Raw genomic sequence first — 57,671 nt, forward strand, 5'->3', positions numbered from 1 at the left:
GCCGGCGGGGGTGAGCTTGAGGACGTCGCTGGGGCGCATGGCCCTGATAGATAAGCTATCCGTGCCGCCCGCAAAGGGCCGTCGTCACGCGCAAGCGGATCCCTCGGGCCCAGGGCCCGGGGGATCCTCAGGAAGCACCATCAAACCGTGCGCCCCGCCGGGCGTCGTTGCCGCTCACCGTCAATCGCAGACACGCACCCGGCGATAGAAGACGTTGCCGTAGGCGTCGTAGACCGGCTGGCTGCTGTAGTAGCAGGTCGGAGCGTAGGCGGCGGCGGCCGCGGCACCCGCCACGATGCCGAGGGCGACGGCCCCGGCAGCCGCTCCGTTGTAGCCCCAGCCGGGACGATAGCCGTAGCCATAGCCGTACTTCCAGGTGCCGGTGCTGTGGCCGGCGGCGGCCGGCGTCGCGGTGGCGATCACCGCGCCGCCGACGGTCACGGCGGCAACGCTCGCGACAATGATCTTCTTGGCGAAGCCCTGAGCGAAACGGATCATGAGAACCTCCTCTGGATTGAGCCTATCGAAGCCGGAGACTGTTCTTGCCCCCTCCGATGATTTGAGGATGCCAGAGCCGGCTGGGGCCCGATGTGCTGGGACGCACGGGCTTGACAGTGGCCGCGAAAGCGCCTTCTGCGAGCGGGTGACAACCACGGTCCGATCATCGGGAAACCTGCTGGCCGACCGCCGCTTCGCCTGGGCGGAGGCGGCCTTCGCCGACGGCGATCCGGCAGCGGCGGCCGATCTCGCCGCGCAGGTGCTCGAGCTCGCGGCCGACTACGCGCCGGCCTGGCTGCTGCTGGGGCGGGCGAAGCTGGGCCTCGGTGAGGAGACTGCGGCGCAGCAGGCCTTCATCGAGGCGCTGCGGGCCGACCCGGCGGACGAACTCGGCGCGGCGCTTCACCTGGCCCGGCTCGAAGGACCTCACGGCGAGGGGGCGACCGCGGCCATGAGCCCCGACTATGTGCGCGGCCTGTTCGATGGCTATGCCGCACGCTTCGACACCCATCTGACCGACGCCCTCGCCTACCGGGGGCCTCAGTTGATCATGGCGGCGCTGGCGCGCGCCGGCGGGCTGCCGCGCTTCAGCCGGGTCGTCGATCTCGGCTGCGGCACGGGGCTCATGGGGGCAGCGATCCGCCCCTACGCCGACGAACTCGTCGGCTGCGATCTCTCACCCGGGATGGTCCGGCAGGCCCAGGCCAAGACGATCTACGATCGGCTGCATGTGGCCGACCTCGTCGCCCACATGCAGCAGCTTGCGCGGCAATCATGCGACCTGCTGCTGGCCGCCGACGTGTTGGTCTACATCGGCGATCTCGCGCCGTTGTTTGATGCAGCAGCCCGGGCGCAGCCGACCGGCGGTCTGTTCGCATTCACCGTGCAGCGTCCGCTCGATGGCGCCGACACGGGGGCGCCCGGCGAGGCCGTGCTGGGGGCCGACCTGCGCTATGCCCATGGCGAGCCCTACCTGCGCCGGCGACTGGTCGAGGCCGGTTTCGAGGTCTGCCTGGTGGACGAGGCGAGCACGCGGCTCGACCGGGGCGAGCCGGTGCCGGGCCTCGTCGTTGTCGCGCGCCGGCGGTGACGGCGAGGTCCTGTGGCCTCGCCCGGCTACAACACCAGTTGCAACCTGCCGGCCCGTCCATAGTTTCTGTGCAGCGGCGCTTGCACCGGTGCCGCGTCAGGGAGTCCCGTCTGGGTTGATCGTGCGCCGCTGCTCCCGACATGCGTCCCGGATCGCGTGGACAGGTCCATGTCTGCCGACGTGACGCCGCTACGGCAGCGGGTGCCGGCGGCTGCCCGAGAGACCTCGCTGCCGGCTGCCTTCGACGCCTGGTTTACGGCGCGGGGCTGGGCGCCGCGGCCGCATCAGCTGGAGCTCCTTGCGAAAGCCGAGGCCGGGCGCTCCGTGCTTCTCGTCGCTCCGACCGGTGCCGGCAAGACCCTGGCGGGCTTCCTGCCGACGCTGGTGGCGTTGACGGGGCGCGGGCCGGCACCGCTGGGAGGCGGCCTGCATACCCTCTACATCTCGCCCCTCAAGGCGCTTGCGGTCGATGTCGCCCGCAACCTCGAGACCCCGGTCCGCGACATGGACCTGCCCGTGCGCATCGAATCCCGCACAGGCGACACGCCCGCCCACAAGCGCGCGCGTCAAGTCGAGCGTCCGCCGGACATCCTGCTGACCACCCCGGAGCAACTCGCCCTGCTGCTGGCGCACCGGGAGGCGCGGCCCCTGTTCGCCAGCTTGCAGCGCGTCGTGCTGGACGAACTGCACGCGCTCGTCACCTCCAAACGCGGCGACCTGCTGGCCCTGGGGCTGGCGCGCCTGCGCCGGCTCGCGCCCGCCCATACCACCGTCGGCCTGTCGGCAACGGTGCGCGAGCCCGAGGCGCTCTGTCGCTATCTCGTCGGCGTCGGCGCGGCGGAGCCCGCGCGGCAAGCCGATCTGGTGGTGGTCGCGGGGGGCGCACAGCCGCGCATCGAGGTGCTCGACACACACCTGGCGCTGCCGATCGCCGGGCATACCACCGCCCATGCCATGGCCGACGTCTATGGCGCCATCCGGGCTCACCGGCTGACGCTGGTCTTCGTCAACACCCGCCTCCAGGCGGAGTTCGCCTTCCAGGAGCTATGGAAGCTGAATGACGAATCTCTGCCGATCGCGCTCCACCACGGTTCGCTCGACGTCGCCCAGCGTCGCCGCGTGGAAGCGGCCATGGCCGCCGGCCGGCTGCGCGCCGTCGTCTGCACGTCGACGCTCGATCTCGGCATCGACTGGGGCGACGTCGACCTCGTGGTCAACCTCGGGGCGCCCAAGGGCGCCAGCCGCCTGATGCAGCGCATCGGCCGCGCCAACCATCGGCTGGACGAGCCGTCGAAGGCCTATCTTGTGCCGTCGAACCGCTTCGAAATGCTGGAATGCCAGGCGGCGCTGGAGCTGGTCGCGGAGGCGGCGCAGGATACGCCCGAGCCCCGCATCGGCGCCCTCGACGTGCTGGCCCAGCACGTGCTCGGCATGGCCTGCGCCGAGCCGTTCGCCGCCGACGATCTCTATGACGAGGTCCGTTCAGCCGCGCCCTACGCCGCGCTCTCCCGGGACGATTTCGACCGGGTCGTTGGCTTCGTGGCGACCGGCGGTTACGCGCTCAAGAGCTACGAGCGGTTCGCCAAGATCAAGCTCGGCCGCGACGGGCTGTGGCGGGTCTCCAGCGCGCCGGTGGCGCAGCAGTATCGGCTCAACGTCGGCACCATCGTGGAAGCGGCCATGGTGAAGGTGCGCCTGGGGCGCCAGCGCCGCGGTGCCACGGGCGCGCCGGTGCGCCCGACGCCCGGCGGCCGCATCCTGGGCGAGGTGGAGGAGGACTTCATCGAGACGCTGAGCCCCGGCGATACCTTCGCCTTCGCCGGCGAGGTGCTGCGTTTCGAGGCGCTCGCCGCCAACGAGGCGCTGGTGACGCGGGCGGCCGGCACCGATCCCAAGGTGCCCTCCTATGCCGGGGGCAAGTTCCCGCTCTCCACCTTTCTCGCCGACCGCGTGCGCGGCATGCTCGCCGAGCCCGGCAGCTGGAGCCGTCTGCCGCCGGAGGTGGCGGGCTGGCTCGCCTTGCAGCGGATGAAGTCGATGCTGCCCGGGCGCAGCGAACTCCTGGTGGAGACCTTTGCCCGGGCCGGGCGCCACTATCTCGTCGCCTATCCCTTCGAAGGCCGGCTGGCGCACCAGACGCTCGGCATGCTGCTGACGCGGCGCCTCGAGCGGGCGCGGCTCAAGCCGCTGGGCTTTACCGCCAACGACTACGGCCTGGGCGTATACGGCCTCGGCGACCTGTCGGCGGCGGTCGCTCTCGGCCGTCTCGATCTGGCCGAACTGTTCGGCGAGGACATGCTCGGCGACGACCTGGAGGCGTGGCTCGACGAATCGGCCCTGATGAAGCGCACCTTCCGGCAGTGTGCCATCATCGCCGGTCTGATCGAGCGCCGCCATCCGGGCCGGGAGAAGACCGGGCGGCAGGTCACCATGTCGACGGACCTGGTCTACGACGTGCTGCGGCGCCATGAGCCGGCGCACGTGCTGCTCAAGGCGGCGCGCGCCGATGCGGCCACGGGCCTGCTCGATCTGCGCCGTCTGGGTGGTCTGCTCTCGCGCATCCGGGGGCGAATCGTGCACAAGGCTCTCGAGCGGCTGTCGCCGCTGTCGATCTCGATTATCCTGGAGATCGGCCGCGAGCAGGTGTTCGGGGAGGCTTCGGACACCATTCTGGCCGAGGCCGAGGCGATGCTGATGGAGGAAGCGTCGGCATGAACGTTGATGTCGCGCGGTCCTTGCGTCCGGTCGCGCTGCCGCCGCCCGGCGAGGCCGTCGTCGCGCTCGGCGACGCGGCGTTCCTCGCCGATCCGGTGGGCGCGCTGTTCGAGCCCGGCGAGCGGCTGCTCGTGGTCGCCGACCTGCACCTGGAGAAGGGCTCGTCCTACGCCGAGCGCGGCGTGCTGCTGCCGCCCTACGACACGCGCGCCACCCTGAGCGCGCTTGGCGCGCTGGTGGCCCGCTACGCGCCGCGCACGGTCCTGGCGCTCGGCGACAGCTTCCATGACGTGGGCGCCGGCGCGCGGCTCAATGGCGCCGATCGCGCCATGCTGACCGGCCTGCAGGCCGGGCGCGACTGGATCTGGGTCACCGGCAACCACGATCCGCAGATCCCGCAGGCTTTGGGCGGCACGGTGGTCGCGTCGCTCGTGCATCGCGGCATCGTTTTCCGCCACGAGCCGGGCGGCGGCGAAGCGAACGAGATGGCGGGCCACCTGCATCCGGTGGCGAAGGTGCGCATGCGCGGCCGCTCCGTGCGGCGCCGCTGTTTTGCCGTCGGCCCCGGCCGCTGCATCCTGCCGGCCTTCGGCGCCTACGCCGGCGGCCTCAACGTCCGCGACCCGGCGTTCCGGCCCTTGTTCCCGGCGGGCATGGTCGCCCGTGTGCTGGGCACTCAGCGGATCTTCACCATCGCCGACACGATGCTGCTGCCGGACTGACACGGAGGGGCCGATGCGCCCCCGCCCGCCGTCGCTTGGCTAGATGTTTTATATTAGTCCCGGAACTTGGTGGAGCGGATGGATTTTGCATTGAATCATCTGCCCGCCAAGAGCGTTTTCGAGCGAAGTGGACGCTGGTTCGCGTGAAGAAAAAGCGACAAAGCGAACAGATAGAGCATTTCAGCGATTCGAAGAAACGCGGAAATGCTTTAAGACTTTGTTTCGGCAGGAATCCTGTCCAATACCAGCGTCGACTTTTGAGATCGTCCTCTAAGCCCGCAGCAGGCTGACATAGGCGCCAAGGGCTTCAGCATGCCGGCGCTCGGCGCGCAGGCCCACATGGCCGTCGGCGCGGACGACGAGCAGCGTCAGGTCTCCCACGCCCAGCCTTTCGGCCGCGGCGGGCGCGAGGTGAGCCGCGATGTCCGCGATATCGGCATTGGCCGTGAGGGTGACCACCGCGTCGATGATGGTGCGATCGCAGAGGCGCTCCACGTCGTGCAGAACGCCCATGAGGTGCTGTCGGGTCGTCGCCGCCGCCGCGATGAGAAAGGCCGTGTGCCCCCGCCGCTTGGCGAAGTCATGGAGCAGCCCAGTGCCGCCGGCCGCGAAGCGGATCTCGAGCCCGTCCGACAGGCGCTGCCCCGGCCAGATGGCGTCGTGCCGGTCGCCCATGACGATGGGTGAGCCGGCGTAGTCGATGTCGAGCTCCGCCTCGGCGACGGCCTCGTGGTGCCGCGTGGCGGGATCGGCGAAGACCGCCCGGACGGCCGCGTCACGCTGGCGGCGTTCGTGCGGACCCGTGACCATCTGCGCGCCCTCGGCGGCGTCGCCAGAGGCTGCCACCCGTTCCGCCACGGGCCGCCGCTCCGCCTCATAGCTGTCGAGCAGCCGGTCGGAGCATCGGCCCTGGCAGACCAGCGCGAGCTTCCAGGCGAGGTTGAAGGCATCCTGGAGGCCGGTGTTCATGCCGTGGCCCTGCGCGGGGCTGCAGGTGTGCGCGGCGTCGCCGGCGAGCAGGATGCGCCCGGCGCGGAACCGCTGCGCAACCTTGCTGTGGCAATGGAAGCGCGTCGGGTTGGCGACCCCTTCGAAGTCCGCCCCGGGCACGTAGCGCCGCAGCGTGGCTGCGGCATCGGCGACGAGATCGGAATCGGGAGCGCTCGGCCGCAGGTAGACGCGCCAACGCCGGCCGGGCAAGGCGGTCAGGATGACCGGTGTCGGGTCGAGATAGGCGTAGTTCGCCTCGAACGGCTCCGGCCAGCCGCAGACGCCGGCGTCGAACACGGCCCAGGGCTCGCCGATATCGTGTCCGTCCTGGCCTATGCCCGTGAGCGTGCGCACCGTGCTGTGGTACCCGTCGCAGCCGATCACCCATCGGGCGAAGATCTCGCTCGCGAAGCCCTCGTGCTCGACGATGGCGAGGACGCCATCGGCCCGCTCGTCCAAAGCGACGAGCTTCGTGCCGCGCGTGACCTTGCTGCCCTGCCGCGCGAGATAGTCGGTCAGTATCGCTTCGGTGACCTCTTCCGAAATGCCGATGTTGAACGGGTAGCGGCTGCCGCACAGATCGAGATCGATCTCGCCGAGCACGGCACCGCCCGCATGAATGCGGGCACGCCGCTGCTTGACCCCCGCGGCCAACAGCGGCTCCAGAATGCCGAGGGCATCGAAAATCTCCAGCGAGCGCGGATGCACGACCGTCGCACGGTCCCATCCCAGGGGCCGGTCGTGTGCCTCGATGATAAGGCAGTCCACGCCCCGCCGGTGGAGCTCGGCCGCGGCGAGAAGTCCGGTCGGACCGGCTCCGACCACGAGGACGGTCACGGCATTCACCATATCAGGCTCCTCGCCGGATCGCGGGGGGGTGTTTCGATCTCGCGCGGCGCTCGGCACGGAAACGAAGAGGGGCCCCTTGGGGGGCCGATCGGCAGGCCGGCGGCCGCCTCCCGCGGCGGCGTTCGACGCGGCTCCCGGCCGACAGCCCTCCCGACGGCGCGCGGAGGGAAGGACCGCCATCTGCACGGTTTGAACCACCGTGGCCGAGCATCTAGAGCATTTCGGCGGTTCGAAGAAACGCCGAAATGCTCTATCTAATTGTTTTGTCGCGTTTTCTTCACGCGAACCGGCGTCCACTTCGCTCGAAAACGCTCTAATCACGTCTGAACACCACCGTCGCGGTCCAGCCGAAGAGCAGCGAGAGCGCTGCTGCGGCGAGGCCGTAGACCAGCGGCTGGTTGTGGGCGAGATCGACGACCGCCTGTTCGAAACCGGTCTTGACCACGTGGAAGCGCGTCGACGAGCGCGCCACGAAGGTTCCGCCGGAGAGCACCGTGGCCTCCACCTGGTAGCGACCCACGGGGGTCGTCGCCGGCAGCGGGAAGGTGGCGCGGAAGACGTTGGGCGATACGAAGCGAGCCGTGCTCTTCTCGACGAAGAGGCCGTTCTCGCCATTCAGCCGCCGCAGCGCCTCGCGGAAGCGGGCATTGGCGGCATCCCGTGCCGCATCGACGCCCGGTGGCGTGAGCTCGGCCTCCAGACCGAGGCCGTAGGCGAGCCGCGCCTGGCGGGAGGCGATCTCGTCCACCGGCCGCGTCGATACGACCGCCAGATAGATGGGCAGGTCGACGAAGCGCCGCTGCCGCCGGTTCACGTAGACGAAGCCCAGGCGCTGCTTTTCGCGCACGAGCGTGGTCGCGCGCGGTCCTCGCACGGTGACGACGACGTCGTAAGGCGCCTGCCGCGCGGGCGTGGCGAGATCCTTCTCGATGACGCCGAAGAGGGCGACGTCGACGCCGGAGTAGGTGGAGGTGATAGCGATCTGGGTCGTCGAGAGCGAGGTCACCAGGTTCTCGCCGCGCGCCGGTCCGGCGGCCAGCGTCAGTGCCAGTGGCAGGGTGCAGCGGAGGGCGGCCCCACGTCCGCGCGAGCTTGCCCGGGCCGTCATCGCTCTGGCCCCACGCGCATGATCGAGAACGGCTCGTGCGGCTGCACGACGAGCTCGAGGGCGAAGCGCACGCCGACCGCCAGCACGAGCAGCGCCAGCAGGAGGCGGAACGTCTCGCCCCCGAGGCGCTGGCCGGCGCGCGCTCCGAACTGGGCGCCGAAGACGCCGCCGACGACGAGGATCAGCGCCAGCACCACGTCCACCAGTTGGTTGGTCACGGCATGCAGCACGGTCGCGCCCAGCATGGTGCAAAGGATCTGGAACAGCGAGGTGCCGACGACCACCGTCGCCGGGATGCGGAACAGGTAGAGCAGCGTCGGTACCATGATGAATCCGCCGCCGACGCCGAGCACGGCCCCGGCGAAGCCGATCAAGAAGGCGACCGCCAGGAACGGGATGACGCTGGCATAGAGCTTCGAGCGGTAGAAGCGCATGCGCAGCGGCAGCCCGACATACCAGGGGTGTTCGCCGCCGCGCCGGCGCCGCCGGGCCACGCCGCGCCGTGCCGACCACAGCGCGCGCAGGCTCTCCACCAGCATCAGCGTGCCGATGAAGCCGAACAGGACGACATAGGAGACGACAATGACCAGCTCGAGCTGTCCGAGCCGGCGCATGGCGTTGAAGAAGGCGACACCCGCGACGGTGCCGACCGCGCCGCCCAGCGTCAGCACCGCCCCCAGCTTGAGGTCGAGCGCGCCGCGGCGGGCGTAGCCGAGCACGCCCGTCATCGAGGAGGCGGCGATCTGGCTGGTCTGCGACGCGACGGCGATCGCGGCGGGTATGCCGAGGAAGATCAGCAGCGGCGTCATCAGGAAGCCGCCGCTGATGCCGAACATCGCCGAGATGAAGCCGACCGCCGCGCCCATCGCGAGCAGCAGAAACACGTTGACCGGCATATCCGCTATGGGGAGGTAGATCTCCAACCCGCTGTGTCCGTCGCTCCGCGCGCCGAGGGCGGCGCCCGCCGGCCGAAGGGTGCTGCACTATGCTCCAACTTTATGAATCTGAAGCGTTTCTCTTGCGATCGGGTGATTTCACCCAATCGCGAAGCGCTTTAGTCCAGGCAAGCCAAACGCGCAAACACCCCCGATTTCAAGAGACCGGGGGCAGCGAAAGCGGCCGTCTCAAGCCCTGCCGTTGCGCGCCGGCACCCGGTTGCTGGCGTTTGGCGGAGCCGGCGCGACCGCCGCCGGGGCAGAGGTGTCGGTGCCTGGCACCGCTTCGTTGGCGGCCCGGTCCAACGGCTGAGCCTTCCAGCGGTCGGCCACGGCCCGGGCGCTCTCCAGGCCAACGGCACTGAGGCCGGCGCCGACCTCGTCCCGCTTCCTGGCGGCTTCGCCATCGCCACCGCGGGCGGCGACGGCGAACCATACATAGGCCTCGGCCGCATCGGCCGTGATCCCGAGGCCGCGCGTGAGCAGCACGGCGAGGTTGAACTGGCTGTCGCTCAGCCCCAGCTCCGCCGCTCGCCGGAACCAGACCGCGGCGGCGGCGTAATCCGGCTTGCCTTCGGTGCCGTCGGCGCAGAGCACCGCCAGGTTGTGCATGGCCTTGACGTTCCCCTGCACGGCAGCGCGCTCGTACCAGAGACGGGCGCGCGCCGGGTCGCGCGGCACGCCGAGCCCCTTTTCGAGGAGCCGGCCGAGCCGGTATTGGGCCGGCGCCAGGCCGCGCTCGGCGGCTTTCTCCAGGATCGTCGCCGCGAGCTTCAGGTCCTTGACGCCGCCACCACCTTCGACCAGCCGGTCGCCCAGGTCATAGATCGCGTCGGGGCTCTCCGAGAGCGGGCTGTCGGGCATAACCGGTGCCGGTGTCGATGGCGCCGCCGGCGGCGCCATCGCGGGCGACCTGTCGGCGACGCGCGCGCGCGCGCCCGGTTCCGCCGTCTTGGGCGCCCGTGCGGTCGCGTGGCCGGGGGCCGGTGCTTGCGGCGAGCCGATCGATAGTTGCCGAACCACGGATACGGCCGCGGGGGCGCTGACGGCGGCGATCGCGAGGCCGCTCACCCAGAACAGCCCGCGCTTGCCGAGCCATGGGCGCTTGGGTCGCGGCAGCGATGAACGGGGCTTCACGCCAGGTGTGCCGGCGCGGGGAAGGGCCGCATCGGCCGCGCTCGGCGGCTGCACGGAGGCGATGGCCGTCTGCGACGATTGGTCGACCGGTGGCTGCCGCAGGGGAGCCTCGACGCCCGGGGCGTCCTCCGCGCGGCCCGACGGCTGCGCCGTTTCGGCGGTCGGTTCGGATGCGGCAGCGCCCGGGGGCGCGGGCGCCGCAGCATCCGCCGCCGGCGCGGGATCGCCGATGAGGCCGCGCGCCCGCCGGGCGGCGTTGATGAAGTTCGCCTTGATTGTGCCCGGCGCGGCTACGAGGCCACCCGCCGTCGGCAGCGGCGGCAGGGGCTCTTCCGGCGCTTCGTCCGCGGTGCCGTGGCCGCCCGCGCGCGGCAGTTGACCGGCCGCGGCGGCGGGCTCCGTGGCGAGGCCGTCCGCGGCGGGCGGGGTAGGCGGCGCGACCGCCGGGGGTGCGGTGATGGAGGAGCTGCGGGCGTCGGCGGCGCGGGGCGGGGCAACGCGCGGAGTGGGGGGCGCCGGTGGGGGTGCGACAGGGCCGACGAGCACACGGGCGTCCGCGCGCGCGCCGCGCGGCTCGTCCCCGCCGGCCGGCCGCGCGCCTGGCTGCTCCATGGTCCTCAGCCGTTGTGTGAGTTCGGCCAGCGACCGGCGCATGGCCTCGAAGCCCTGCTCGCTCTGGCGGCTGCCGTGGCTTTGGGCCGCTCTGATCTCGGCGAGGCTGCGGCGGATGTCGCCGACCTCGGGTGGGTGGGTCGGGCCGGCGGGCGGCGCGGCTTCGCCACCCTTCGCGGCCAGATCGCGCACGATGTTGAGGTGCGTGCGCATCTCGCCGAGGTCCTTCTCCACGGCGCTGAGCAGGGGCGAGAGATCGGTGCCTTTCACCTCCTGCGTTTCCAGCTGTTCGGTGAGGCGGACGATTTCCGCTCGCAACGCCGTCAGGGTGTCGGCGCCGGCGGCGGGGGCCAGGGCCTCCACGGTGTGGACCAGGCCGCCCAGGCGCGCGTCGATCTGGTCGAGGCGCCCTTCGAGGCGCTGCGCCTCGGCGTTCTGCGCATCGCCGTCGCGGACCAGCGCGTCGATGCTGGTCCGGATCTCGTCCAGGCGCCGCTCGAGCGACAGGACGACGCGGGCTCCCGGCGCGCGCCCGACGGTCTTGGCGAGCCCCTGCACCTCGTCGCGCAGCAGGCGCACCGGCGTTGCCATCGCCTCCTCGACCTCGCGCCGCGTCTGGCGGGCCATCGCCTGGCCGGCGCGGTCGATGGCGTCGTGCAGAGCGCGCAGGTCCTGCCGGGTGGCGAGGTTGTCGAGGCCGAGCCCATGCGATGCGGGGCTGCCGTCGGCAGACTGCGCGGCCACCTCCGGGCGGGGCCGATCGAGGCCCGTCTTGCCGGCCGCGGCCGCCGCCACGCGTGGCTCGAAGATGTCCGAGCGTCCGCTCGTGGCCGCGCCGCCGTGCCGCGCGGTCGAGATCTTCGCGCGAGGTGGCGACGAACGCCGGAGGTCGGCCGTGGAACTCCCGTCCGAATAGGCCTGCAGCCGCGCGGCGATGCGATCGAGCGGCAGCGGCGCGCGCTCACGCTCGGAGCCCGGTCGATCGTCGCTGCCCGCCCGCGCATTGCCCGGTCCGGCATGCCCGTCCGGTGCGGATGAGATCGGGGGGTCGAATGTCCGCATGCGGGGGCAGGGCCTTGGCCGAGGGAGGCGTGATGGCGGACATTGGCATGGCGGATGCCGAAGGCCGTCCGGTCTCGCTCCGGCCCCCTGCGAACGTCCCACCGTCACATTTCGACAATAGGGTAAAAACTAAGTTAAGGACGGTCGTCTTAGGCCTTGCCTTCACTCATCCAGAGCTAGACTGTAAGGAGCGACGCCCTGGATGCACAAGGGCCTCACGCCGCCACGTCAGTGCAGGGGACCATGACCAATCAGCTCAAGGATGCGGTTGGCGCGACGCCTGATGGGTTCCCCACGCCAGGTCTCGGCGCCCGGGCGGAGGAGCGGACGTTCCTGATCGGAGACCTCGCCAAGGAGTTCGGCGTGACCTTGCGGACGCTGCGCTTCTACGAGGATCGCGGACTGTTGAAGCCCCAGCGGCGGGGCGTGGCGCGCCTTTATACGGTGCGCGATCGTGAGCGCCTTCTGGTGATCCTCAAGGGCAAGCAGCTCGGCTTCACCTTGGGCGAGATCGCGGTCATGCTGGAGAGCAGCAATACCGGGCAGGCGGCTGACCTCAAGCTGTCGGTGGCCCAGGTCGAGGAGCAGATCAGCCATCTCCAGCGGCAAAAGGCCGATATCGAAGCGGCCATCGATGAGCTGATACGGACGCGGACCCGTCTGGTGGGCCGCCTGCGCGTGCCGGCGGCGCAGCGCGAGTAGCGGCAGAGAAATACTCGAGATTCAACGGTTTGGAGCGCTGTATCCGATCAGATGATGCATCTGAGCGGGACGTCCTTTGGCAGTGCGACGGGCTGGCGGCCGCCATATCACCGTGCGCCCCTTCCGCATTGTCCCGAGATAGTTTATATGTGAACTATAGCGGGCGGCGATGGGTTGCGCGCGCTGTGGGCTCGGCCGGTCGGCCGAGAGCGCGGCGGCTGCGGCCATCATCGCTCCCGTGTGGCGAAGCCGACATTCGCGTGATCCACGGCGAAACCCGGCGAGGGAGGTCCGATGCCCACCTACAAGGCACCCGTTGACGATGTGCTGTTCCTGCTGAAGGACGTCTTCAAGGTTGAACGCTACAGCAACCTGCCGGGCTTTTCGGACGCGTCGCCCGACGTGATCGAGGCGATCCTCGGCGAAGGTGCCAAGGTCTGCGAGGAGCTGCTGGCCCCGCTCAATCGGGTCGGCGACCTCGATGGCTGCACGCGCCACGACGACGGCTCGGTCACCACCCCCCAGGGCTTCAAGGAAGCCTATCAGGCGTTTGCGGCGGGCGGCTGGATGGGCTTGGCCGCGAACCCCGAGTACGGCGGGCAGGGCCTGCCCTACACCCTGGCCGCCGCCATGAACGAGTTCTCGTCGGCCGCCAACATGGCCTTCTCCATGTACCCCGGTCTCACCATGGGTGCCGCGGCGGCGCTGGCGGTGCACGGCAGCGACGAGCAGAAGAAGACCTATCTGCCGCAGATGATCGCCGGCACCTGGACGGGCACCATGAACCTCACCGAGCCCCACTGCGGCACCGACCTCGGCCTGATCAAGACCAAGGCGGCCCCGCAGGCCGACGGCTCCTACAAGATCTCCGGCACCAAGATCTTCATCTCGGCCGGTGAGCACGACATGGCCGACAACATCATCCATCTGGTGCTGGCGCGCATCGACGGCGCGCCCGACGGGGTCAAGGGCATCTCGCTGTTCGTCGTGCCCAAGTTCCTGGTCGATGCCGACGGCTCGCTCGGTGCGCGCAACGGCGTCACTTGCGGCTCGATCGAACACAAGATGGGCATCCACGGCAATTCCACGTGCGTGCTCAACTACGACGGCGCCACCGGCTGGCTGGTGGGCGAAGCCAACCGCGGCCTCAACGCCATGTTCGTGATGATGAACGAGGCCCGGCTGGGCGTGGCGATCCAGGGCCTGGCCCAGTCGGAGGTCGCCTACCAGAACGCCGCCGCCTACGCCAAGGACCGGCTGCAGGGGCGCTCGATCTCGGGCGTCAAGTCGCCCGAACTGCCGGCCGACTCGATCCTCGTGCACCCGGACGTGCGCCGCAACCTCATGTCGATCCGCGCCTTCAACGAGGCGGCCCGGGCGCTGGTGCTGTGGACGGCCCTCAAGAGCGACGTCGCTCACCGCTCCGAGGACAAGGCCGCGTTGCAGGCGGCCGATGACCTGCTCGGCCTGATGACGCCGGTGCTCAAGGGCGTGCTCACCGACGGCGGCTTCGAGAACGCGGTCAAGGCGCAGCAGGTCTTCGGCGGCCACGGCTACATCGCCGAATGGGGCATGGAGCAGTTCGTGCGCGATGCCCGCATCGCCATGATCTACGAGGGGGCCAACGGCATTCAGGCGCTCGACCTGGTCGGCCGCAAGCTGCCGCGTGACGGCGGCCGCGCCATCATGGCCTTCTTCGGCGAGTTGCAGGCGTTCGCCAAGGAGCACGAGGCCAACGCCGACCTTCAGCCTTACGTGAAGCCGCTGCTGGCCGCGCTCGGCCACCTGCAGCAGGCGACCATGTGGTTCATGCAGAACGGCATGGCCAAGCCCGACAACGCCGGCGCCGGCAGCCACGACTACATGCACCTGCTCGGCCTCGTCGCGCTGGGCTACATGTGGGCGCAGATGGCCAAGGTGGCCCTGGAGAAGAAGGGCGCGGGCGAGGGCGATGCGGCCCGCATGGACGCCAAGCTCATTACCGGCCGCTTCTTCATGGAACGCATGCTGCCGGAGACCGGCGCGCACCTCGCCCGCATCAGCTCCGGTGCCGAGACCATGATGGCGATGCCGGCGGACGCGTTCTAAACCGACCGCCGCAGCGCCCGATGTCGTCGGGGCGTTGCATCCCCAGATCTACGTTGATTACTCGCGTCGAAAGCGCCCGCCGGGATGGCGGGCGAAGCGGAGGCTCACATGGCTGAGGCCTATATCTACGACCACGTGCGCACGCCGCGCGGCCGCGGCAAGCCCGACGGCTCGCTGCACGAATGCTCGACCTTGAAGCTCGCGGCGAGCGTGCTCGAAGAGATCCGCGATCGCAACGAGCTGGACACCAAGCTGGTCGACGACGTGGTGCTCGGCTGCGTCGATCCGGTGGGCGAAGCCGGCAGCGACATCGCCCGCGCCGCGGCGCTGACCGCCGATTTCGGCGACCACGTGCCCGGCGTGCAGATCAACCGCTTCTGCGCCTCGGGCCTCGATGCGGTGAATTTCGCCGCCGCGCAGGTGATGGCCGGCCAGCACGAGATGACCATCGGCGGCGGCGTCGAATCCATGAGCCGCGTCGGCATGGGCGCGGCCGGCGGCGCCTGGCCCATGGACCCGGCCATCGCCATCAAGTCCTATTTCATGCCGCAGGGCATCTCCGCCGACCTCATCGCCACGCGGTATGGCTTCAACCGCGATGACGTGGACGCCTACGCGGTGGAAAGCCAGAAGCGCGCTGCCCTGGCCTGGAGCGAGGGTCGCTTCGAGCGTTCGGTGGTGTCGGTGAAGGACGTCAACGGCTTGACCATCCTCGATCGCGACGAGCACATGCGGCCGCAGACCGACATGCAGTCGCTCGGCCAGCTCAGGCCCTCGTTTATCGAGATGGGTCAGATGGGCGGCTTCGACGCGGTGGCGATCCAGGCCCATCCGGAGGTGGAACAGGTCAATCACGTTCACCACGCCGGCAATTCGTCCGGCATCGTCGATGGCGCCGCCGCGGTCCTGATCGGCAGCAAGAAGGCCGGCAAGGCGGCCGGCCTCAAGCCGCGCGGCCGCATCCGCGCCTTCGCCAACATCGGCTCCGAGCCGGCCATGATGCTGACCGGCCCGGTCGACGTCACGCGCAAGCTGCTCAAGCGCGCCGGCATGAAGGTCTCCGACATCGATCTGTTCGAGCTCAACGAAGCCTTCGCCTCGGTGGTGCTGCGCTACCTCCAGGCCTTCGAGATTGATCCGGCGATCATGAACGTCAACGGCGGCGCCATCGCCATGGGCCATCCGCTCGGCGCCACCGGCGCGATGATCCTGGGCACGGCGCTCGACGAACTTGAGCGCACGGGCAAGGAGACCGCCCTCGTGACCCTGTGCATCGGCGCCGGCATGGGCACCGCCACCATCATCGAGCGGGTCTGAACGCCCTATCAGGTTGCAGTGGCCGGGCGTCGGGACGAGACGCCGCGGGCCGCGATGGAGACACGCCCATGAAGCTTGCAAACTTTACCGTCGAGACGGACGCCGACGGCATCGCCCTGGTCTCCTGGGACCAGCCGGAGCGGTCGATGAACGTGATCACGCCCGACATGATGGCGGATCTGGCCACGGTGATCGACACGCTGGCCGCGGACGCCGCCGTCAAGGGCATCGTCGTCACCTCGGCCAAGAGCGATTTCTCGGCCGGGGCCGACCTCACCATGCTGCAAGGCGTGCGGGCCGAGTATCGGCGGCGCGCCGAGGCCGACGGCCAGGAGGCCGCGCTGGCCTTCTTCTTCGAGGAGACCCGCAAGCTCTCGCTGCTCTACCGCAAGCTCGAGACCTGCGGCAAGCCGGTGGCCGCCGCGATCCGCGGCCTCTGCCTCGGCGGCGGCTTCGAGCTGGCGCTCGCCTGCCATCACCGCGTGCTGTCGGACGACGCGTCGAGCCGGGTTGGCTTGCCGGAGATCAAGGTCGGCCTGTTTCCGGGCGGCGGCGGCACCCAGCGCGTGGCCCGCCTGCTCGCCACGCCGGACGCGCTTCAGTTCCTGTTCAGGGGCGAGCAGATCAAGCCGGCCATGGCCAAGACCATGGGGCTGGTCCACGCGGTAGTTGCCGGCGACCAGGTCGTGCAGGCGGCCAAGGACTGGATCAAGGGTGGCGGCAAGGCCGTGGCGCCCTGGGACGTAAAGGGTTTCAAGGCACCCTCCGGGAAGGTGTTCTCGCCCGTCGGCATGCAGATCTTCCCGGCGGCCAACGCCATCTATCGGCGTGAGACCTACGACAATTACCCGGCCGCCAAGGCGATCCTGGCGTCGGTCTACGAAGGCTTGCAGCTGCCGATGGATCTCGCGCTGAAGGTCGAGAGCCGCTACTTCGCCAAGATCCTTCGGTCGAAGGAAGCAGCGGCGATGATCCGCAGCCTGTTCGTCTCCATGGGAGAGCTCAACAAGGGCGCGCGGCGGCCCGTCGGCGTGCCGGCCTCCGAGCTCAAGACCATCGGTATCGTCGGCGCCGGCTTCATGGGGGCGGGCATCGCCTACGTCACCGCCGAGGCCGGCATGAACGTCGTGCTGCTCGACCGCGACCTGGAGGCGGCGGAGAAGGGCAAGGCCTATTCCGATAACCTCATGGCGGGGCGCATCAAGAAGGGGCGGGCCAAGCCGGAGGCCAAGGAGGCGCTGCTGGCGCGCATCAGGACGACGGCGGATTACGCCGACCTGAAGGACTGCGACCTCATCATCGAGGCGGTGTTCGAGGACCCCAAAATCAAGGCGGACGTGATCGCCAGCACCGAGGCGGTCATCGCGCCGCAGGTCGTCTTCGCCTCCAACACGTCGACTTTGCCAATCACGGGGCTCGCCCGCGCCTCGTCGCGACCCGACCAGTTCGTCGGCATCCACTTCTTCTCCCCGGTGGAGAAGATGCTGCTGGTGGAGATCATCAAGGGCAAGAAGACCGGCGACAAGGCCCTGGCCGCCGCTCTCGACTACGTGCGCGCCATCAAGAAGACCCCCATCGTGGTGAACGACGCACGCGGCTTCTATGCCAATCGCTGCGTCGGCGCCTATATCCGCGAGGGACACCTGATGCTGATGGAGGGCGTGCCGCCCGCCATGATCGAGACCGTCGCCAAGATGGCGGGCATGCCCGTCGGCCCGCTGTCGCTCAACGACGAGGTGGCGATCGATCTCGGCCTCAAGATCGCCCGTGCCACCAAGGCGGAACTGGGCGAGGATGCGGTCGATCCCGAGCAGGAGAAGCTCCTCGTCGCCATGGTCGAGACGCACGGGCGCCTCGGACGCAAGAACGGCAAGGGCTTCTACGACTACCCGGAGAACGGCCCCAAGCGGCTGTGGCCGGGCGTGGCCGACCTGCAGCGCGAGAAGCTCGATGCCGACGCCATCGACGTCGAGATGCTGAAGCAGCGCTTCCTGGTGGCGCAGGCGCTGGAGGCGGCCCGCAGCTTCGAGGAGGGCATCGTCACCGACGCGCGCGAGGCGGACGTCGGCTCGATCATCGGCTTCGGCTTCGCGCCGTTCACAGGCGGCACCCTGTCATATATCGACGGCATGGGCGCCAAGGCCTTCGTCGAGCTCTGCAAGAAGCTGGAGAAGGCTTGCGGCGCTCGCTTCAAGCCCAACCGCCAGCTCGTCAAGATGGCAAAGGCCGGCGGCAGCTATTACGGCGCCGAAGCCCCCGCTCCGACGCGGGAAGCGGCTTAGCGCGGAGACTGGCCACCGGTTTTGGACAAGATCACGCGCGATTCAAAGACTTAGAGCGGGATGATGATCCGAGGAAAAATCATCCCGCTCTAAGCGTTACCTTCCTTGTCATGGCCGGCCCGGCCCGGCCATGACGCCTGCACGGAAACCACGCCCGCGGTTAGACATAAAGCCGGTCTCCACATTTGCGGAACATGGTCTAAAAGCGTGAGCTTCGGGCGTCGACGGCCGTGCCGGCCGGCGGCGCCGCTTCGCGCACGGAACGCCCGCATGTCCCGCACCGTCGAATACTTCTTCTCGCTGGCCTCGCCCTGGGCCTACATCGGCTTCAAGCCGTTCCGCGCCATCGTCGAGCGGCACCGGCTGGAGGTCGCCTACAAGCCGGTCGGCCTGGGTTTCGTGTTCGATCGGACGGGCGGCCTGCCGTTGGGGCGCCGCCACCCCGCAAGGCAGCGCTACCGCATGGTCGAGTTGCAGCGCTGGCGGCAGCGCCGCGGCCTCGATTTCGCGCTTTCGCCCAAGAACTGGCCCTTCGACCCGACCTTGGCCGACCGCACGGTCATCGCCCTGCTGCACGCCAGGCGCGATCCGACGCCTTTCCTGGCCCTGGCCCATCCGGCGATCTGGGAGAAGGAGGAAAACCTCGCCGACGAGGCGGTGGTGGCGCGGCTGCTCGGCGAGGCGGGCGTCGAGCCGGCGCCGATCCTCGCCGCCGCCCGGGGCGACGCGACGGAGGTGATCTATCTGCTCAACCTGGAGAACGCCGTCGACAAGGACGTCTTCGGCGCCCCGTCCTATGTCGTCGACGGCGAGGTGTACTGGGGCCAGGATCGTCTCGAGCTGCTCGACGACATGCTGACGAGCGGACGACAGGCCTTTCAGGCAGAACCGGCGGCGTAAGCGCGCCGGCTCATACTGCCGTGCCGCTTGCTGCCCCGACGCCGAATATCGTCCCGGGCGGATGCTGAGCCGACAGCCACGAGATGCTGCGGCGAGCGGCCGGCGGCAGGGCTACTCGGCCGCGATGCGGGCCGCCCGCCACTGGGCCAGCAGCGCCCGCAAGGCAGCGGGTTTGAGCGGCTTGTTCAGCACGTGCACGTTCTTCTCCAGCGCGCTGTCACGCACGTCCGGCGAGCGGTCGGCGGTGAGCAGCACGGCGTTGAAGTGGTGGTTCATCTTCCAGCGCAGCGCCACGATGGCGTCGAGGCCGTCGCCGTCGTCGAGGTGATAATCGGCGATGACCACGTCCGGATGGTCGTAGGTGTCGCGAATGACCCGCTGGGCCTCTTCCACGCCGCCGGCGGTCATCACCTTGCAGCCCCAGCCGGCCAGCAGGGTGCGCATGCCGTCGACGATCGCCGGATCGTTGTCGATCGCCAGCACCTTGAGGCCGGCCAGCGGTGCGGCAGGGCTCGGCTCGCCGGCAGCCGCCTTGCGCCGGCCGGGCAACGGCACCGCCGTCGGCAGCACGACCGCGAAGGTGGAGCCGCGCCCGGGCTCGGATTTGAGCGTGACCGCATGGTTCAGCACGCGGCCGATGCGCTCCACGATCGACAGGCCGAGGCCGAGGCCCCGCGCCTGCTTGGCGCCCTGGTCGAGCCGGTGGAACTCGCGGAACACCGCCTTCTGCTTCGATGTCGGGATGCCGAGCCCGGTGTCCCACACCTCCACGCGCAGATGGCCGCGTTGACGGCGGCAGCCGATCAGCACCTTGCCGCTCGGCGTGTATTTGATCGCGTTCGAGATCAGGTTTTGCAGCAGCCGCCGCAGCAGCCGCCGGTCCGAGCGCACCGCGAGCGAGGATGGCACGAAGGCGAGCCGCAGCCCCTTCTCGTGCGCCATCGGCTCGAACTCCCGCTGGAGCTGGCGCAGCACATCGTCGATGGCGAAGATCGACAGTTCGGCCTTCATCTGGCCGGCGTCGAGCCGGGACATGTCGAGCAGCGCCGTGAGGATCTCCTCGACCGCATCGAGGGACGCGTCGATGTTCTCGGCCAGCGCGCTGTCGCGGCCGGTTCGGTCCCGCTCGACCAGGGCGGTGGCATAGAGGCGGGCCGCGTTGAGCGGCTGGAGAATGTCGTGGCTCGCCGCCGCGAGGAAGCGCGTCTTGGAGAGGTTGGCCTCCTCAGCCTCGGCCTTGGCACGGGTCAGCGCCTCGTTGAGCCGCGTGAGTTCCTGGGTGCGCTCGTCGACGCGCCGCTCCAGGGTCTCGTTGGCGCGCGCCTGGGCCTCCTCGGCCGCCACCGTCTGGGTGATCTCCGTATAGGTGGTGACGTAGCCGCCGTCGGGCAGATGGTTGGAGCGCACCTCGATCACCTTGCCGCTCGGCAGCAGCTTGACCCGCATCGGCTCGCCGTCGCGTACGATGCTGGCGAGCCGCGACGCCACCAGGTCGTCGACGTGGCCGGGGCCGTAGCTGCCGCGCCGGGCGTTGAAGGAGACGATGTCGTCGAGGCCGACGCCCACACGGACCAGGTCGCGGGGCAGGCTGTAGAGATTCTCGAAGGCGCGGTTCCAGGCGACCAGACGCAGGTCCTGGTCCAGCACGGTGATCCCCTGCTCGGCATTGTCGAGCGCATGCTGGAGCACGTCGCGGTTGTACTGGATCGCCGCCGACGCATCGTCGAGCAGCTTCATGGCCTTGCGCGAGGAGAAGCTGCCGCGGTTGACCAGCATCGACATCACCAGACGCGAGGAGGCCGCGCCGATGGCGGAGGCGAGCAGATGCTCGGCGAAGCGGATGGCGTGGATGTCCGCCGCGTGGGGCCCGCGGCTGCTCGTCTCGCGGCTCGCATCGAAGCTGTCGAAGGCGTGGTCGGTACGCTCCTGGCCGAGATAGCGGGCGATGGTGGTGCGCAACTCGTCATAGCTGGCGGTGGCTCTGCCGTGCGTGAGGCTCTGGCCCATGCGCGGCTCGGGCGAGACGAACACGTTGGCCTGCAGGCGCTCCATGGCGGTGGCGGGCCGCATCAGCGAGAAGCCGATGTAGCAAGCGATGTTGATGCCGAGGCTCCACATCACTCCGCCGGTGAGCTCGCCGGGTTGGATGCCGAGCAGGAGCATCGGATTGATGATGGTCAGTCCGAACGGACCGCTCAGGAAGGAGCCGGTGTCGCTGCCCGGCGCCGCCAGCGACGGCAGCAGCAGGGTGTAGGCCCACATGGCGATGCCGGCCGTGAGGCCTGCGACGGTGCCGAGCGATGTGCCGCGCCGCCACACGAGGCCGCCGATGAAGGCCGGCGCGATCTGCGCCACGGCAGCGAACGACAACAGCCCGATCGACGCGAGCGCCGCCTCCTCGGCGACCCGGTAGTAGCCGTAGGCGAGGAGGATGACGCCGAGAATCGCCAGCCGCCGCACGACGAGGACGAAGCGGCCCATGTCGGCGCTGCCGCCGATGTTGGCGCTGCCCGGCTCGTCGGTGCCGAAGGCGCCGACGGCGGCGCGCCGCCGCAGCACGAGCGGCATCACCAGGTCGTTGGATATCATGATCGCCAGCGCCACGGAATCGACGATGACCATCGCGGTCGCCGCGGACAGCCCGCCGATGAAGGCGATGAGTGCGACCGTGCCTGCGTTGGCATGCAGCGGCAGCGCGAGCACCGTCATGTCGCGGTCGGTGCTGCCGGGGAAGACGAGCTCACCGGCCAGCGCCAGCGGAATGACGAACAGGTTGATGAGGCAGAGGTAGGCGGTGAAGGTCCAAGCCATGCGGCGCACGTCCTGGGTGCGCCGGTTCTCCACGACGATCATGTGGAACTGCCGCGGCAGCAGCAGGGCCGCGCACGACGACAGCAGGATGAAGGTGAGGAAGCTGGCGGGACCCGACGTCCGCTCAAGGAAGGCGCTCCGGGTCGCGGCCTCGGCCCTGTGCACGATGTCGGCGACGCCGTCGAACATGATGTAAGCGACGAAGAAGCCGACGATCAGGAAGGCGATCAGCTTGATCACCGATTCGATGGCGATGGCCAGGACCAACCCGTTCTGGTGCTCGGTTGCGTCGATGTGGCGGGTGCCGAAGGCGATGGCGAAGGCCGTCAAGCCCGCCGCGACGATCAGAGCGACCGATCCGCCGCCGTCTCCCGCCGTCGCGAGCGAGCCGGTGTCCAGCGCGCCCAGGAAGGTCGTCAGCGAGATGGAGACGGCCTTGAGCTGGAGGGCGATGTAGGGGATGGCGCCGAGCACGGCGATGAGGGTGACGACGGCCGCCACCTTCTCGCTCTTGCCGTAGCGGGAGGCGACGAAGTCGGCGATGGAGGTGATGTTCTGCGCCTTGGCGAGGGCGACGATGCGCATCACGAAGCGCCAGCCGATGCCGATGACCAGGACGGGGCCGATGTAGATGGTGAGGAAATCGAGCCCGGAGCGGCTGGCGAGGCCGACCGAGCCGTAGAAGGTCCACGACGTGCAGTAGACGGCGATGGTCAGGGGGTAGACGGCGGCGCGCCAGCGGCCGTCGAACATCTCGCGGCTGGACGTGTCGCCGATGTGGGCGATGGCGAAAAGCGCGCAGAGGTAGGCCAGAGCCGAAAGTACCACCACCCAGCTGTCGAGCATGGGCTTGCTGTCCTCTCTGGCGTTCCGGGTGCGCGGCCGGCGAGCAGGCGAGCACCCCGGACTACGAGGAAGGGGAGCATTGCTGTGTGATCAGGTGACCATGCCCGATCAAGCGAATGCTCTATTCGAATTGCGCGCTATCTTAGCGGGGACGCGTCGCTCGCACCATCGCCTGATGGTAAACGAGCGGCGCGTGCGCGATGGCGCCGGCAGGCGGTCCCGCAGCCCAATCTGGCAAGGAGAGTGTGCGAATGTTCAATGAGTTCAAGAAATTCGCCATGCGCGGCAACGTGGTCGACCTGGCGATCGGCGTGGTCATCGGCGCCGCCTTCGGCAATATCGTCAATTCCCTCGTCGCCGACGTGTTCATGCCGATCATCGGCTGGATCACGGGTGGGCTCGACTTCTCGAACTACTTCGTCAAGCTGGGCCACGACGTGACGGCGCTCTCCTACGAGGACGCCAAGAAGCAGGGCGCCGTCATCGGCTACGGCCGCTTCATCACGCTGGCCGTGAATTTCTTGATCGTTGCTTGGGTGCTGTTCCTGGTTGTGCGCGGGATCAACCGGCTGCGGGCGGCCGAGCCTGAGCCGGAGAAGGTCGAGGAGGCGCCGGCCGACATCAAGTTGCTGGCCGAGATCCGGGATCTGCTGGCGGAACGCGGCACACCGGCACCCGCTCCGATCGTGCCGCCGAAGACGGCGTGAGCCCGGCGGCGGACCTACGTGTCTCTGGCATGGAATGGCCGGGCGTGACCCGGCCATTCGTCGGTTGAGAGCGTTAATGGAAGTCCCGCGAGCGGGGCAGCAGACGGACGTTGCGGGGGTGGCCGCCCGGTGCACGGGTGTCGGCGAGCAGGTCGCTCGGATCGGGCTGACGCGCCAGGTCCCCGAAATCCTTTGTACGGTCGACGAGGCGGTCGGCGACCAGGTGAACGATGTCCTCCTTGCTGCGCTGGATCCGTCCCTCGACCATCAGCACGCGGCTGGTCATCACCTCGCGGCGGAAGCGGGCCATGGTCCTGGACCAGATCACCACGTTGACGATGCCGGTCTCGTCCTCGATCGTCATGAAGATGACGCCCTTGGCGCTGCCCGGTTGCTGGCGCACCAGCACCACGCCGGCCGTGCGGCAGACGCGGCCGTCGGCGGCGGCCGCCACCTCGGCGCAGGCGAGCACCCGCTCGCGGGCGAGCCGCGGTCGCAGGAACTGCATGGGGTGGCCCTTCAGCGACAGGCGCAAGGTCTGGTAATCGGTGCTGACCTCCTCGTAGAGCCCCATGGCGGGCAAGCCGGCATCGGCATCGGCGCCCCGCTCGTCGACTTCGGCGGCCGCGAACAGCGGCAGCGCGGTCTCGTCGGGCAGGCGGCGCACGGCCCATAGTCCGTCACGGCGATTGAGGCCCAGCGAGCCGAAGGCGTCGGCATCGGCGAGGAGCAGCAGGGCGCGCTTGCCGAGGCCGGAACGGCGCGCCACGCTGTCCAGGTCGGGATAGCCGTTGCCCCGGAACGCCGCGAAGCGCTCCATGGGGATCTGGCTCAGCCCGTCGATCTGGCGGAAGCCGATCCGCAGCGCCAGCTTGCCCTCTTCGCTGGGCTCCAGGGCGTTGTCCCAGACGCTCGCGTTGACGTCCACGTGACGCACCTCGACGCCGTTCTCCCGGGCGTCGCGGACGATCTGCGCCGGCGCGTAGAAGCCCATCGGCTGCGCATTGAGCAGCGCGCAGGCAAACGCCGCGGGGTGATGGCATTTGATCCAGGAGGAGACGTAGACCAGCTTGGCAAAGCTCGCCGCGTGGCTCTCGGGGAAGCCGTAGCTGCCGAAGCCCTCGATCTGCTTGAAGCAGCGCTCGGCAAAATCCTGTGCGTAGCCGCGCTCGACCATGCGGCCGATCATCTTGTCGCGGAAGGTGCCGATGGTGCCGACGTTGCGGAACGTCGCCATGGCACGGCGCAATTGGTTGGCCTCCTCGGGCTTGAACTCGGCGGCGACCATGGCGAGTTGCATCGCCTGCTCCTGGAACAGCGGCACGCCCAGGGTTCGTCCCAGCACGGCCTTGAGCTCGTCGGCAGGGCCGTAATCCGCTGAAGGCGAGGGAAAGACGACTGGCTCGATCCCTTGCCGCCGCTTGAGGTAGGGATGCACCATGTCGCCCTGGATCGGCCCGGGCCGGACGATCGCCACCTGGATCACCAGGTCGTAGAATTTTTGCGGCTTCATGCGCGGCAGCATGTTCATCTGCGCCCGGCTCTCGACCTGGAAGACGCCCAGCGACTTGCCCGCCGACAGCATGGCGTAGACTTCCCTATCGTCTTCCTCGACGGTGGCGAGGGTCTTTCGCGGACCGCCGGTCTGGGCGATGAGGTCGAAGGCCATGCGGATGCAGGTCAGCATGCCGAGCGCCAGCACGTCGACCTTCATCATGCCCAGCGCATCGATGTCGTCCTTGTCCCATTCGATGAAGGTGCGGTCGTCCATGGCGGCATTGCCGATCGGCACGTAGGTGTCGAGGCGCCCGCGCGTCAGCACGAAGCCGCCGACGTGTTGCGAGAGGTGGCGCGGAAAGCCGATGAGCTCGCTGGCCAGGGCCACCGCCTGGGCGATGGCGGGATTGGCGGGATCGAGCCCGGCCTGGCGGATGTGCTGATCGGGTAGCGTGCCGCCGCCGTAGCCCCAGACCGTGCCGGCGAGGGCGGAGGTGATGTCCTCGGTCAGCCCCAGCGCCTTGCCCACCTCGCGGATGGCGCTGCGGGCCCGATAGCTGATCACCGTCGCGGTCAGCCCGGCGCGCGCGCGCCCGTAGCGGGCATAGACGTATTGGATCACCTCCTCGCGCCGCTGATGCTCGAAATCAACGTCGATGTCGGGCGGTTCCTTGCGCTCGGAGGAGATGAAGCGGCTGAACAGCAACTGGTGCTGGTGCGGATCGACGGCGGTGATGCCGAGCACGTAGCAGACGGCGGAATTGGCCGCCGAGCCGCGCCCCTGACAGAGAATTTGGGCGCTGCGGGCGAAGCGCACCACGTCGTGGACGGTGAGGAAGTAGGCGGCATAGTCGAGCTCGGCGATGAGCTCCAGCTCCTTGGCCAGGATTTTGCGCACCTTGTCGGGTAAACCTTGCGAATAGGTCTCCTCCGCCCCGGCCCAGGTCAGGTCCTCCAGGTGCTGCTGCGGCGTCTTGCCCGGCGGCACGGGCTCGTCGGGATATTCGTAGCTGAGCTCGTCGAGGGAGAAGCGCACGCGGCCGAGCAGGCGCACCGTCTCGGCCAGGGCCTCGGGTCGGTCGGCGAACAGGAGCGCCATCTCCTCCGGCGTCTTCAGATGCCGCTCGGCGTTGGCCTCCAGCAGGCGGCCGGCGGCCATGACGGTGACGTGCTCGCGGATGGCGGTCAGCACGTCCTGCAACGGGCGTCGCTCGGGGCTATGATAGATCACGTCGTTGGTGGCGATTAGCGGCACGGCGGTGTCCGCCGCGAGCCGGGCCAATGCGGCGAGCCGGCGCCGGTCGTCGCTGCGATGGAGCAGGGAGGCACCGAGCCAGACGGCGTCCGGCGCCAGGCGGGCCAGCCGCTCCAGCGGTTGCCGCGTCTCGGCGCCAGGCCGAGGTGGCGGCATGACGATCATCAGCTGACCGGCTGCATGCGCCGCCAGGTCGTCGACGGTGAGATGACATTCGCCCTTGGGCGCGGCCCGCTTGCCCCTGGTGAGCAACTGGCACAGCCGGCCATAGGCAGCCCGGTCGGACGGATAGGCCAGGATGTCGGGCGTCCCGTCGGTGAAGAGGAGGCGGGCGCCGACGACGAGCTTCAGGCCGGTCTGAGGCATCTCCTTGTGGCGCATGGCGGAATGGGCCCGCACGATACCGGCCAGGGAGTTGCGGTCGGCGATGCCGATCCCTCTCAGGCCGGCGTAGGCGGCCGCCACGACCAACTCCTCCGGCCGCGAGGCGCCGCGCAGGAAGGAGAAGTTGGTGGTGACGCCGAGCTCGGCATAGGGCACGGCCGAGGTCCTGGCCGGCTGCCGGGGCTGGGGAAAGGGCAAGGTCGGCTTGCCATGCGGTTCGCCGCTCATCCGAACAGTCCATGCAGGAACCAGCGCCGGCCGCCGCTTTCCGGCCCGGCAGGGTCGTCACAGCCTTCGCGGAACAGCCAGAAGCGGTGGCCGGCCTCGTCTTCCACCCGGAAATAGTCGCGGAAGGGGAGCCGGCCCGCCGTGCGCCACCAGTCGAGGGCGATGCGCTCGGGCCCTTCCGCCTTGACCACCTCGTGCAGGCAGCGGCGCCAGCGGAAGCGGGCGGGCGGCCCGTCGGGGTGGCTGCCCAGGCCGGGCCGCGGCTGGGCCTGGATGGGGTGGGGGGGATCGAACAGGCGCAAGGGGCGGGCCGGGGGCTCGGTCGCTCCGCGCATGGCCTGCCATGCGGCGGTCGCGCCCGGTGTTAGCCGCACCGCAGCTCGGCCGACATCGATGGCCGGCACAGGAAGGGCCGTGGCTTCCGGCACATGGGTGTCACCCGGCAGGAAGCGGACGATGCGGCGGGTGCCGAAGCGGGCGCCCAGCCGGTCGATGAGGGCGGTGAACGACCGTTCCGCCTCCGCGCCGCCGCCGAACGCGCCGGCCGCCGTGTCGAGCGGCTCGACCACGAGAGCGGCGAGGCGGATGAGATCGAAACCGAACCCCGGATCGAGCGGATCGGCGAGCGCCTCCAGCCGCTCGTGCAGCAGGCGGGCGATGACGGCGGCGTCGCGGGTGGGGCGGCTGGTGTCGGCGCTGAGGCGGGTGAGGGCGCCGTCGCTGCGGAAGAAGGCGGCTTCGACCCGGCGTGCGCCCTGGCCGGCCCGTTCCAGGTGGACCCCGAGATCCCGGGCGAGGCCCGCGATGGTGGCCGCGATGATGGCCGCGTCGGCGACCGGCTCGGCGAAGCGCTGGCCGATGCGGAAGCACGGCGGCGGCCGGCGCGGCGACAGCGGCACGTCGCCCACGCCGCGAAGGCGGTCGAGCGCCGTGCCGACGAGGGCGCCGAAACGCGATGAGAAGATGGCGCGGGGACGGTCGGCGAGGTCGGCCACCGTGGCGAGCCCGGCCCGCCGGATCGCCTGGGCCACGTCGGCCGGCAACCCGAGTGCCGCGGCGGGAAGGGGGGCGACCGCTTGGGCCTCCGTGCCGGCCGGCACGATGGTTCCCGGCCGATAGCGGGCGAGGGCCCGCGCGGCCCCGATGCTGCCGGCGAGCGCCACGGCGGCCGTGAAGCCACGCCGTGCCATCGCCTGGGTGATGTCGGCGATCAGGGCCTCCTCGCCGTCGAAGAGATGGGCACCGCCGCTCATGTCGAGCAGCAACCCGTCCGGCGGCTCGATGGCGACGAAGGGGGTATAGCGGTCGCACCAGTCGGCAATCGCCTCCAGCAGAGCCTGGTCCGCCGCCGGGTCGGCTTCGACGACCTTGAGGTCCGGGTGGATGGCGCGGGCGCTCGTCAGCGGCAGGCCGCGGCGGATGCCCAGCCGAGCGGCGGCGTCGTCCACGGCCGTCAGCCGCAGGGCGTTATCGATCTTGGCCACCACCACGACCGGGAAACCGTCGTCGGCTGAGGAGGGGGCCTGCCGTCGCCGACCGGCCCGGAGCAGGGCCAGCCGTTCGACCGTCAGTTTCGGCAGCCAGAGGGCCAGGATCCGCCGGGCGGAGGGGGAGAGGGAGGGACATGCGGGTGCCATCGTCGATTGCCTCGGAAGGGGGAGCGCGGAAACGGCGCCCGTCCCCGTCCCACTCCATCGTCCAGCGTCCGTCACGGCCACCGCGGTGGCGGGCCAGGGTGGCGGTAAAGGCGGGGTTGCCGAGCCATGGCCACCGCCGCCGGGTCGCCCCCGTCGAGGACGGGGCCGCCTCGATCAGCCAGCGCGTCTCGGCGGCGCTCGGCACCGGGGCGCCATCCAGGCGCAGCGTCAAGGCGGTGACGCCCGAGGCGGCGGCAGCGAGCGCCAGCTTGCGCGTCGCGGTCAGGTCGAGCAGGGCGGCTGGGCCGGAACTCTCCAGGACGACGGCGGCGAGGCCGCCGCACCCCAGCGCGTCCGCCGCCGCCCGCAGGCCATCCAGCGGGCGTGGAACCCGCACCATCACCAGAACGCCGGGGTCGAGACCCCATTCGACCAGGCCGGATGCGAACAGGCCGCCCCATTCCAGCTCGCAGAAGTCGTCGCGGATCCAGAGCAGCCGCGGGCGGCCGGCCGGCGCCAAGGCCGACAGCACCCGTTGCGCCAGCCCGACGGCAAAGCCGGTGGCGGCCGGCCCGTCCGCTGCGGCGGCAAAGATCTCGTGCACGGCCGCTGTCCTGAGGCCGCCTTGCAGGACCTGATCCGCCTCCTCCAGGCCCAGGCCGATACGGATGGTGGCGAGCGGATCGGTCCCCCCGGCGCCCGGCCCGGATGCCGATCCGTTCGTCCAGTCCCAGCCGGTCGCAGGCCGGCCTTCCAGACGACTGATGGTGTGCCGCAACTGGGCGAGCGCCGAGGCTTGCACGGGAGCTGTCGTCCTGATTGTTCATGTTATGTTCTAGGGTACGGGAAGCCGGGAGCGAGTCAATCGCGACCATGACCGCGCGCCAGCCCATGGGCTGCGGCCGCTCGCTCCCGCCCGAACAGACGCCAAACCGCAAATTCACCGGCCATTCACCACGCGCGCGCATTCTGAAGGGGCTTTGCCGCGAAGCGCTCCAGGTAGGAGGGGCGATCCGGCAAACGGTGAAAGGAGTTTTCAGCGATGAACAAGACGCTCGGTCTGTCCGCCCTGGCAGGTGCCATGCTCTTCGCTTCGGGCGCTTTTGCCTTCCCCGCAGCTCCGCTGTCCGGCGGCGGCGTTGCCGTCGACAACGGCCTCGTCACCCAGGTGGCCCAAGGCTGCGGCCCCGGCGGCTGGCGCGGGCCCTACGGCGGCTGTCGCTATGGCCGTCCGGGCTGGGCCTACCGGCCCGTCCGCTGCTGGATCCGCCCGACTCCCTGGGGGCCCCGTCGCGTCTGCCGCTGAGGCGCGGCAACAGGTCTGGCGCTGAACGGGAGCCCTTCGGGGCTCCCCTTGCACGGGCGTTATTTGAGCGGCTCACCATGACACGCCCCTTGGTGCCAGGGCGCATAGATGGGCGTGGCCTTGCCGCATTTGTCGCAGGCCGCCACGCTGGCGCCGACCAGCATCAATATTCCGGCCCGCAGCACCAAGCGCCTCGCGCGGCGACGGATTGAACCGCACGCGCTCGCCGCTTCCGTCGCGCAAATCGGCCTGTGCTGCATCGGGCAACGCTCCTGTCCAGGGCGCTTATACACGTCCATGCCGGTTCCTACAGCCGTTCGATCAACGCCATCGCGGCATGCGGCGCGCGCTCCTTGGCGCCGTTGATCATGAAGATGAATACATCGACCGGCTCGGGCGCCGGTGCCCGGCTCGCCTCGCCCACGTGCGGCAACTCCGCGGGGGTGGCGCCGCTCGCCCAGGTGCGCGCCCGGGCGGCCCACTGGTCGAGCTCGTCCGGCGCATAGCCGGTCGGCTCGTCCGCACGCGCCTGCTGGAGGCGGGCGTAGACGAAATCGGCGGTGCGATCCGCGGCGGCCGGATATTTGGCGGAATCGGCATAGACCACCGCCACGCCGCGCTGGCGCAGCAGATCGAGAAGGTCCGGGTTGAGGAAGCTCTCGTGGCGAACCTCGAGCGCATGGCGCACCTTGAGCCCGTCGACGCTCGCCGGCAAAAGCGCGAGGAAGCGGGCGATGTCCTCCGGATCGAAGCGCTTGGTCGGCGGCAATTGCCACAGGATCGGCCCGAGCTTGGCGCCGAGTTCGGTCGGACCGCTGGCGAAGAAGCGCTCGATGGATTCGCCGCCCTCGGCGAGGACGCGCCGGTTCACCGCAAAGCGCGGGGCCTTCAGCGAGAACACGAAGCCATCAGGGCTCTCGTCGGCCCATTTGCGGTAGCTCGCCGGCTTCTGCGATCCGTAGAAGGTGCCGTTCACCTCGATGGCGGTCACCTGGCGGCTGGCATGGGCCAGTTCGCGCGCCACCGGCAGCTTCGGCGGATAGAACGTGCCGCGCCAGGGCTCGAAGGTCCAGCCGCCGATACCGACCCGGATCATGTCATCCTCCCTGGAGCGCCTCGCGAGCGGCCGGCTCTAGCGACGCCTGCCTTGCGCGTCCGTGCTCTGTGGCTCGAGAGGCGCCGTGTCCGCCTCGCTGACGGCCTGGCTGCTCGGCTGCCCATGCGCGCCCTGGGGCAGCGGGATGGTGCTCGCCATGTTGCTGCCGAGCCGCTCGAACTGGCCGCCCAGGCCCTCGCGCGTGTGCGGATCGATGATGGCGATCGGCGCGGAGATGGCAAGGCTGGCGGCGCTGCCCACCGTCGAGGCGGCGCCGACGGCGACCTGGCCCAGCCGCTCGCCGAGGCCGCTGCGACCATCGTTCAGCGTCTGGCCCTCCACCAGGCGCTGGCCGATCATCCGCACCACGTCGGGCGATTGCGCGAACTTGCCGTGCTTCACACGGTCGTCCGTCTCGACCTTGGTGAGGTCGACTACGGTGATCTGATCGCGGTCGAGCACGGTCCGGTAAGGTTCGGCCTCTGCATTGATGGCGCCCAGGCGCGGCTGCCCCCAGACTCGGCGGGAGACGGCGAGCGCCTGGTCGTCCTGCGAGATGAAGATGGTCACGGGCGGTCGTTGCGGCCCGATCTCGGCGATCTGCCGGCGGAACACGTCGAAATCGACGTCCGGCGCCGCCAGCATGATGCTGTTGATCTTCGGCGAGACGCGGCCGTTGCGGATCGCCATCTGCCGCAAGGCTTCCAGCGTCACCCAGTTGCCCATGGAATGGGCCAGGATGGCGACCTCGCCTACGTTCTTGTCCTTGGTGACGGCCTGCAGCAAGGCTTCCAGCGCGTCACGGGAGTAGCTGCCGCTCTCGTGGTCGTAGCCGTAGGACAGCAGCTGGCCGCGTGACGGCCAGGTGAACAGCACGGGCACGGCCGGCGCGCCGGAATCGTGGACGATCTGGGCGAAGCGGTACACCGCCTCCTCGAAGCGGGTGTTATAGCCGTGCACGAACACCAGGACGCGCCTCTTGGGCGTGTGCCGCACCCGCGCATCGAAGCTGGCGATCGCCTCGGCCCGGTCGAGCTCGGTGGCGCTCACGGTGACAAAATCGGTGGCCGGGTTGCCGGGCAGCGATTTCGGCCACTGCACGTCTCCCACCTTGCGATTGCCGGCCGGTGGAATCGAGACCGTGATATCGGCGAAACTCGTGGCGCGTCCGCGCTCACCCGTGAACATTTCGCCGGGGGCGGCATTGCGGTCGCTGCGCGTGGTGGCAACGAGCAGGGTCACTTCGCTGGTGCCGGGCGCCGTCGCCGCGACCGGGATGAGCACGTTCTTGGGCCGGCCGGCACAGCCACCGAGCCCCAGGGCCGCAGCGAGCAGCAACGCAACAAGGGAACGGCGCATCATCGGCCCAAAATGCTCGTCGGGTTGAGATCAGGCTTTTGCCACGGTCTTTCGTTTGCGGCACCTGCGCCCGGTTGGCAACGGGTCGGCCCGGCCCTACGGGCGAAAGCCGCCGGCCCGTGCCCTTTGAGCAACCATCCAACTCAGCCGCGTCCGATGGCTGGCTATTCCGATCGGCGTAAGGCGCTCCATCCCACCCGATCAGACAACGCCATCCGATCGCGAAATGCCCTGGTCGCACCCGTGCGTCGGCACGGCTGCCGCGTCCCTCTCGAAGCGCGCCGGCCGCACCGGAGGGATCAGCACCGAGGCGGAGGCGGCGAGCACCAGCGCCAGCCCGATCCAGTCGGTGACCAGTGGCACCTCGCCGAGCAGGAAGATGGCGCCGATCATGCCGATGGCCGGCACCATGAGCGTGCCGATGGCCGCGACGCCGGCCGGAGTCCTGACCACTACCTGGAACCACAGGAAGGTGGCGACGCCCTGGGCCAGGATGGCGTTGTAGACGAGCCCGAGCACGCCGGGCGTGACGCCGTTGAAGGTCGGCGGGACGTGCTCGAACAGCAGCATGCCGGCAATGAGGAAGACGGCGCCGCAGGTGACCTGCCAGGTGGCGGCGACGATGGGCGGCGCGGCGATCGGGAAGCGCTTCATGCACACCAGCGAGGAGGCCCACGCCAGCGCCGACAGGAACGCCAAGCTGACGCCGAGCGTCGCCGTGCCGTGATGAATGACCGGCAAGGCGAGCACGATGAGGCCGCCTGCGCCGAGCGCCAGCCCGATTATCTTGCGCCGGTCGAGCGGCTCGTCGAGGAACACCACGGCCAGCAGCGTCGTCCAGATGGGCATGGAGAAGGTGATGATCGCCGTGCGCCCCGTCGACATGTTCATCTGGGCAAAGGCGTTGAGGATGTTGACCCCGGCGATGCCGGAGAGGCCGGGCGCCGCGATCCGCCACCACTGCGACGGTGCCACGCGCAAGGAGTGGCGCTGCACCGTCGAAATCAGCATCAGCAGCAGGCTCGCCCCGGCGAGCGACAGGGCGCGCATGGTCCAGGGGCCAAACTCGACGAGCGCCATCTTCACGATCGGCCAGTTCAGGCCCCAGATGGTGCCGATGAGCACGACGAGGGCGACATGACCCCGCGCGGGATGTGCGTGCATGAATGGCCGATCGCTCGAAGGAGATGCAACGACAGCGTGCGCTCTTATGCGCTGTTCGGCCCAACGTCGCAAATGCGTTCGGCGCGCAACGAGCCCCCGAGCGATGCAGCGGCGGCGCCCGATCGTGCCTCTTGCCTATTCGCGCGGGAGCGTGAAACCTGCGCCTCAACGAGGCTCGATGATCGGCCCGACAGCCTGCAGGGGAGGCCGCCATGGCGGTACGCTACTACGATTGGATCGCCCATCATGCGCGCCGCACACCGGCGAAGCTCGCTGCGGTCGACCTCGCCAGCAACCGTCTGTTCAGTTACGAGACGATGAACGACCGGGTCGGCCGCCTGGCCCGGCACCTGCGCGACGTGCACGAGGTCCGCGTCGGCGACCGCGTCGCGGTGCTGGCGCTCAACAGCACCGACATCTTCGAGGTCCAGTTCGCCTGCGCCCGCATCGGCGCCATCTTCGTCCCGCTGAATACACGGCTGACGGTCCCGGAGCTCGAATTCATCGTCTCGGACGCATCGCCCCGGCTCATGATTCACGATGACGATCTGGCCGATACCGCGGGGCAGGTGGCTGCCCGTTGCGGCGTGCCGGCGGTCTGCCAGGTCGGAGGGGGCGGTGACTACGAGCGCGGCATTGCGTTATCGTCGGCCTTGCCCGCGGAGGAGGGCGAGATCGTCAGCCACGACGACGTCTCGACCATCATGTACACCTCCGGCACCACGGGCCGGCCCAAGGGGGCCATGATCACCCACGGCATGACGTTCTACAATTGCGTCAACCTGGGCAGCATCGCCTACGTCACCCCGTCTACCGTCCAACTCGTCGTGCTGCCCCTCTTCCACACCGGCGGGCTCAATTGCTACGCCAACCCGGTGTTCCACGTGGGCGGCACGGTGCTGGTGATGCGGGCGTTCGATCCCGGCATGGCGCTGCGGCTGATCGGCGAGAGGGCCTACGGGCTGAACCTCTTCTTCGGCGTGCCGTCGATCTACCAGTTCATGGGCCAGCACCCGGCCTTCGCCGAGACGGACTTCTCGGGGCTCGTGGTCGGCGGTGTCGGCGGGGCGCCGATGCCGGTGCCGCTGCTCAAGCTTTGGGAGAGCAAGGGCATCGCCCTGATGCAGGGTTACGGCATGACCGAGACGAGCCCCTCGGTCCTGGCGCTCGACAATATGGACGCGGCGCGCAAGGCCGGGTCAGCCGGCAAGCCCGTGCTGCACACCGAGGTGCGTGTGGTGCGCGAGGACGGCAGCGATGCGGACGCCGGCGAGATCGGCGAATTGTGGGTGCGCGGCCCCAATGTCACGCCGGGCTATTGGAACCGGCCGGAGGCGAACAAGGCGGCGATCACCGACGGCTGGCTGCACACGGGCGATGCCACACGCGTCGACGAGGAGGGCTATTACTACATCGTCGACCGCTGGAAGGACATGTACATCTCCGGCGGCGAGAACGTGTACCCGGCCGAGGTGGAGGACGTGCTCTATCAGCTCGCCGCCGTTGCGGAAGCGGCGGTGATCGGCATTCCCGACGAGACCTGGGGCGAGGCAGGCATGGCGGTCGTCGTGGTCAAGCCCGGCCAGGAGCTCACCGAAGCCGAGGTGATGGCCCACTGCCGGGCCAATCTGGCACGCTTCAAATGCCCGCGCGTCGTGAGCTTCGTGGCGGCGCTGCCGCGCAATGCGACCGGCAAGGTGCACAAGCCGACGCTGCGCGGCCAGTTCGCCGACGTGACCGTCAAGGGCGACCCGGCGCCGGCGGCCTGACCGTGGCGGGCCCCATGCGGAGGGCCGCTCCAGCGACGGCATGTGCGTCACGCAGGGGGCCTCCGCCGCGCCCGGGGCGCTTGCCGGCTTGCCGCCCGGCGCTCCGCGCGACATAACCCCGGACGTGCCATCGTCATCCACCGAACCGAAATTCGCCGTGCCGAAGCCTGGCAGTGAAGCGAGTCCGCGTGAGCGTCTTGCGGCGCTGTGCGATGGCTTCGCGCGGCTCGCTCCCGATGTGGCCCATGCCGAGCTGAAGCGCGCCGCGGTCGCGATCGCGCTGGTCGGCGACCCCAGGCAGCCAGGCGAGCTGGCGCTGCTGCTCACGCGGCGGGCCAAGACACTGCGCTCCCACGGCGGCCAATGGGCTCTGCCCGGTGGCCGTTGCGACCCCGGCGAGACAGCCATCGAGACGGCCTTGCGCGAGCTGCACGAAGAGCTGGGGCTCGAGCTGGCGTCCGACGCCGTCCTCGGCCAGCTCGACGACTATCCCACCCGCTCCGGCTACGTGATGTCGCCGGTGGTCGTCTGGGGCGGGGCCAGCCCGGCGCTGGCGCCCAACCCGCTCGAGGTCGCCTCCGTGCACTATATTCCGCTCGCCCATATCGCCATCGAGGACGCCGTGACCTTCGTCACCATCCCCGAGAGTCCGCGCCCGGTGGTCCGCTTCCACCTCAACGGCAGCCATCTGCATGCCCCGACGGCAGCGGTGATCTACCAGTTCCGGGAGTTGCTGGCCGGCCGCACGACCCGCGTCGCCGAGCTCGAGCAGCCGGTCTTCGCCTGGCGTTGAGCGGCTCTTATCCGGCCGATTTCACTCTTCGCCGCAGCATGAGGCGTCTATGGTGCGCGCCCGGAGTGGGTCCTGAGCCGTGGCTCCTGGGGAGGATCAAGGAATGTCGATGTTGCCGACCACAAAGCCGGAAGAAGTGGGGTTCTCCGCCGAACGCCTGGCGCGCCTGACGGCCGCGCTGCGGGCCGAGGTGGACCGTGGCCGCCTTCCCGGCGCGGTGACGCTGATCGCCCGCTACGGCAAGATCGCCCACTTCGAGGCGATCGGGGTGCGCGACCCGGCGAGCGGAACGCCGATGCGGACGGACTCGATCTTCCGCATCTATTCGATGACCAAGCCCATCGTCTCGACCGCGGTGATGATGCTGGTCGAACAGGGACGCCTCCTGCTCTCCGACCCGGTGTCGAAATACATTCCCGCCTTCGCCAAGACCAAGGTCGGCATCGAGCGCGACGGCGAGATCGAGCTCATCGATCCCCTCCGCCCCATGACGGTGCAGGACCTGCTGCGCCATACCTCCGGCCTCAGCTACGAATTCCTGGCCGGACCGGCGCTGGCCAAGCTCTATGCCGACGCCAAGATCTACCGGCGCAGCTGGTCCAATGCCGAGCATGCCGAGGCGCTGGCGACGCTGCCGCTGATCCACCAGCCGGGCACGCATTGGGACTACAGCCGCTCGACGGACGTGCTTGGACGCATCGTCGAGGTCGTGACCGGACGGGCGCTGGGGGCTTTTCTCCAAGACGACATCTTTGCGCCGCTCGGCATGGTCGACACCGCCTTCTCGGTGCCCGAGAGCGCCCACGACCGGGTCGCGGAAGCGTTCCCTCGCGATCCCGACACGAACGATCCGGTGCGCCTGATCGACGTGCGCACACCGGCGGAACTCGAATCGGGCGGCGGCGGCCTGGTCTCCACGGCCCTGGATTACGCGCGCTTCCTGCAGATGCTGCAGAACGGCGGCGCGTTGGACACGGTGCGCCTGCTCAGCCGAAAGACCGTGGGATTCATGGCATCAAATCACCTCGGCCCCGGGGTGAAGATCAGCTCGGACCTGCTGCCGGAAGGCTACGGCTTCGGGCTGGGCTTCGCCGTCCGCCTCGATGAGGGCATTGCCGCGGTGCCGGGTTCGGTCGGCCAGTATTTCTGGGGCGGCATCGCCGGAACCACCTTCTGGATCGACCCGGAGGAGGAGTGCTTCGCCCTTTTGATGGTCCAGGCGCCTGGCCAGCGCGACGAACTCCGCCAGCTGTATCGGAACATGGTGCACGCCGCCTTCGGCGATTGAGGGCTTGCGAGGAACCGTTGCACGAAGCCGCGCATTGTCCGGCTGCTCCCTCTTGCGGGAGCAGCCGGATGAAGCACGATTGCAGTGAAACACCGGCGGCGCTGGCTGACCGGGCTTCGACGCTGACAGTCGTCCCGGCCAGTCACTCTGCCTTTGAAAGCCTCGCCAATGCAGACGAAAGAAAGCCGTATCCGCGAAAGGGCGTACCAACTCTGGTGCGAAGAGGGCTTCGCGCCAGGGCGCGAGCTCGACCACTGGATCAGAGCGCGTGATTCGATCGAACTGGAGGACAAAGAGGGAACCGCCACGTTGCCGCCTCCGGTGCAGGCAGACGGCGAAACGGCTCGAACGGAGGCGGAGCCAGCCCTTGCCATTGAAAACCAGGGCGAGTTCCCGACGTTGACAGATCAAGGTGAAGGTCAAGCCGCGCCCGCCCGGCCGTCGGCAGTTGAAGCCAAGTCTCCGCCCGAGCCCAGACGGCCGCGCCCGTCGGAGCGCGCACGGGGACGGGCGGGCCTCGACTAGCTCGAGCTCAGTTTGCGTGTTCTCCCGCTCCCGAAGCCGCCTGTCGGGTTGACTGGCGCGCACGACGGCTTATGTGGCAGAGGGCCGGGGTGGGGACGACCTGTCCAGGCGCAGCCGGCAGCCCCCACGGGCCGTCATCCAGGTCGACAGACCACAAACGGCCGAGGTGTTTGCCGGTAGGCGAATGCCTTGTCAGCCCTTGCGCTCTTCGGGCGGCGGACCGCATGGACCAGTATTGGCCTGAGATCATCGCCGGCGCGAAGATCGTTTGGATTGATCTGATTCTCTCCGGCGACAACGCGGTCGTGATCGCGCTCGCCTGTCGCGGTTTGCCCGAGCGCCAGCGCAAATGGGGCATCGCTCTCGGCGCGCTTGCGGCGATCTTGCTGCGCATCATCTTCGCGCTGCTCGTGGTTCAGCTTCTCACGATCCCGTTTCTAAAGGTCGCCGGCGGGTTGCTGTTGCTGCGCATCGCAGTCAACCTCGTCGCAGGGCACGACGACAGCCATGGCGATATCCGCGAGAGCGGCAAGCTGTGGCAGGCGATCTGGACCGTCGCGGTGGCCGACGCGGTGATGAGCCTCGACAATGTCATCGCCATCGCCGCGGTGGCGCAGGACCACGTGGGCATGCTCATCTTTGGGCTCGCGCTCTCGATTCCCCTCATCGTGCTTGGCGCCAATCTCCTGCTCAATCTGCTCGGCCGTTTTCCCTTTCTCGTCTGGGCCGGCGCCGGCCTGCTCGGCTGGGTGTCGGGCACGATGATGATCACCGACTATTGGGTTGTCGGGCAGATCGGGCAGGACGCCGTCCACACGTGGGAGAGCGTTGCCGGTGCCGCGGGCGCGGTGCTGGTGCTGGCCGTCGCCTACGCCGTGCTCAAATCACGGGGCCGGCCCGTCAGCCTGCGTCCACCCGCCTGACAGCGCGCCGCGCCGTCCTGCGCGCCAACTTCCCGGCCTCCTCCGCATAGGCTCTTGCCGGGTCAGGACAGGCGAGCGTGTCAGCTCAATCCTTGAGGCGCTCCAGGATCCGCTTGGCGAGCATGTCGCGGACGGCGCGATAAGCCTCCAGCACCTGTTCCCGCGAGCCTTGCGTTGCCGTCGGATCGGACGTCGGCCAATACTCCACGTCGATGGCCGAGGTACGCGTCAGTTCCAGCGCCGCGTGATGAGCCTCCGGCGCCAGGGTGACGATCAGATCGAAATTCATGCCCTCGTCGTCGGCGAGCTCCTCCAGGCTTTGGGGCTTGTGCTTGGCGGCGTCGATGCCGATCTCGTCGAGAGCGGCCACGGCAAAGGGATCGAGCTCGCCTTTGCGCACGCCGGCCGAGCGGATGTAGATCGACTTGCCGAAATAGTGGCGAGCGATGGCCTCGGCCATGGGTGAGCGCACGGAGTTCAGCCCGCAGGCGAAGAGAAGGGCCTGAACGCGGTTGCCGGCCGCGTCGCTGATCAAGGCTCAGCCCTTCCAGTGCAGCGCGAAGATCAGGGTGAACAGGCGGCGCGCCGTATCGAAGTCGATCGTCAGCTTGCCGTCGAGGCGCTCCGCCAACAGCCGTGCGGCCTCGTCGTGCAGGCCGCGCCGGCCCATGTCGATCGCCTCGATCTGCTGCGGCGTCGCCGTGCGGATCGCCTCGTAGTAGCTGTCGCAGATCAGCTCGTAATCCTTGATGACCTTCCTGAAGGGCGTCAGCGACAGGTGGTGGGTGACGATGACGTCCTCGCCCTCGTTGCGCACCTCGAGGAACAGCCTCTTTTCGACCATGCCGATGAGCAGGACGTAGGGACCGCCGTCGTGGTTTGGAACGGCGAAGCTGTTCAGCTCCATGATGTCCCAGATGGCGACCGAGCGCTCATGCTCCTGGTCGGGCGAGCCTCGGCCGATGGACGCGTCGTCGAGCTTGACCGCGACCAGACGGTCACGGGGCTTCTCCGCAGCGGGCACCGGATCGTCGCTCATGGGCCTGCCACCTAGAGGTTCAGCCGGATGGAGACCGAGCGGGCATGGCCGTCGAGCCCCTCGGCGGTCCCGAGCGCGATCGCGGCGGGGCCGAGCGCGCGCAGGCTGTCGGGACTGCACTTGAGGATCGACGTGCGCTTCATGAAGTCGAGCACGCCGAGGCCCGATGCGTGGCGCGCCGAGCGCGCCGTCGGCAGCACGTGGTTGGGGCCGCCCACATAGTCGCCGATCGCCTCCGGCGTATGGGCGCCCAGGAAGATGGCACCGGCATTGCGCACGCGGGCGGCCAGCACCTCGGCATCGCGGGTCTCGATCTCCAGATGCTCCGGCGCGATCGCATCGATCAGCGGTACGGCATCGTCGAGATGAGGAACGATGACGATTGCCCCGTAGTCGCGCCAGCTCGCCGCCGCGATCGCGGCGCGCGGCAGGGTGGCGAGCTGGTGGGCGAGGGCGCGTTCCACCTCGTCGGCGAGCGTCGGGCTGTCGGTGACGAGGATGCACTGCGCCGCCTCGTCATGCTCGGCCTGGGCCAGAAGGTCGGCGGCGAGCCACGCGGGGTTGGCGGTTTCGTCGGCCACGATCAGCACCTCGGAGGGGCCAGCGATCATGTCGATGCCGACGGTGCCGAACACGCGGCGCTTGGCAGCGGCTACATAAGCGTTGCCGGGGCCGACGATCTTGGCGACTGGCGCGATCGTGGCGGTGCCGTAGGCCAGCGCCGCCACCGCCTGGGCGCCACCGACCCGGTAGATCTCATTCACTCCGGCGAGGCGCGCCGCGGCCAGAACGAGCGGGTTGAGGGTATCGTCCGGGGTCGGCACCACCATGACGATGCGGGGCACGCCGGCGACCTTGGCCGGCAGCGCGTTCATGAGCACCGACGAGGGGTAGCTCGCCGTCCCGCCCGGCACATACAGGCCCACGGCGGCAATGGCGCTCCAGCGCCAGCCCATGGTCACGCCGGCGTCGTCGGTGAACAGCTCGTCCGTCGGGCGCTGGCGGGCGTGATAGGCCTCGATGCGCTGCTTGGCGAGGGCCAGCGCCGCCAGAGCGTCGGGAGGGCAGACCGCCTCCGCCCGCGCGAGCTCCGCTTCGGTGATGCGCAGCCGGCCCGTAACGTCGCAGCGATCGAGGCGGGACGTGAGTTCGATCAGCGCGGCGTCGCCGCGCGCGGCAACGTCGGCCAGGATCGTCCGTACGCGCTCGTCGACGTCTTCCGAGACCTCGCGCTTCTGCCCGAGCAGCGTGGCGAAGGCCGTAGGGAAGCCGGGCGCCTGGGCGTCGAGCCGAATCGCCATCTCAAGCCTCGTCGATGGAGTGCGAGGGGCGGCTGGCGGCCTCCCAGGCCGGGCCCAGGTCCCGCAACTGCGCCTCGATGCATTCCACCTCGACGCGAAGGGCCCCTCCTCCGGCGAACGTGATCAAGATGGCGCCCGACGGAGCATCGGTCGCCTCGAACGTGAGCGCCAGGGCGCAGAGCACGTCGCGCCCCGCGCCGATGCCCTGATGGACGACGCGTTGCACGCGGTCGAAATGGAGCCCCGTCAGCCGCCGCCGCGGCTGGTCGGCCGGTGCGCTCCAGTCGAACCGGCGCAGCACCAGCACCAGCTGCCGCTCGGTCTTGCGCCAGGAGATGTCCTGGGGCCGCAGCACGGCATCCTGCAGGTGGGCGGACAGCACCGAGAGGTCGTCGGCATCCAGCGCCAGAAGTGTCAGAAGCTCGGCCGTCATCGTAACGCTACCATGGGCGGTGTGTATCGGGCGCATAGGCAGGGTGCAACAGTGGCATGATTCCCTCTACAGTCCTGACCGATCTTCGATTCGGCCACAGTGTGGCGCCATAACGCAGGAGACGACACGATGATGCTGGCCCGCGTCTTGGCGGCGACAATTGCGCTGGTGCCGATCGCCGTCGTCACCGCCGCACCGGCCTCCGCCCAATACTACGGCGGCGGAGGCTACTCCGGTGGATATGGCGGCGACGACGACTATCCGCCACCACGGCGCTATCGCCAGCCAGCTCCCGACTATCCCCCGCCGCCGCCCGGTTATCGCCCGCCGCCGCCAGGATACCGGCCTCCGCCCCCGCCGCCTCCCGGTCCCGGCTACGGCCGGCGGGGCGGGGGCGGCAGCGTCTGTGTCACCTCGCGGGGAAGCTGCCCGACGGGGATGATGTTGCCGCGCAACGCGCCTTGCGCCTGCGAAATCCCGGGGTTCGGCAAGAAGCGCGGCGCCATCGGCTACTAGAGCTCGTAGCTTTTTGAAACTGGCGCGCCCAGTGGTCCTGAGCCCTCGATCGGCTGGATAGTCGGATCAAGCCCGACCATGACGTTGAGAATAAAAGGTTTTCTGTTCCCCCTCGTCATGGCCGGGCTCGACCCGACCATCCATCGACTTGAGATCATCTGATCGGTCGCAGATGCTCCGGCTCGCGTCAGCCGGCTGCATCTCCTGCCTCTCCTTCGGCTTAGTTTGAGCGGAAACAGGAGCCCGCTGAAGCACTGTCATTGCTCAGGATGCTCCTGGCGTTGCGCTCGGGCGCGATGTCGCCGGCCGCATTGGCGGCGAAGAAGCCGGTCGGCTTGAGCGTGAAGCCCGCGTATTCGAGCGCCATCACCGGGAAATCCTCCGGCTTGCAGACGTGCGTCTATGACGTCGCCGTCCGCCACGGCTTCCGGCACTTCAGCCGGTTCTCCCTCGACAATAAGCGGCAATTCGCCGAACTGCCGCCAGAGGACGCTCCGCCGGGCGCGGTCGGGCTGGTAGCTCCGCGGCGGATGGATGGTCGACTATCCATCGACCTGAGGCCCCCCCACGGGCTAAGGCCAAGGCCGCGGCCCCGGCAATTGCGGAGCTAGAGCGTTTTCGAGCGAAGTGGATGCCGGTTCGCGTGAAGAAAACGCGACAAATCAAACAGATAGAGTATTTCGGCGATTCGAAGAAACGCAGAAATGCTCTAGTGCTCGCCGGAGAGGCGCTCGATCTGCGCTCCGCAGCGGCCCAGCTTGGCTTCCAGGGCCTCGAAGCCGCGATCCAGATGGTAGACGCGGTTGACCGTGGTCTCGCCTTCGGCCGCGAGCGCCGCGATGACGAGGGAGACCGAGGCCCGCAGGTCGGTGGCCATGACCGGCGCTCCGGTCAGCTTGCTGACGCCGTCGACGAAGGCGATATCGCCGTCGAGACGGATGCGAGCGCCCAGGCGGGCCAACTCCTGCACATGCATGAAGCGGTTCTCGAAAATCGTCTCGCGGATGCGGCTTGTGCCCTTGCCGCGGGTCATCAGCGCCATAAGCTGGGCCTGCAGGTCGGTCGGGAAGCCGGGGAAGGGCTCGGTGGTGACGTCGACCGCGGCGATGCCGTGACCGTTGCGACGCACGCGGATGCCCTCGTTGGTGGCGGTCACCTCGGTGCCGCTCTGGCCCAGCACGTCCAGGGCCGACTGGAGGAGCACGGGCCGCGCGCCCTCCAGCAGCACGTCGCCGCCGGTCATGGCGACGGCCATGGCATAGGTGCCGGTCTCGATACGGTCGGGCAGCACCGTGTGGCTGGCGCCGCCGAGCTTGGCCACGCCCTCGACGACGATCCGCGACTGTCCGGCGCCGGCGATCTTGGCGCCCATGGCGTTGAGGCATTCGGCCAGGTCAACCACCTCGGGCTCGCGGGCGGCGTTGTCGATGACCGTGGTGCCGTCGGCGAGCGCGGCGGCCATGAGGGCCGTGTGGGTGCCGCCGACGGTGACTTTGGAGAAGTTGATCTCGGCGCCCTTGAGACCGGATGTCGGCGCCCTGGCGAGCACGTAGCCGCCTTCGATGTCGACCTTCGCGCCAAGCTTCTCCATCACCATCAGCAGCAGATCGACCGGGCGCGTGCCGATGGCGCAGCCGCCAGGCAACGACACCCGGGCGCTGCCCATGCGGGCGACCAGCGGCGCCAGCACCCAGAAGCTGGCGCGCATCTTGGAGACGAGCTCGTAGGGGGCCGTCGTGTCGATGACGGAGCGCGCCCGGAGGCGGATCGACTGGCCTGTCTCAGCCGTCTGGCCCGGCCGCTTGCCGGCGATGCCGTGATCGACGCCGTGGTTGCTCAGGATGCGGAGCAGTTGCTGGACGTCGGCCAGACGGGGCACATTGTGCAGCTCCAGCGTCTCGTCCGTCAGCAGGCTCGCGATCATCAGAGGCAGCGCCGCGTTCTTCGCGCCGGAAATCGGGATGACGCCGTTGAGCTCGGAGCCTCCCGTGATGCGGATGCGGTCCATATTGTCTTGCTCCGGGCGGCTCTCGCTGCCGATGTGAGGCGGCCTCAGCCGCGCGGAAGGGGGGTGTTGGAGGGGGAGGGCGCCTGCGGCCCGTCATCCCGCGCGTCGCCTTTGGGGGTGGCACGCCCACGGGCCTGCGCCTTGCGCCGTTTGAGATTGGCCCGCAGCGCCTCGGCCAGCCGTTGCTGACGATCTGGTGCGGTGCTGGAACTCAAGGTGATCGTGCCCCCATGCCCTGCCCCTGATCGTTAGCCTCCTTCGCAGCAACGAACAAGTCGCCCCATGCGGCGAACGGCCAGCTTGCAGTGATGGCCGCTCTCTGGAATGTTTCGAAAACAACGTCATGTTGCCCTCGCCCGCGGCTCCGACCGCGTGCGCCAGTATCGCGAAGCGGGTCAGCGATGAACTACGATCGTTATTTCGAGGATGCATTGGCGGCTTTGAAGCGCGAGCGCCGCTATCGTGTCTTCATCACGATCGAGCATGACACGAGCCGCTTCCCGCGCGCCTCCTGGCACGGGCCGCATGGCACACGCGACGTCACGGTGTGGTGCACCAACGACTATCTCGGCATGGGTCGCCACAAGGTGGTGACCGAGGCGATGGCGGCGAGCGCCGGCCGCATGGGCGTGGGCGCCGGGGGCACCCGCAACATCGCCGGCACCTCCAAGCCGATCGTCGACCTGGAGGCCGCGCTGGCACGGTTGCACGGCAAGCAGGCGGCGCTCGTCTTCACCTCCGGCTACGTCTCCAACGAGACCGGCATCGCCACGATCGCCAAGTTGCTGCCGGACTGCCTGCTGATCTCCGACGAGATGAACCACAACTCGATGATCGAGGGGGTTCGTCGCTCCGGTTCAGACAAGCGCATCTTCCGCCACAACGATCTGGTCCACCTGGAGGAGATCCTCAAGGCGGCGGGCTCCGAGCGGCCCAAGATCATCATCTTCGAGAGCGTCTATTCCATGGACGGGGACGTCTCGCCGATCCACGGCATCTGCGATCTGGCCAAGCGCTACGGCGCCATGACCTACCTCGACGAGGTGCACGCCGTCGGCCTCTACGGCGCCCACGGCGGCGGCTATGCCGAGGAGGTGGGGGCGATGGAGCGCCTCGACGTCATCGAGGCGACGCTCGCCAAGGGCTTCGGCTGCCTCGGCGGTTACCTCGCCGCCAAGGAGGCGATCATCGATGCGGTGCGCTCGCATGCGCCCGGCTTCATCTTCACCACGGCGCTGCCCCCTCCGGTGGCGGCCGCCGCGCTAGCGGCCGTCGAGCATCTGTCGGCGAGCGACACCGAGCGCGCCCGCCAGCGGACCCAGGTGGCGCGGACGAAGGCGCGGCTGGAGGCGGTCGGCCTGCCGGTGCTCGCCAACAACACCCATATCGTTCCGGTGATGGTCGGCGATCCGCAACTCGCCAAGGCGGCGAGCGACATGCTGCTGGAGGACCACGGCATCTACGTGCAGCCTATCAATTATCCCACCGTGCCCCGGGGAACCGAACGCCTGCGCATCACGCCGACGCCGTATCACAGCGACGACCTGATCGAGGAGCTCAGCGACGCCCTGCTCGCCACGTGGCGAGCCCTCGGGCTGTCGCTCGCCGCGCGCCGCGCTGCCTGAAGGCTGCACTTTCCCCACCCTAATGTGCCGACGCCGCTTGCGCGTGAGGGGTGCCTATGGCATTCATCCGCGCCCGAGCGAGGAGAACACCTTCTCGGCGCAACGCCCAATCCGATTGGCCGCAGTAGCTCAGTGGTAGAGCACACCATTGGTAATGGTGAGGTCGGGAGTTCAATCCTCCCCTGCGGCACCATCGCTCCCAGGCCATGACCGCACCTGCTCCCGATATCGTCGTATCGCTGACGCCGGACGCCGCCGAGCGGGAAGCGATCGTCAGGCCGCTGATCGCCTACAACGACGAGACCGCCGGGCCATCCAACTACCGCCCCTTCGCGCTCCTGCTGCGTGACCCGGAGACGGGCGCAGATCGCGGCGGCCTGTGGGGCAAGACCTCCTACGACTGGGTCTTCGTCGAGCTGCTGTTCGTGCCCGCCGTGTTCCGCGGTCAGGACCTGGGCAGCCGCCTGCTGGCGCAAGCGGAGGAGATCGGCCGCTCGTCCGGCTGCACCGGCATCTGGCTCGACACCTTCAGCTTCCAGGCGCGCGGCTTCTACGAGAAGAACGGCTACACCGTGTTCGGCGCGCTGGAGGAGCATCCGCGCGGGCACACGCGCTACTTCATGCGCAAGGCGCTCACGCCCGCCGGCTGAAGGGCCAGACCGTCGCGGCGCGCCGGCGGTGGGCGGCCGTTCCCAGCGGGTGCGACACTGTGGCATGATCAGAGCGGCACAATCGACACGCTACCGGTGGCAAAACCGCGATGCAGTCGTGTTGCTCTGGTCTTGGGGTCTCCCATGTGCGTCGCATGTTCGCCTGGCGAAGGTGTCCGGTCGGCCAGTGGATACCGGCTGTCACGCCGCGGTTTCCTGGGCTGCGGCATTGCGGCAGGCTTGGCCGTGCTCGAGCTTCCGCCCGTCGTTCAGGCGTCACCCTTGCCGGCTGCCCTCGGCAAGCTCGAGGCCCCGCCGCTCCGTTTGTCCGATGTGGCCGGCAAGCCCAAGCGCGTGGCGCTGACCCTTGATGCGTGCCGCGGCCAGTTCGATCTGCGCATCGCCAATGTGCTGGTGGCCGAAAAAGTCCCGACGACGATCTTCGCCACGGCCTTGTGGATCAGGTCCAACCCGCGCGGGCTCCAGCTGTTGCTCGACCATCCCGAGCTCTTCGTCATCGAGAACCATGGCGAGCATCATCACGCACCGATCCTTAAGCCTGGCGAAGTCTACGGCGTCCCCACGGTCGCCACCCCGGTGGGCCTGAAGGCCGAGGTCGAGAACGGGGCGGCGGCGGTCAGGCAGGCGACCGGGCGCCAGCCGGTCTGGTATCGGGGCGCCACCGCGCTCTACAGTCCTGACGCCATCACCGCGATCAGCAAGATGGGGTTCGCGGTAGCCGGGTTTTCGATCAACGGTGATCAAGGCGCTTCGCTGCCGGCGCCATCGGTGGCACGCAACCTGCGCGGCGCGCAGGCCCGCGATGTCATCATCGGCCACATCAATAAGCCCGACCACACCGCCGGGCTCGGCATCGTGGAGGGGATCCGCGCCCTGCGACAGGGCGGGACGGAGTTCGTCCATCTGGACAATCCCGACACATCGGTCCGCTGATCTTCGCGCGGGTCAGGTCTTCGCGCGGGTCATGGCCGGCGGGCGCGGGCGGCAGCCCTGCCGCCGCCGCGCGTGACGCATGCGGCGCCACGGCTTTCGTGGACGGGCGATAGCGTCTAAGCGGGACACCGAAGGCCACGTATCAGTTGGCCGGCCCGAGGTAGATGCCGCATGACCACGCCGTCCCGCTCGATCGACCCCACGACCCCCATCCTCGTCGGCTGCGGCGACGTAACGGATATGGCGACCCCGGTCGAGGCGGGGCGCTCGCCCTTCGACCTCCTCGCCGAGGCGGGCCGGCGGGCGCTTCAGGATGCCGGCGCCGCAGGCCTCGCCGCGAGCATCGACACGGTCGCCATGCTGCGGTTGTTCTCGGACACCTCGCACCGGTTCAAGTCGAATATCGGCACCTCGACCAACTCACCCAAGAGCGTCGCCAATCGCCTCGGCCTCTCCGCCTCGCGCCACATCTACACCTGGAATGGCGGCAACATGCCGCAATACCTGGTGAACGGCTTCGCCGAGCAGATTGCGGCCGGCGCCATGCGGGCGGCCATGATCGTCGGCGGCGAGGCGCTCAGAACCCAGCGCGGCGTGCAACTCGGTGGCTTCGAGGTGTCCTGGGCCGAGGATCCGGGCGGCGAGCCGGAGCAGGCGGGCGATCCGCGCCGCGGCTGGAGCGACTGTGAGGACCGCCACAACATGCGGGCGGCCATCACCATGTATCCGCTGATCGAGAACGCCATCCGCGGCCAGCGCGGCCGTTCGATGGAGACGCATCTGAAGGCCATGGCCAAGCTGTTCGCCCGCTTCGCCGCGGTCGCCGCCGCCAATCCCTATGCCACGCGGCGCGCCGGCTACTCGGCGGAGGCGCTGGCCACCATCGATGGCGGCAACCGCTGGATCGGGCTGCCCTATCCTCGCCTGATGGTCGCCAACGCCTATATCGACCAAGCCGCTGCCGTCGTCATGACCTCGGTCGGCCAGGCGCGCGAGCTCGGCATTCCCGAGCACAAATGGGTATTCCTGCACGGCTGCGCCGATGGCCACGACCACTGGTTTCTGTCCGATCGCACGGAGCTCGGCGCCTCGCCCGCCATCCGCGCCGGCGCCAAGCGCGCGTTCGCCATGGCGGGGCGCACGATCGAGGATGTGGATTTCTTCGATCTCTACAGTTGCTTCCCCTCGGCCGTTGAGATCGCCTGCCAGGAGATCGGCCTCTCCGAGGATGATCCGCGCGGCCAAACGGTGACCGGCGGGCTGCCGTATTTCGGCGGCCCCGGCAACAGCTACGTGCTGAACTCCATCTCGGAGATGATGCGGCGCGTGCGCGGCAAGCCGAGCAGCCTCGGCTTGGTGACGGCTAACGGCAACTACATCACCAAGCACTCCTTCGGCCTGTACTCCACCGAGCCGACGCTCGGGCCCTGGCGTCGCGAGGATCCGCACGTTCTCCAATCCGAGCTCGACCGGCTGCCCACGGTCGCCCTGACCGAGGCGGCCTCCGGGCCCGCACGGATCGAGACCTACACGGTCATGTACGGCAAGAGCGCCCCGGACTATGCCGTCGTGATGGGAAGGCTCGACGCCACGGGCGAGCGCTTCGTCGCCAACACCCCGGTCGATCCCGCCGTGCTCGCCGACCTTGCCGCGCGCGACAGCCTGGGGCGCCCGGGCCACGTGGCGCATGCGGATGGGCGCAACACCTTCACGCCGGCGTAGCACTTCGCCCTCGCCGGCCCTGGCCGCAAGCCGAGCGCTCCTCATGCGAGAATCGGGCGCGTCGCCGCCCGATGGGGGCGGTCCCGTGCCGGGACATGCTAACGCCGCAGACGGCTTGCGATGCGAGCGCCGCCACTGGCGTGCGAAAGGCTGACAAACCGGGCCCTGGGCGCCTCCGTCGGAGCCGGTGGGCGATGCCTCCCGATCGACGTAGCACGTCCCGCGGTCTGCGCCCGCCCGCAAGCCGCGCGGCGGTTCGCTGCGGCTCAGCATCGGCTTGTCACCAGAGCAACCGACCCTACCTTTAAGTCTGATGCTCCGGGGTGCCGGGCTTTCGAACACGGTCGGATAATTGTCTATAAGCTTAATGTTAGCAGGCACCGCGAATCGAGCGTGTAAACGTGTCCGATCTTGTTTGCCCGCAGGGGGATGCGGCAAGCGCACGGATCCAGCCTGGGGCTCTTCGTGAACGCCAGATGAACCGGACTTTAGTGTTTTGGTCAGCCTCGGACGTCTACTCTGGCGATACTCGGCGAACAGTCGAGGCGGGGGCACTTTCGGAGGAGTGAAATGAAACGCGTTGTGTTGGCGGCCGTTGCCGCGGCCGGCATTGTCACCCTGGGCGCCGGTTTCGCCCCGTCCGCGCGGGCCGCCGTCGCCGGCCCGCAGCCGGCATTGGCCGAGGCCGCTCCCGTTGAAAAGGCGGCCCGGGTGTGCGGGCCCTACGGCTGCCGCTGGGTGCCGGGACCGGGCTACTATGGGCGCCGGTATTACGGCCCTCCCCCGCGCTATTACGGCCCGCGCCGTTACTACGGGCCGCCGCGCGCCTATGGCCGGCCTTACGGCTATCGGCGCTATTACGGCCCGCGCTGGTGATCTAGCCGCGCGGCGCCCGACGGCGCATAGACATGCGCGGCAGCTCCGATGCGCTCGGGGCTGCCGTGCTTGAAACGGCAAAGGCCTGGCGCAGGGCGCCGGGCCAATACGACGCCTGTCGTCGCATGATGACGACGATCGCAGCAGCGTCGCGGTCAGGGCGCAGCGTCCGCTCCAAAGGCGCTGGCGACGTTGAAGCCCTCCAGATCAATCGTGTGAATGTCCCTCGCCGTTGGACGGCTAGGTCCAGCCCGCCTTCGGCATGGGTATTGGAACGCGCGCCGTGTCGGCGCCCACAGCGGTCGTCGCGCGGCGACGGGCTTCGACTGGCCGGCGTTCACGTCCAAAAGACCTCCTGGCTTCATTTGACAGTTCCATTTTGGAACTATAACACTGTGTAAACCGCAGCGGGGGCCCTCCGGGCTCGCCACCCGTTGCCGCGGTGCAGCCCAACGGGAGGAGTGAGCGATGGCCAAGACGGTCGATTTTCTGTTCGATTTCGGCAGCCCGAACGCCTACCTGTCGCATCTCGTCATTCCCGAGATCGAGCGGCGGACGGGAGCGACCTTCGTCTACATTCCCGTGCTGCTCGGGGGCATCTTCAAAGCCACCGGCAACCGCTCGCCGGCAGAGAGCCTCGCCGGCATCAAGAACAAGGCGGAGCACATGCAGAAGGAGACTGAGCGCTTTCTGCGCCGTCACCGCATCACGCGCTATCGCCACAACCCCTTCTTCCCAGTCAACACGCTGCAGCTGATGCGCGGCGCCGTGGCAGCGCAGGCCGAGGGCCTCTTCGAGCCCTATGTCGAAGCGGTGTTCTCCTGCATGTGGGAGAATCCCAAGAAGATGGATGACCCGGAGGTCGTCCGGGCGGCGCTGGTGGCGGCCGGTCTCGATGCGGACCTCATTCTCCGCCGCTCGCAGGATCCCGACGTGAAGGGCAAGCTGATCGCCAACACCGAGGCGGCGGTGGCGCGCGGCGCCTATGGATCGCCGACCTTCTTCGTCGGCGGCGAGATGTTCTTCGGCAAGGACCAGTTGCGTGACGTGGAAGAGGAGTTGGCGGCCACGACGGGCCGCTGACGCCAGCAGGTCACGGCCGGGCCTTAGGCAGTCCCTGGCGCGCCGCGCGAGGGCAGGGTGGCTGGCCGCACGTTTTGCCATGCTGGCGCGCGCAGGCTCGTGCTAGAGCATTTCCGCGTTTCTTCGAATCGCCGAAATGCTCTATCGGTTTGATTTGTCGCGTTTTCTTCACGCGAACCGGCGTCCACTTCGCTCGAAAACGCTCTAGACCTCGCCGCATCCGCCCTGCGGGCGCCGAAGCTGTGGGCCGATCCGCTGAGCGCGACGGTGAAGACACTTCCCGTGATCGTCCTCATGCTCGTCGCGCTGGCCATGGCCCCGTCCCGGTGATCGGCCCGGCCGCGCTCCGGCCGGAGGGCGGCGGTCGAGCCACCCGCCATGCAAAAGTTGGTGGAAGCCGGCCGCCGATCGATTAAGCAGCGTTGGCATCGGTCCACGACGCAATGGGAGGCTCTGACATCATGAAGACGCGCATCACGGAATTGTTCGGCATCAAGCACCCGATCATCCAGGGCGGCATGCACTACGTCGGCTACGCCTCGCTGGCGGCCGCCGTCTCCAATGCCGGCGGCCTCGGCATCATCACCGCGCTGACGCAGCCGACGCCGGAGGATCTCGCCAAGGAGATCGCCAAGTGCCGCGAGCTGACGGACAAGCCGTTCGGCGTCAATCTGACATTCCTGCCCTCGTTCAACGCCCCTCCGTATCCCGAATTCATCCAGGCCATCGTCGAGGGCGGCGTCCGCGCCGTGGAGACGGCGGGCCGCAGCCCGGAGGAGCACATGCCGGCGCTGAAGGCGGCGGGCGTCAAGGTCATCCACAAGTGCACGTCGGTCCGTCACTCGCTGAAGGCGGAGCGCATCGGCTGCGACGCGGTGAGCGTCGACGGCTTCGAGTGCGGCGGTCACCCGGGCGAGGACGACGTGCCCAACATGATCCTGCTGCCGCGCGCGGCGGAAGAGCTGAAGATCCCCTTCGTCGCCTCCGGCGGCATGGCCGACGGGCGCAGCCTGGTGGCGGCCATGGCACTGGGCGCGGAAGGCATGAACATGGGCACGCGCTTCATGGCCACGGTCGAGGCGCCGGTGCATGACAACGTCAAGCAGGCGCTGGTCGAGGCCGACGAGCTGCAGACGCGGCTCATCATGCGGCCCTTGCGCAATACCGAGCGCGTGCTGACCAACGCTGCCGTCGAGCGCATTATCGAGGTCGAGCGCGAGAAGGGCGCCGCGACGACGATCGCCGACGTGCGTGAATACGTCGTCGGCGCGCAGAACCGCCGCGTGCTCCACGAGGGCGTTATGGATGCCGCCGCCTGGAGTTGCGGCATGGTGGCGGGGCTGATCCACGACGTCCCGACCTGCCAGGAACTGATCGATCGCATCATGAGCGAGGCCGAGGCGATCATCCGCAAGAGGCTGGAAGGCTTCCTCGCCGCGGCATAGCCCCCGCGTGGCCACGCGGCGGCGAGATCGTCGCGCGTCTCAGGCGCGTCCGACGATTTCGCCGTCGAGTGCCCGCTCGATGGCGCCCGCCCCCACATAGGGCGAGCGCCCGCTCGGCGGATGCACCAAGTCGCGGGCACACAGCATCAGCCCGCGCCACTCTTCCTCGGTCATCGGTCCGCCGCTCTCCCGCTCGCGACGAAAATCCTGCAACGCGCCGCGCAGCGCCCGCTCCGGGTCGGCGGAGGGCGGCAAGTGCGCAAGGCGCTCGAGCAACAAGGTGACGGTGGTCTGCGACATGGCGCTTTCCCCGCTCAAAGGCGCGCTCAGCTCGGCTATAGAGTAGTAGCCTTGCCCTCTTCTTCAAGCCCAATTCCGTCGCCGAAATGGTTGCGCGCGCGGCAGCGTCCGCGGAACAGGCCCCCGGCTTGCCGGTTGTGTAACGTGGCCCGAAGGGGCAGGGCGCGGAATGCCGGGAGGGGATTGTGGACGTGGCCGTCGTCCTGGGCAGCGCAGCTGGACTTTGCTCGACGATCAGCTTCGCTCCGCAAGCGTTCAAGATCATCCGCAGGCGCGATACGCACAGCCTGTCGGCCGGCATGTATGCGCTGACCGTGACCGGCTTTGCGCTCTGGGTGAGCTACGGCATCGCGCTACGCCAATGGCCGTTGATCCTCGCCAACGGCATTTGCCTTGCAGTGTCCACGTTCATTCTCGTGATGATCCTCTTGCCATCGCGGCAGAAGAACGAGGTCGCCGATGCCGTCGATCCGACGAAATAATGGCCAGGGCTTCGAGGGCGGCGCATGAGGGAGGAGACAAGCCTGCTTGCGCCGCTCGATGAGCGGACCGTGCACGTCTGCGTCGACATGCAGCGCCTGTTCGCCCAAGGCACGGATTGGGCAATGCCGTGGTTCGAGCGTGTCCTGCCGAACGTCCAACGCATCGTTGGCGCCTGGCCGCGGCGAACTCTCTTCACGCGTTTCGTCCCGGCCCGCGCCCCCGGCGACGGCCATGGTACCTGGCGGCGCTACTATGAGCGCTGGCCATCGATGACGCGCGAACGCCTCGCCGACGGCATGATCGACGTTGTGCCCGAGTTAGGAGAACTGGCCCCGGCCGCCCCGATCGTGGACAAGGCCGTCTACTCGCCCTGGCTGACGGGGCGGCTCGACGCCCTCCTCCGCGACCGATCTGCTGACACCGTGGTGATCACTGGCGGCGAAACCGACGTGTGCGTCCTGGCCACCGTGCTCGGCGCGGTTGATCACGGCTATCGGGTGGTCATCGTGACCGACGCGCTGTGCAGCTCGTCGGACGAGACGCACGATGCCATGATGACGCTCTATCACAATCGCTACAGCCAGCAGGTCGAAGCGGCGACGACCGAGCAGGTGCTCGAGGGCTGGTTGCCGAAGCAGCCTTAGGCTTGGGGCTTGCGCCCGGCGGAACCGGGGCCAAACTGCGCAGTTGGGCAGGTATGAGCACGCGCCCGGCGCACGGCGGGCCGAGCGGAGGCGCACGTGGCGGACAAGGCACTGACGAGCTACCGCGCCAAGCGCGATTTTACCAAGACGGCGGAGCCGAGCGGCAAGCTTGATGTGCAGCCGTCCAACCGGCGCCGCTTCGTCGTCCAGAAGCATGCGGCGACGCGCCTGCACTACGACCTCAGGCTCGAGCTGGATGGCGTCTTCAAGTCGTGGGCGGTGACGCGCGGCCCCTCTCTCGATCCCCAGGACAAGCGCCTTGCCGTGGAGGTGGAGGATCATCCGCTCGACTACGGCGATTTCGAAGGCACCATTCCCAAGGGACAGTACGGCGGCGGCACCGTTCAACTGTGGGACAGGGGGTATTGGGAGGCCGAGGGCGCGACGTCGCCCGAAGAGGGGCTCGCGCAAGGCGACTTCAAATTTACGCTCGACGGGGCGCGGCTGAAGGGCAGTTGGGTGCTGGTCCGCATGAAGCGCGACCGCGAGCGCAGCAAGCGCACCAACTGGCTGCTGATCAAGCATCGCGATGAGTTCGCGGCCCCAAGCGACGGCGCTGCCGTGCTCGACGACGATCGGTCCGTCGCCTCCGGCCGCACCATGGCCGAGATCGCCGCGGGTCGGGGGCGCCCACCCAAGCCCTTCATGTTGTCCGGCGCCATGGAAGCCGATGCCGTCTGGGACAGCCGCGACGGCCTCGCCGCGGACCAGCGGGTGGGTGATGGCGAAGTTGGGAGCGGCGCACCCTCGGCGAAGCGAAAGACAACGGCACGCCGCCGGGCGAAGGCGCCGCCGAGCGCGTCGATGCCGGACTTCATCGCCCCCCAGCTCAGCGAGACCGTGGCACGGCCCCCCGCCGGCTCCGGCTGGGTTCATGAGATCAAATTCGACGGCTACCGCGTCCAGATGCGCGTCGCCGCAGGGCGCGTCACGCTGTTCACCCGCAAGGGCCTCGACTGGACCGAGCGGTTCGGTGCCGTGGCGGCCGCGGCCAGCGCCTTGCCCGACTGCATCATCGACGGCGAGGTGGTGGCCCTCGACCACAACGGGGCGCCCAATTTCTCGGCGCTCCAGGCCGCCTTGGCGGATGGCGCGAGCGACGACCTTTTATTCTACGGCTTCGATTTGCTCCACGCCGACGGCGAGGACCTGCGCGGCAGGCCGTTGTCCGAGCGCAAGGCCCGCCTTCAGGCCATCCTGAGCGCTTTGCCCGAGGTCGACGGCCGGTACATCCGCTACGTCGAGCATTTCGAGGCGGGGGGCGAGGCCGTGCTGCGTTCGGCGTGCAAGCTTTCGCTCGAAGGCATCGTCTCCAAGCGGCTCGACGCCTCCTATCAATCCGGTCGCAGCCAAAGCTGGGTGCGCTCCAAGTGCCGCGCCGGGCACGAGGTGGTGATCGGCGGCTGGACGACCACCGGAAGCAAGTTCCGCTCGTTGCTCGTCGGCGTCTATCGCGGCGATCGCCTGGTCCCCATCGGCCGGGTCGGCACCGGCTATAGCCAGGCCAAGGTCGGCCGGCTGCTACCGCGGCTCAAGGCCGTCGAGGCCAGCCGCTCGCCCTTTACTGGCGAAGGAGCCCCGCGGAAGACGGCGGGGGTGCATTGGACGCGGCCCGAGCTCGTAGCCGAGATCGAGTTCGCCGGTTGGACCGATGGTGGACAGGTTCGCCAGGCGGCGTTCAAGGGACTGCGCGAGGACAAGCCCGCAGCCGAGATCAGGGCCGAGGAGCCGGTGTCTCCGGAGGTGATCGACGCGGCGCTGCCCGCACCGCCGAAGCAGGCTACGACCGGGGCGAGCCGCCGCGGAGCGGCTGCCAAACCGATCGTCATGGGGGTGTTGATCTCCAAGCCCGACAAGCCGTTGTGGCCGGCGGAGGAGGCCGGGGGGGCGATCACCAAACTCGATCTGGCTCGGTATTTCGAGGCTGTCGGCCCCTGGCTCATCGAGCACATCCGGGGCCGTCCCTGTTCCCTCATTCGCGCTCCCGACGGCATTGCCGCCGAGTGCTTCTTCCAGCGCCATGCCATGCGCGGCACCTCCAGCCTGCTCGAACTCGTCACGGTCTCCGGCGACCGCAAGCCCTACCTGCAGATCGACCGCGTCGAAGGCCTGGCGGCGGTGGCTCAGATCGCCGGTGTCGAGCTGCATCCCTGGAACTGCGCACCCGGCCAGCCGGAACTGCCCGGGCGACTGATCTTCGATCTCGACCCGGGTCCCGATGTACCCTTCACGGCGGTGGTGGAGGCGGCTCGGGCGCTGCGCGAACGTCTGGACGAGCTCGGCCTGGTCAGCTTCTGTAAGACCACCGGTGGCAAGGGGCTGCACGTCGTGACGCCGCTCGACGTCGCCGCGGCTCGGTCGAAGGCGCAGCCGGGCTGGCCCGAGGCCAAGGCCTTCGCCCAGGAGGTTTGCCGCCGCATGGCGCATGAGCAGCCGGATCGCTACCTGATCAACATGGCCAAGAAGCTCAGGCCCGGCCGTATCTTTCTCGACTATTTGCGCAACGACCGCATGGCCACGGCGGTGGCGCCGCTATCGCCCCGCGGTCGCCCCGGCGCCACCGTCTCGATGCCGCTCACCTGGCCGCAAGTGCGCGCCGATCTCGATCCCAAGCGCTTCACCCTGCGCACCGTGCCGCAACTGCTCGCCAAGACCAGCGCATGGGCCGACTACGCTCGGGGCGCGCGTCCGCTCACAGTGGCGATGACGCGGCTCGGCTCGTCCAAGGCCGCCGCCTGACCTTGCCCGATCACACCACCGGCGGACGGCCTGCTCGGGCCGCCCGTCGGCGAATCATGTCGCATCATGCGCGCGGGTGCTTGACGCCGGCTGGCGTGATAGGCAAATAAGTTATTGAAAGAACATAGTTTTTAACTGTTCTAAAGAGCGCGACGGATGATCGTTTGTTCGTGCAACGTGCTGACCGACAAGCAGGTGTTGGCCACGTTGGAGAGTGAAACGGCGGGTCGGCCCCGTTCGCCGGGGCAGGTCTATCGGTGTCTGGGCTGCAAGCCGAGCTGCGGCCGCTGTCTGATCCGCGTGCGCCAACTGCTCGAGGATGCGCGGCACTCCGAGTGCGAGGTCGGATGCGCCACCTGTCCGGCCGCGGCGCACCCTGACTGGGCGGCGGGTGGGGACGTGCGGCCACAGCGCATCTCCGTACCGGTCGCGCGGCGCTACCGCCGCTCTGAGCCGCAGCCCGGCGCCGACGTGATGATCGCCCAGGCCGCCGAATAGGCTGGCCTCGCCCCCTACGGCTGCGCTGCGATCGCTCGTTCAATCCAAGGCGGCCGACCGGACGGACGATGTCCGGCCGGAATTGGCGATGGCCGCAGGCTACGGTGGTGCGGGCGCGCCGTCAGCCGCTTGTCGCAAGCCCCAGCCACACTCCTCCGAGCTTCTCGATCAGGGCATCGCGCCCCAGTTATGCGATCGCCCCGGCATGCGCCGCCGCGGGCGGTGCCTTCGTCGTGCCTCTTGCGTCACAACGCATTCGCCTCTAGTTTAGAATGATCCTAAGGAGGCGGTTACACATGAAGGGCGACGCGAAAGTCATCGAGTATCTCAATCGCGGCCTGCGCAGCGAGCTCACGGCCATCAACCAGTATTGGTTGCACTACCGCATCCTGGACAATTGGGGCCTCAAGGCGCTCGCCAAGAAGTGGCGTGCGGAATCGATCGAGGAGATGCATCATGCGGATCGGTTCACCGACCGCATCCTGTTCCTCGAGGGTTTCCCCAATATGCAGGTGCTCGATCCGCTGAGGATCGGCCAGACGGTGACGGAGATCATGGAAGCGGATCTGGCGGCGGAGAACGACGCCCGTTCGCTCTACCAGGAGGCTGCCACCTATTGCCACAGCGTCAAGGACTATCCGTCACGGGACCTGTTCGAAGCGCTGATGAAGGATGAGGAAGGCCACATCGACTTTCTCGA

Annotated in this window: 47 protein-coding genes, 1 tRNA gene and 1 pseudogene (2 of these 49 running past the window's edge); 29 read left to right on the forward strand and 20 right to left on the reverse strand. The window is 68.9% G+C overall.

The annotated features are described in order from the left end of the window. Together IEW34_RS23030 and IEW34_RS23035 are read right to left on the reverse strand one after the other, a co-directional pair. On the reverse strand, window positions 1-39 hold the 5' end (the start) of the coding sequence (locus IEW34_RS23030) for a ligase-associated DNA damage response exonuclease (protein ID WP_188611581.1). Its footprint begins 1,047 nt before the window's first position; 39 of the gene's 1,086 nt are visible here — the first part of the coding sequence; its start codon is at window positions 37-39; its stop codon lies beyond the left edge, outside the window. A 141-nt stretch (window positions 40-180) separates the two neighbouring features. Further along, window positions 181-498, reverse strand: a complete 318-nt coding sequence (locus IEW34_RS23035; RefSeq protein WP_188611582.1) for a hypothetical protein — start codon at window positions 496-498, stop codon at window positions 181-183. Between the two features lie 145 nt (window positions 499-643). On the opposite strand from IEW34_RS23035, the gene IEW34_RS23040 reads away from it, so the two are divergent. From IEW34_RS23040 to pdeM, 3 genes are all read left to right on the forward strand, one after another. After that, on the forward strand, window positions 644-1,588 hold the full coding sequence (locus IEW34_RS23040) for a class I SAM-dependent DNA methyltransferase (RefSeq protein WP_244642158.1): 945 nt from the start codon (window positions 644-646) through the stop codon (window positions 1,586-1,588). A 168-nt stretch (window positions 1,589-1,756) separates the two neighbouring features. Then, window positions 1,757-4,303, forward strand: coding sequence for a ligase-associated DNA damage response DEXH box helicase (locus tag IEW34_RS23045; RefSeq protein WP_188611584.1), 2,547 nt, complete (start codon window positions 1,757-1,759; stop codon window positions 4,301-4,303). Further along, entirely contained in the window at window positions 4,300-5,025 is a 726-nt protein-coding gene (gene pdeM, locus IEW34_RS23050; protein ID WP_188611585.1) for a ligase-associated DNA damage response endonuclease PdeM, read from the forward strand. Before IEW34_RS23045 ends, pdeM begins: the two co-directional genes overlap by 4 nt. Before the next feature lie 270 nt (window positions 5,026-5,295). Here the strand turns inward: pdeM and IEW34_RS23055 are convergent, their stop codons facing one another. The 4 genes from IEW34_RS23055 to IEW34_RS23070 all read right to left on the reverse strand — a co-directional run bounded on the left by IEW34_RS23055 (window position 5,296) and on the right by IEW34_RS23070 (window position 11,718). Beyond that, complete coding sequence (locus IEW34_RS23055) at window positions 5,296-6,864, reverse strand: FAD-dependent monooxygenase (protein ID WP_188611586.1); 1,569 nt, start codon at window positions 6,862-6,864, stop codon at window positions 5,296-5,298. Between the two features lie 313 nt (window positions 6,865-7,177). Beyond that, window positions 7,178-7,972 carry a TIGR02186 family protein gene (locus tag IEW34_RS23060; RefSeq protein WP_188611587.1) on the reverse strand — a complete coding sequence of 265 codons (795 nt, stop codon included), beginning with the start codon at window positions 7,970-7,972 and terminating at the stop codon, window positions 7,178-7,180. After that, a complete protein-coding gene (locus IEW34_RS23065) occupies window positions 7,969-8,895 on the reverse strand; it encodes a sulfite exporter TauE/SafE family protein (protein ID WP_188611588.1) in 927 nt (308 codons plus the stop codon). The genes IEW34_RS23060 and IEW34_RS23065 overlap by 4 nt, the downstream gene beginning before the upstream one ends. Window positions 8,896-9,096: 201 nt before the next feature. Continuing rightward, on the reverse strand, window positions 9,097-11,718 hold the full coding sequence (locus IEW34_RS23070; protein WP_188611589.1) for an SEL1-like repeat protein: 2,622 nt from the start codon (window positions 11,716-11,718) through the stop codon (window positions 9,097-9,099). A 243-nt stretch (window positions 11,719-11,961) separates the two neighbouring features. Between IEW34_RS23070 and IEW34_RS23075 the strand changes: the two genes are divergently transcribed. From IEW34_RS23075 to IEW34_RS23095, 5 genes are all read left to right on the forward strand, one after another. Then, window positions 11,962-12,420 carry a MerR family transcriptional regulator gene (locus IEW34_RS23075; protein ID WP_188611590.1) on the forward strand — a complete coding sequence of 153 codons (459 nt, stop codon included), beginning with the start codon at window positions 11,962-11,964 and terminating at the stop codon, window positions 12,418-12,420. A 294-nt stretch (window positions 12,421-12,714) separates the two neighbouring features. Next, the gene (locus IEW34_RS23080; RefSeq protein ID WP_188611591.1) at window positions 12,715-14,508 is read left to right on the forward strand and encodes an acyl-CoA dehydrogenase C-terminal domain-containing protein; all 1,794 of its coding nucleotides are present in this window, start codon (window positions 12,715-12,717) and stop codon (window positions 14,506-14,508) included. 108 nt (window positions 14,509-14,616) lie between these two features. After that, a complete protein-coding gene (locus IEW34_RS23085; protein WP_188611592.1) occupies window positions 14,617-15,825 on the forward strand; it encodes an acetyl-CoA C-acetyltransferase in 1,209 nt (402 codons plus the stop codon). Window positions 15,826-15,893: 68 nt separating this feature from the next. Beyond that, window positions 15,894-18,107: a 3-hydroxyacyl-CoA dehydrogenase NAD-binding domain-containing protein gene (locus IEW34_RS23090; protein ID WP_188611593.1), complete on the forward strand. Its 2,214-nt coding sequence runs from the start codon at window positions 15,894-15,896 to the stop codon at window positions 18,105-18,107. A gap of 270 nt (window positions 18,108-18,377) precedes the next feature. Beyond that, window positions 18,378-19,007, forward strand: coding sequence for a 2-hydroxychromene-2-carboxylate isomerase (locus tag IEW34_RS23095; RefSeq protein ID WP_188611594.1), 630 nt, complete (start codon window positions 18,378-18,380; stop codon window positions 19,005-19,007). Between the two features lie 111 nt (window positions 19,008-19,118). Here the strand turns inward: IEW34_RS23095 and IEW34_RS23100 are convergent, their stop codons facing one another. Continuing rightward, window positions 19,119-22,664, reverse strand: coding sequence for a PAS domain-containing hybrid sensor histidine kinase/response regulator (locus IEW34_RS23100; protein WP_188611595.1), 3,546 nt, complete (start codon window positions 22,662-22,664; stop codon window positions 19,119-19,121). A gap of 251 nt (window positions 22,665-22,915) precedes the next feature. On the opposite strand from IEW34_RS23100, the gene mscL reads away from it, so the two are divergent. Further along, window positions 22,916-23,371 carry a large conductance mechanosensitive channel protein MscL gene (gene mscL / locus IEW34_RS23105; RefSeq protein ID WP_188611596.1) on the forward strand — a complete coding sequence of 152 codons (456 nt, stop codon included), beginning with the start codon at window positions 22,916-22,918 and terminating at the stop codon, window positions 23,369-23,371. A 73-nt stretch (window positions 23,372-23,444) separates the two neighbouring features. On the opposite strand, the gene IEW34_RS23110 is transcribed toward mscL, so the two are convergent. Genes IEW34_RS23110 through IEW34_RS30700 form a run of 3 tightly spaced genes read right to left on the reverse strand, consistent with a single transcriptional unit; the run spans window position 23,445 to window position 29,174 of the window. Then, a complete protein-coding gene (locus IEW34_RS23110; protein WP_188611597.1) occupies window positions 23,445-26,735 on the reverse strand; it encodes an error-prone DNA polymerase in 3,291 nt (1,096 codons plus the stop codon). Then, the gene (locus IEW34_RS23115) at window positions 26,732-28,219 is read right to left on the reverse strand and encodes a Y-family DNA polymerase (protein WP_244642159.1); all 1,488 of its coding nucleotides are present in this window, start codon (window positions 28,217-28,219) and stop codon (window positions 26,732-26,734) included. The genes IEW34_RS23110 and IEW34_RS23115 overlap by 4 nt, the downstream gene beginning before the upstream one ends. Further along, complete coding sequence (locus IEW34_RS30700; protein ID WP_244642160.1) at window positions 28,203-29,174, reverse strand: ImuA family protein; 972 nt, start codon at window positions 29,172-29,174, stop codon at window positions 28,203-28,205. The genes IEW34_RS23115 and IEW34_RS30700 overlap by 17 nt, the downstream gene beginning before the upstream one ends. Before the next feature lie 240 nt (window positions 29,175-29,414). Between IEW34_RS30700 and IEW34_RS23120 the strand changes: the two genes are divergently transcribed. Next, window positions 29,415-29,678 carry a GCG_CRPN prefix-to-repeats domain-containing protein gene (locus tag IEW34_RS23120; RefSeq protein WP_188611599.1) on the forward strand — a complete coding sequence of 88 codons (264 nt, stop codon included), beginning with the start codon at window positions 29,415-29,417 and terminating at the stop codon, window positions 29,676-29,678. Between the two features lie 307 nt (window positions 29,679-29,985). Here IEW34_RS23120 and IEW34_RS23125 read toward each other — a convergent pair whose 3' ends face one another. From IEW34_RS23125 to IEW34_RS23135, 3 genes are all read right to left on the reverse strand, one after another. Continuing rightward, on the reverse strand, window positions 29,986-30,774 hold the full coding sequence (locus tag IEW34_RS23125) for a DUF72 domain-containing protein (RefSeq protein ID WP_188611600.1): 789 nt from the start codon (window positions 30,772-30,774) through the stop codon (window positions 29,986-29,988). A gap of 36 nt (window positions 30,775-30,810) precedes the next feature. Further along, window positions 30,811-32,133, reverse strand: a complete 1,323-nt coding sequence (locus tag IEW34_RS23130) for an alpha/beta hydrolase (protein WP_188611865.1) — start codon at window positions 32,131-32,133, stop codon at window positions 30,811-30,813. 201 nt (window positions 32,134-32,334) lie between these two features. Then, window positions 32,335-33,297, reverse strand: coding sequence for a DMT family transporter (locus tag IEW34_RS23135; protein ID WP_188611601.1), 963 nt, complete (start codon window positions 33,295-33,297; stop codon window positions 32,335-32,337). 212 nt (window positions 33,298-33,509) lie between these two features. Between IEW34_RS23135 and IEW34_RS23140 the strand changes: the two genes are divergently transcribed. The 5 genes from IEW34_RS23140 to IEW34_RS23160 all read left to right on the forward strand — a co-directional run bounded on the left by IEW34_RS23140 (window position 33,510) and on the right by IEW34_RS23160 (window position 38,595). After that, window positions 33,510-35,066 (forward strand): acyl-CoA synthetase, encoded by a 1,557-nt coding sequence (locus IEW34_RS23140; protein WP_188611602.1) that lies wholly within the window; start codon window positions 33,510-33,512, stop codon window positions 35,064-35,066. A 157-nt stretch (window positions 35,067-35,223) separates the two neighbouring features. Continuing rightward, window positions 35,224-35,859, forward strand: a complete 636-nt coding sequence (locus tag IEW34_RS23145) for an NUDIX hydrolase (RefSeq protein WP_373288304.1) — start codon at window positions 35,224-35,226, stop codon at window positions 35,857-35,859. Window positions 35,860-35,968: 109 nt separating this feature from the next. After that, window positions 35,969-37,147, forward strand: coding sequence for a serine hydrolase domain-containing protein (locus tag IEW34_RS23150; protein WP_244642161.1), 1,179 nt, complete (start codon window positions 35,969-35,971; stop codon window positions 37,145-37,147). Window positions 37,148-37,315: 168 nt separating this feature from the next. Next, a complete protein-coding gene (locus IEW34_RS31150; RefSeq protein ID WP_188611605.1) occupies window positions 37,316-37,672 on the forward strand; it encodes a DUF2934 domain-containing protein in 357 nt (118 codons plus the stop codon). Between the two features lie 224 nt (window positions 37,673-37,896). Then, window positions 37,897-38,595 carry a TerC family protein gene (locus IEW34_RS23160; RefSeq protein WP_188611606.1) on the forward strand — a complete coding sequence of 233 codons (699 nt, stop codon included), beginning with the start codon at window positions 37,897-37,899 and terminating at the stop codon, window positions 38,593-38,595. A gap of 85 nt (window positions 38,596-38,680) precedes the next feature. On the opposite strand, the gene IEW34_RS23165 is transcribed toward IEW34_RS23160, so the two are convergent. From IEW34_RS23165 to IEW34_RS23180, 4 genes are read right to left on the reverse strand one after another with little or no spacing between them, the layout of a single operon-like run. Next, window positions 38,681-39,130: an arsenate reductase ArsC gene (locus IEW34_RS23165; protein ID WP_373288305.1), complete on the reverse strand. Its 450-nt coding sequence runs from the start codon at window positions 39,128-39,130 to the stop codon at window positions 38,681-38,683. 3 nt (window positions 39,131-39,133) lie between these two features. After that, window positions 39,134-39,634, reverse strand: a complete 501-nt coding sequence (locus IEW34_RS23170; RefSeq protein ID WP_188611607.1) for a UPF0262 family protein — start codon at window positions 39,632-39,634, stop codon at window positions 39,134-39,136. Window positions 39,635-39,645: 11 nt separating this feature from the next. Further along, on the reverse strand, window positions 39,646-40,935 hold the full coding sequence (hisD, locus tag IEW34_RS23175) for a histidinol dehydrogenase (RefSeq protein ID WP_188611608.1): 1,290 nt from the start codon (window positions 40,933-40,935) through the stop codon (window positions 39,646-39,648). A 1-nt stretch (window position 40,936) separates the two neighbouring features. Next, complete coding sequence (locus IEW34_RS23180; RefSeq protein ID WP_188611609.1) at window positions 40,937-41,368, reverse strand: DUF2948 family protein; 432 nt, start codon at window positions 41,366-41,368, stop codon at window positions 40,937-40,939. A gap of 129 nt (window positions 41,369-41,497) precedes the next feature. Here IEW34_RS23180 and IEW34_RS23185 point away from each other — a divergent pair, with 129 nt between their 5' ends. Further along, window positions 41,498-41,884 carry a hypothetical protein gene (locus IEW34_RS23185; protein WP_373288306.1) on the forward strand — a complete coding sequence of 129 codons (387 nt, stop codon included), beginning with the start codon at window positions 41,498-41,500 and terminating at the stop codon, window positions 41,882-41,884. Between the two features lie 220 nt (window positions 41,885-42,104). On the opposite strand, the pseudogene IEW34_RS23190 reads toward IEW34_RS23185, so the two are convergent. Then, a pseudogene (locus IEW34_RS23190) lies at window positions 42,105-42,284 on the reverse strand (copper amine oxidase); the annotation flags it as partial. A gap of 309 nt (window positions 42,285-42,593) precedes the next feature. Next, window positions 42,594-43,892, reverse strand: a complete 1,299-nt coding sequence (gene murA, locus IEW34_RS23195) for a UDP-N-acetylglucosamine 1-carboxyvinyltransferase (RefSeq protein WP_188611610.1) — start codon at window positions 43,890-43,892, stop codon at window positions 42,594-42,596. A gap of 401 nt (window positions 43,893-44,293) precedes the next feature. Here murA and hemA point away from each other — a divergent pair, with 401 nt between their 5' ends. The 8 genes from hemA (at window position 44,294) to IEW34_RS23235 (ending at window position 52,247) form a co-directional block, all read left to right on the forward strand. Next, window positions 44,294-45,517, forward strand: coding sequence for a 5-aminolevulinate synthase (gene hemA / locus IEW34_RS23200; protein ID WP_188611611.1), 1,224 nt, complete (start codon window positions 44,294-44,296; stop codon window positions 45,515-45,517). A 118-nt stretch (window positions 45,518-45,635) separates the two neighbouring features. After that, window positions 45,636-45,710, forward strand: a tRNA-Thr gene (locus IEW34_RS23205). Window positions 45,711-45,723: 13 nt separating this feature from the next. Further along, complete coding sequence (locus tag IEW34_RS23210; protein ID WP_188611612.1) at window positions 45,724-46,167, forward strand: GNAT family N-acetyltransferase; 444 nt, start codon at window positions 45,724-45,726, stop codon at window positions 46,165-46,167. A gap of 246 nt (window positions 46,168-46,413) precedes the next feature. Further along, window positions 46,414-47,121: a polysaccharide deacetylase family protein gene (locus tag IEW34_RS23215; protein WP_244642189.1), complete on the forward strand. Its 708-nt coding sequence runs from the start codon at window positions 46,414-46,416 to the stop codon at window positions 47,119-47,121. Between the two features lie 171 nt (window positions 47,122-47,292). Beyond that, a complete protein-coding gene (locus tag IEW34_RS23220) occupies window positions 47,293-48,843 on the forward strand; it encodes an acetyl-CoA acetyltransferase (protein ID WP_188611614.1) in 1,551 nt (516 codons plus the stop codon). A 570-nt stretch (window positions 48,844-49,413) separates the two neighbouring features. Then, window positions 49,414-49,719 (forward strand): hypothetical protein, encoded by a 306-nt coding sequence (locus IEW34_RS23225; protein ID WP_188611615.1) that lies wholly within the window; start codon window positions 49,414-49,416, stop codon window positions 49,717-49,719. Window positions 49,720-50,187: 468 nt separating this feature from the next. Continuing rightward, window positions 50,188-50,802, forward strand: a complete 615-nt coding sequence (locus IEW34_RS23230) for a 2-hydroxychromene-2-carboxylate isomerase (protein ID WP_188611616.1) — start codon at window positions 50,188-50,190, stop codon at window positions 50,800-50,802. Window positions 50,803-51,263: 461 nt separating this feature from the next. Continuing rightward, window positions 51,264-52,247, forward strand: coding sequence for an NAD(P)H-dependent flavin oxidoreductase (locus IEW34_RS23235; RefSeq protein ID WP_188611617.1), 984 nt, complete (start codon window positions 51,264-51,266; stop codon window positions 52,245-52,247). Between the two features lie 39 nt (window positions 52,248-52,286). Here the strand turns inward: IEW34_RS23235 and IEW34_RS23240 are convergent, their stop codons facing one another. Further along, the gene (locus IEW34_RS23240) at window positions 52,287-52,547 is read right to left on the reverse strand and encodes a hypothetical protein (protein ID WP_188611618.1); all 261 of its coding nucleotides are present in this window, start codon (window positions 52,545-52,547) and stop codon (window positions 52,287-52,289) included. A 185-nt stretch (window positions 52,548-52,732) separates the two neighbouring features. Between IEW34_RS23240 and IEW34_RS23245 the strand changes: the two genes are divergently transcribed. The 5 genes from IEW34_RS23245 to bfr all read left to right on the forward strand — a co-directional run. Then, on the forward strand, window positions 52,733-53,029 hold the full coding sequence (locus IEW34_RS23245) for a SemiSWEET family sugar transporter (protein ID WP_188611619.1): 297 nt from the start codon (window positions 52,733-52,735) through the stop codon (window positions 53,027-53,029). A 24-nt stretch (window positions 53,030-53,053) separates the two neighbouring features. Continuing rightward, window positions 53,054-53,674, forward strand: a complete 621-nt coding sequence (locus IEW34_RS23250; RefSeq protein WP_188611620.1) for a cysteine hydrolase family protein — start codon at window positions 53,054-53,056, stop codon at window positions 53,672-53,674. A 96-nt stretch (window positions 53,675-53,770) separates the two neighbouring features. After that, window positions 53,771-56,473 (forward strand): DNA ligase D, encoded by a 2,703-nt coding sequence (gene ligD, locus IEW34_RS23255; RefSeq protein WP_188611621.1) that lies wholly within the window; start codon window positions 53,771-53,773, stop codon window positions 56,471-56,473. Window positions 56,474-56,629: 156 nt separating this feature from the next. Then, window positions 56,630-56,971, forward strand: a complete 342-nt coding sequence (locus IEW34_RS23260; RefSeq protein ID WP_188611622.1) for a (2Fe-2S)-binding protein — start codon at window positions 56,630-56,632, stop codon at window positions 56,969-56,971. A gap of 296 nt (window positions 56,972-57,267) precedes the next feature. Continuing rightward, window positions 57,268-57,671: the 5' portion of a bacterioferritin gene (gene bfr, locus IEW34_RS23265; RefSeq protein WP_188611623.1), read on the forward strand. It continues 76 nt past the right edge of the window; only the first 404 of its 480 coding nucleotides appear in the window; its start codon is at window positions 57,268-57,270; the stop codon falls past the right edge of the window.

Origin of the sequence: Chelatococcus reniformis (assembly GCF_014640075.1) — a bacterium.
GTDB classification, from domain to species: Bacteria; Pseudomonadota; Alphaproteobacteria; order Rhizobiales; family Beijerinckiaceae; genus Camelimonas; species Camelimonas reniformis.

Coding starts and splice junctions, on each gene's coding strand:
- IEW34_RS23100 (WP_188611595.1), bottom strand. CDS start 22,664: ATGCTCGACAGCTGGGTGGTGGTACTTTCGGCTCTGGCCTACCTCTGC.
- IEW34_RS23260 (WP_188611622.1), top strand. CDS start 56,630: ATGATCGTTTGTTCGTGCAACGTGCTGACCGACAAGCAGGTGTTGGCC.
- IEW34_RS23130 (WP_188611865.1), bottom strand. CDS start 32,133: ATGCGCCGTTCCCTTGTTGCGTTGCTGCTCGCTGCGGCCCTGGGGCTC.
- IEW34_RS23230 (WP_188611616.1), top strand. CDS start 50,188: ATGGCCAAGACGGTCGATTTTCTGTTCGATTTCGGCAGCCCGAACGCC.
- IEW34_RS23135 (WP_188611601.1), bottom strand. CDS start 33,297: ATGCACGCACATCCCGCGCGGGGTCATGTCGCCCTCGTCGTGCTCATC.
- IEW34_RS23125 (WP_188611600.1), bottom strand. CDS start 30,774: ATGATCCGGGTCGGTATCGGCGGCTGGACCTTCGAGCCCTGGCGCGGC.
- IEW34_RS23095 (WP_188611594.1), top strand. CDS start 18,378: ATGTCCCGCACCGTCGAATACTTCTTCTCGCTGGCCTCGCCCTGGGCC.
- IEW34_RS23220 (WP_188611614.1), top strand. CDS start 47,293: ATGACCACGCCGTCCCGCTCGATCGACCCCACGACCCCCATCCTCGTC.
- IEW34_RS23235 (WP_188611617.1), top strand. CDS start 51,264: ATGAAGACGCGCATCACGGAATTGTTCGGCATCAAGCACCCGATCATC.
- IEW34_RS23140 (WP_188611602.1), top strand. CDS start 33,510: ATGGCGGTACGCTACTACGATTGGATCGCCCATCATGCGCGCCGCACA.
- hemA (WP_188611611.1), top strand. CDS start 44,294: ATGAACTACGATCGTTATTTCGAGGATGCATTGGCGGCTTTGAAGCGC.
- IEW34_RS23055 (WP_188611586.1), bottom strand. CDS start 6,864: ATGGTGAATGCCGTGACCGTCCTCGTGGTCGGAGCCGGTCCGACCGGA.
- IEW34_RS23185 (WP_373288306.1), top strand. CDS start 41,498: ATGATGCTGGCCCGCGTCTTGGCGGCGACAATTGCGCTGGTGCCGATC.
- IEW34_RS23045 (WP_188611584.1), top strand. CDS start 1,757: ATGTCTGCCGACGTGACGCCGCTACGGCAGCGGGTGCCGGCGGCTGCC.
- IEW34_RS23070 (WP_188611589.1), bottom strand. CDS start 11,718: ATGCGGACATTCGACCCCCCGATCTCATCCGCACCGGACGGGCATGCC.
- IEW34_RS23080 (WP_188611591.1), top strand. CDS start 12,715: ATGCCCACCTACAAGGCACCCGTTGACGATGTGCTGTTCCTGCTGAAG.
- IEW34_RS23160 (WP_188611606.1), top strand. CDS start 37,897: ATGGACCAGTATTGGCCTGAGATCATCGCCGGCGCGAAGATCGTTTGG.
- IEW34_RS23210 (WP_188611612.1), top strand. CDS start 45,724: ATGACCGCACCTGCTCCCGATATCGTCGTATCGCTGACGCCGGACGCC.
- IEW34_RS23035 (WP_188611582.1), bottom strand. CDS start 498: ATGATCCGTTTCGCTCAGGGCTTCGCCAAGAAGATCATTGTCGCGAGC.
- IEW34_RS23110 (WP_188611597.1), bottom strand. CDS start 26,735: ATGAGCGGCGAACCGCATGGCAAGCCGACCTTGCCCTTTCCCCAGCCC.
- IEW34_RS23150 (WP_244642161.1), top strand. CDS start 35,969: ATGTTGCCGACCACAAAGCCGGAAGAAGTGGGGTTCTCCGCCGAACGC.
- IEW34_RS23225 (WP_188611615.1), top strand. CDS start 49,414: ATGAAACGCGTTGTGTTGGCGGCCGTTGCCGCGGCCGGCATTGTCACC.
- mscL (WP_188611596.1), top strand. CDS start 22,916: ATGTTCAATGAGTTCAAGAAATTCGCCATGCGCGGCAACGTGGTCGAC.
- IEW34_RS23075 (WP_188611590.1), top strand. CDS start 11,962: ATGACCAATCAGCTCAAGGATGCGGTTGGCGCGACGCCTGATGGGTTC.
- hisD (WP_188611608.1), bottom strand. CDS start 40,935: ATGGCGATTCGGCTCGACGCCCAGGCGCCCGGCTTCCCTACGGCCTTC.
- IEW34_RS23090 (WP_188611593.1), top strand. CDS start 15,894: ATGAAGCTTGCAAACTTTACCGTCGAGACGGACGCCGACGGCATCGCC.
- IEW34_RS23085 (WP_188611592.1), top strand. CDS start 14,617: ATGGCTGAGGCCTATATCTACGACCACGTGCGCACGCCGCGCGGCCGC.
- IEW34_RS23240 (WP_188611618.1), bottom strand. CDS start 52,547: ATGTCGCAGACCACCGTCACCTTGTTGCTCGAGCGCCTTGCGCACTTG.
- murA (WP_188611610.1), bottom strand. CDS start 43,892: ATGGACCGCATCCGCATCACGGGAGGCTCCGAGCTCAACGGCGTCATC.
- IEW34_RS23180 (WP_188611609.1), bottom strand. CDS start 41,368: ATGACGGCCGAGCTTCTGACACTTCTGGCGCTGGATGCCGACGACCTC.
- IEW34_RS23120 (WP_188611599.1), top strand. CDS start 29,415: ATGAACAAGACGCTCGGTCTGTCCGCCCTGGCAGGTGCCATGCTCTTC.
- IEW34_RS31150 (WP_188611605.1), top strand. CDS start 37,316: ATGCAGACGAAAGAAAGCCGTATCCGCGAAAGGGCGTACCAACTCTGG.
- IEW34_RS23250 (WP_188611620.1), top strand. CDS start 53,054: ATGAGGGAGGAGACAAGCCTGCTTGCGCCGCTCGATGAGCGGACCGTG.
- IEW34_RS23060 (WP_188611587.1), bottom strand. CDS start 7,972: ATGACGGCCCGGGCAAGCTCGCGCGGACGTGGGGCCGCCCTCCGCTGC.
- IEW34_RS23170 (WP_188611607.1), bottom strand. CDS start 39,634: ATGAGCGACGATCCGGTGCCCGCTGCGGAGAAGCCCCGTGACCGTCTG.
- pdeM (WP_188611585.1), top strand. CDS start 4,300: ATGAACGTTGATGTCGCGCGGTCCTTGCGTCCGGTCGCGCTGCCGCCG.